This window comes from Bacillus sp. B4EP4a, from assembly GCF_006680105.1.
Classification (GTDB): domain Bacteria; phylum Bacillota; class Bacilli; order Bacillales; family DSM-1321; genus Peribacillus; species Peribacillus simplex_E.
Map to the genome: position 1 here is coordinate 1 of NZ_VHIK01000035.1, position 42560 is coordinate 42560.

Genomic DNA, 42560 nt, shown 5'->3' on the forward strand with positions numbered 1-42560 from the left:
GTTCCGTGATATGGGTTCCGCACTCCGAACATTGTTTAGGCGGCAGAGTCCTGAAGAATTCCAGTGGATTTATAGTTTGCATGGTGGTTCCTCCTTTTTTGATTTGGTTTAATCAGTCTTCGCGTTTGGAAAGGCAGTGGTCACATTCCATTAAGTAGGACTCAGCGTGCTCAATAATATGGTCACCGCACTCGGGGCAATGTTTAGCAGGGATATTGTTAAAAAACTCAATGGACTTTTTCATTTGCATGATATTTCCTCCTTTTTAATGTTAGATATATTTTCGATCGTTTTATTCTTCACGTTTGGAAAGGCAGCGATCGCATTCCATCAGATAGGAATCTGAGTGGTCCACATGTGTTTCACCACACTCCGGGCAATGTTTAAATGAATCGATTATGAATAAATCTGATTGATTTGCTTGCATGTCTCGCTCCTCCTCTTTATAGTACAGTTTTGGTTGTTTGCTTGTTGTTATAATACAGTATATACCCGAATTTGGAAAATGTATAGGTATTTTACAGAAAATTTCAAATTTTTTTCACTCTTAGTGTGAAAACCTTATAGGAAAGGGATTTATCATCAATTTATTTTTGTATTTTTCTTCACGGCAAATAGGGAAAGGAAGAAATAATGCCTTTTATGAAAGGAAAAAACAAAGAGGGAGCGAAAGGGACAGACAATTTTCAATTGGTTGAGATAGGTATTAATGTAACAGATGTGGAACAGGAAATTTCAGTGATCAGTGAATGCCGGTTTCACAGCCTATATAACAAATAAGAGCCTGTTTTAAAATGACGGAAAACTTCAAGTGGCAGCGATTAAGTTACTGGGGGAAATGCTTATTTAACAATCAGAAAAAATGTCCGTGTGGTTTTAGTACATCAGTAAAGAGGTAACTTGCTAGTAGAAGTACAATAATGGGAGGTAGCATATGTCGAAAGCGATGATTATCATCAATCCATCTTCAGGTAAGGAAAAGGCAGGAAAGATTTTGCCGAAAGCGGAAAAGGCACTTGGTGAAATTTATGATGAGGTAAGCGTTTGTAAAACGGAAGGAGAGGGGGATGCTACGGATTTTGCAAAGGAGGCCTGTGCAGAAAGGTTCGATGCTGTCATTTCCATGGGTGGGGATGGAACGGTGAATGAGATAGTGAATGGCTTGGGCGAGCAGCAACATCGACCTATTTTCGGAATCATTCCACTAGGAACCATTAATGATTTCGCGAGATCTTTGGGAATACCCCTGGATCCTAATGCAGCCATTGAGCTCTTAAAGGATATGCATATTAAGGAATCGGACATAGGGAAGATCAATGACCGTTACTTCATGAATGTGTTGGCAGTAGGGGCGATCGCCGAGGCTACCTATAATGTTACCGTTGAACAAAAAACCCGTCTGGGGTCTTTTGCATATTTCATTGAAGGAGCAAAAGCGATCATTAAAAAGACTCCGTTTCCTTTAACGGTGGAACATGATCAGGGAAAGTGGATGGGCGAGGCACATTTACTAATTGCAACAATGACTAACTCTGTCGGCGGTTTCGAACAACTTGCACCAGAGGCGGAAGTGAATGATGGAAAGCTGCACACATTCATCATTAAGGATTTATCTCTTCCTCTCATCGTCAAGATCATTCCCAGTTTAATTAGGGGGGAGATCAAGGGGCATGACGAAGTTGAATATATTAAAACATCCAAGCTCCATTTAGCCACATCAGAGGAACTAGCAGTCAATATCGATGGCGATGAAGGCATCCGTCTTCCTTTCCTGGCAAATGTACTGCACAAACATCTTCGTCTCTTTGTCCCGGGAACTAAATAAGTTTTTTATTCCCAGCTTGTTATGGGAGGTGTCTTTTCACAAAGACCATTTTCATTCATCATTTGGGAAAAGCTGATTATGGTTAGCCAATCAGCTTTTTTCTGTTTTATGTGTGCCCAAGTTTGTTGATGGGGTTGATTTTGTAAAACATCCAATCACTTCAATCTTCATGATATTAAAACAGGTATCATTATTCAGGAGGATTCTAGGTTAGAATAGTTAATGCATGAATGAATGGGTATAAATATGTTACGCTTATAGTTATGAGAATAGATGAGAGAGGAAGTTTGATGTTTGTATGGAGTTTTTTCTTGTTATATTAGCTCTTCTTATATTGATTGGAGTGTCTAATGTAATTAACCATTTTATACCCTTTATACCTGTACCATTAATACAAATAACACTGGGAGTCATATTGGCGCTTTTACCCCTGGGTATGCATGTTGAGATGGAGACGGAACTGTTTTTGCTGTTATTCATCGCGCCCCTATTGTTCAATGATGGAAAAAATGTACCCCGAACAGCACTATGGAAGTTGAGAGCACCCATTCTAATGCTTGCACTGGGCCTTGTATTCATAACGGTTTGGGCAGGCGGGTATTTAATTAATTGGATGATCCCTTCGATTCCATTGCCGGCGGCTTTCGCTTTGGCGGCCATTTTGTCACCTACAGATGTTGTGGCAGTGAGTGCTTTGGCGAGTCGGGTCAAGTTACCGAAGAGCATCATGCACCTTCTCGAAGGAGAAGGACTAATGAATGATGCCTCAGGTCTAGTTGCCTTTAAGTTTGCCGTTGCGGCTACAGTTACTGGTGTTTTCTCCTTAGTCGATGCAACCTTCAGTTTCATATGGATTGCAATTGGCGGGTTTGTAGGTGGAGCAATACTTGCTTTCATCATTATCAGGCTTCGTGTAGTTCTTCGCCGTTTAGGGATGGAAGACGTCACGATGCATATGCTGATCCAAATCCTAACTCCTTTTATTATTTTCCTCGCTGTGGAACATTTCCACCTTTCTGGGATTTTAGCGGTCGTGGCTGGGGGAATTGTCCATGCCATTGAACGAGATCGGGAAATATCACCAACTGTGGAACTTCAGGTCGTTTCAAGAAGTACATGGTCCGTCATTTTATATATATTGAATGGCCTAGTATTCGTTTTGCTTGGCTTGCAAATCCCAAGCGTTGCGAAAATTATCTTTCAAGATCCAGCCTTCAATAATGGACAAGTGATCCTTTATATCGTGGTCATTACACTTTTCCTCTTCGCTTTACGATTCATTTGGCTTACGGCTGCCTGGTCGATTGGCTGGATGACGAAAAAAGCAGGCGCCCAAAAACCGGACTTCAAAGCGGCCGGAATCATTACCATTTCCGGTGTTCGCGGAGCTGTAACGTTAGCGGGTTCGTTTTCGATTCCGTATGTGTTGGCGGATGGAAGTCCTTTTCCTGAGCGTTCGTTAATCATTTTCATAGCAGCAGGAGTCATTTTGCTGACCTTGATTGTTGCGAGTGTATTTCTGCCAATCGTGGCACGGTCCGAAGAAGAGGAAGTGGTGGACAAGCAGGCTGACAAAACGAAAACTGCTGCCATTCACTCACATCAAGCGGCTATTCGGGTGATTGAGTCACAAATGACTGATGAAAACCGGGAAGCGGCTTTATCGATCATTTCGAGGTACTGTACAAAGATCAATGATTTGTCCTATGTAGAACAGGAGAAAGAACCAGCTGCATTAAGGGAAGAAGAGAAGGATCTTCGCTTCAAGGCCCTTGAAGCAGAGCAAAGATTCCTGGATAAGCTCATTAAGGATGAAAAAGTGGACCGGGAGACGGCGTATATATGCAAGGAATACATCCAGCGTATGGAAAGTGCCGTAACAAATCGACTGAAGTTCCGTTTTTTCAGGTCAGTAACGCTTTTCAGAAGAAGTATGCTGAGGGTTTTAAAATTATTTTTCCCTAATAAAAGAGAAATAAGAAAAATCAATCTTGAGAGATTGGAAAAGGTCAGGGATCTTAAAATCAGGATGTATAAAGCTGCCATCCAAGAGATACAGGCCGGAATTACAGCTGATAATCATAAGACATCCTCGATGATCATAGATGAGTATAAAGTGCTGATTTTAAAATGCAAACGTGAAAATAGAGGCCGGACCCCGAGTAAAATGGCCGATTATGAAAGAGAGCTGTTCTATAAAGCGATCCAGGCAGAACGGGACGAAGTGCAGGATATGTTTGAAAAACGAGTAATTTCCCGAGATGTTGCCAACATACTCCGCCAGCAGATCAATTTACGGGAAGCACTAACAATCAATGAAAATACACATTGATTTACTTAAGGAGCACTGCCGATATATTCGGCAGTGCTCCTTGCGGTTTATGAAGGGATTATCGGAAGGGTCATCGAATCATTAATGTATCCAATAATTGATGATAGAGGGTGTGCTTAATGAACCAGGACAAGGAAATCGGGACCATCACCTTAACGCCTTATTTACCGGAACATCTTCACCAGCTTTCCAGTTTTATTTACCGGATACACAAACCCCTTTTTCTGCTCTGCCTGAAGAGTCACTAAAATATTGCCGGGAAGATTGCGACAGGCATCCTATCGTAATAATGGATGAGGGTATTCCAGTTGGTTTTTTCGTTTTACACATTGGCGAGAATATCACCCCTTTCACCAATGATAAAAAAGCGATATTACTCCGTGGATTTCTTGTTGATCAAAAGCATCAAGGTAAAGGGGTTGCGAAGAAAGCCTTGCAAATCCTTCCGGAATTCGCAAAAGCGATTTTTCCAAACAAGGATTCAATCATTCTGGCAGTGAACGTCATGAACGTGATTGCAAAATCGCTATATGCGAAATCGGGGTATCAGGATACAGGGATTCAAAAAGTAGGCAGAAGCGGGTTGATGGAGATAATGGAGTATCGATTAGATACGATGAATAAGGATATGGAATAAGAAACGAATAACTAATATTGTTTGATCTAGACTTTTCCAAGAGGAGAGGTCTTTTTTGTCGAATTTGTTACAGGTTTCATTACGAAACCAATGAATTAGAAGTGCCGCTTTTAATAATGCCGCTGCCTTATGGTACACTTTACTTAATGCAAAATTCGTTAATCGAGGTGTAGCCCTAATGAAAACAGTCGTAGTCGTAGGTGGAGGCATTACCGGTTTATCAACCATGTATTATTTACAAAAAACAGTTAAAGCGAGGAATCTCTCCGTACGATTGATATTAATAGAAGGAAATGAGGAACTAGGCGGTAAAATAAGGACTGTGCTCAATGGTCCATTTAAAATTGAAGCGGGTGCCGATTCGATTGTCGCCAGGAAACAAAATATAAAACCATTTATTAAGGAATTGAACCTAGAGGATCAAGTTGTCTATAATGCGACGGGAAAATCATTCATCCATACAGATGGGATGCTGAAGGGAATTCCCGAGGATGCCCTATTCGGAATACCAATGAGCCTTGAGTCGCTGGCGAAAAGCGATCTGGTTTCTGCCCAAGGGAAGGTTGACGCCTTAAAGGATTTCTATACAAAAAATGAGACGTTTACGAAGAATGACTCAATTGGTTTATTTCTTGAAAGCTTTTTAGGTAAGGAATTGGTGCAAAAGCAGATATCGCCTGTCCTATCGGGTGTTTACTCAGGAAAATTAAATGAATTGACCATTGCCAAAACACTGCCAGAGATGCTGGATTATAAAAATGAATATGGCAGTATAATACGCGGTCTATCGGAAAATATGCAGAAATACCAAAGCAAGGGAAATAAGAAGTTCCTTTCGTTTAAAAATGGCCTATCAACATTGGTTGATCGAATTGAGGAAAGCCTCGATCTGGTGGAAATTTTAAAAGGGGTCAGTGTGGATAAAATTGGAGTTGGAGATGAAGGGTACATCATTTCTTTGGCAAACGGTGAAACGCTGGAAACGGACTTCATCGTATTGAGTACACCGCATACAGTTGCCCAGAAATTATTGGGTGATCGGGAGTTGGATGAGGACTTCGACGGCTTGATCAATAGTTCGATGATTAGCGTTTATCTTGGATTCGATATCCCGGACAGCATGCTTCCTAAAGACGGGACAGGTTTCATTGCAGGTGATAATAGTGATTTGATCTGCAATGCATGTACATGGACAAGCCGGAAATGGAAGCATACTTCTGAAAACAGTCAGCTTTTGGTAAGGCTTTTTTATAAAAGCTCTAGTCCGGACTATGAACGCTTACGGTCCCTTACAAACCAGGAATTGATCCAGGTGGCTTTACGCGACATTAAAAACAGTCTAAGCATTTCCGGGAATCCAGTAACGAGTGAAGTGACGAAATGGCATGAGAATATGCCGAACTACCATATTAAACATCCTCAAATCGTTCAATCATTGGAGGAGAAAATCTCCGAGAATTATCCGAATGTTTTACTTGCGGGCTGCTCATACAATGGTGTCGGAATACCGGACTGTATTGCTGATGGGGAAAAGAAAGCGCAAGAGATATGTCTGAAGTTGTAAAAGGGGGACTGCCAAGTGGCGGTCCTTTTTTATTCACACCTGGAAATTCCGTTTGAAGTTTCCCGCATTTCCTGTATAATGATATTCGTAAAATTAAACTGAAAGTTTACTTATATAAAACTTTATCTACTGTGGGTTTACTATAAGTAAACCGATTGAGGGTAATGGGATGCAAATTGGAAAAAAAATAAAGAACCTTCGCTTGAAAAAAGGATTGACCCAGGAAGAATTGGGGGAAAGAACGGATTTAAGCAAAGGATATATTTCACAGTTGGAAAGGGATCTTAGTTCCCCTTCAATTGAAACTCTTTTTAATATTTTAGAAGTACTCGGCTGCAAGCCGAAGCAGTTCTTCGATGAAGAGGATCAAGTCCAAAAAGTGGTTTATGAAGAAGAAGCACAAACATTTTTCATCGATGAAGAACGCGGGTATCAAATCCAGTGGCTCGTGCCTGAATCGAATGAAAAGGAAATGGAACCTATTCGGCTGATTCTCCAGGAAAAAGGGGAGTTCAAACAGTTTGAACCATCCCTGTCGGAAACATTCGGTTATGTATTAAGCGGAAGAGTCATTGTAAAGCTTGGTACACATACGTATTTCGTCAAGGCAGGGGAATCGATTTATTTTCATGCTTCAGATGAACATCAAATCATCAATGATTTTGAAGGTCCTTCAGAGTTATTACTCGTGGTGACGGAATCATACTTATAGAATTCAAAACAAATGCAATCGTTGAAGATTGATGAGTAAGGTAATGGAGAGAGGGAAGAAGCTATGGTAGACGGGAATATAATACGCTTCGATCAGGTTACGAAGCAATTTGATGATGATACGGTAGTTCTCGATAATGTTAGTTTTGAAATCGAGAGAGGGAAGTTCTATACGCTCTTGGGTCCTTCCGGATGTGGGAAGACCACGATCCTTCGCTTGATTGCCGGATTTACGGAAGCCTCCAAAGGTGATATTTACTTTGAAGGTAAAAAGATCAATGATGTGCCAGCCAATAAAAGGCAAGTGAATACGGTATTTCAGGATTATGCACTTTTTCCGCATTTAAATGTGTTTGAAAATGTAGCATTTGGTCTTCGGATTAAAAAAATGAAGAATTCGGAAGTGGAAATCAAGGTGAAGGAAGCCCTCAGCTTTGTTAATTTGGAGGGGTATGAAAAACGGGAGATCAGGGAAATGTCCGGCGGTCAGCGGCAACGGGTAGCGATTGCCAGGGCGATTGTTAATGAACCGGAAGTCATCCTTCTGGATGAACCGCTATCTGCCCTCGATTTAAAATTACGTACAGAAATGCAATATGAATTACGGGAGCTGCAACAGAGGCTTGGTATCACGTTTATCTTCGTCACTCATGACCAAGAGGAAGCGTTAGCGATGTCAGATGAGATTTTTGTCCTTAACAAAGGGAAGATTCAGCAAAGTGGAACCCCTACGGATATTTATGATGAACCACTGAATCGGTTCGTTGCAGATTTCATCGGTGAGTCTAATATTGTAAAAGGAAAAATGATAGAAGATTACTGTGTGGAATTCGTCGGCAGACAGTTCGAATGTGTCGACCAAGGATTGAACAGTAATGAAGCTGTCGATATCGTCATCCGCCCGGAAGATTTAGAGATTACTTCCGTAAATCGCGGAAAACTGCAAGTTCGGGTGGACTCCCAGCTATTCCGCGGTGTTCATTATGAAATCAGCTGTTATGACCATGATGGAAATGAATGGCTTGTCCAATCAACGAAAAAAGTGGCAGTTGGAGATGAAATAGGTCTTTATTTCGATCCAGAATCGATTCATGTCATGCGATTGGGTGAAACGGAAGAAGAATTCGATAAACGTCTGGAAGCGTATCATGATGGAGAAAGTCATGAAGAATAAAATATCCCGGAATATTTACTTCATACCCTATGTCTTATGGATTGCTTTATTCGTGATTGCACCCATTTTGTTAATCCTTTACTATTCCTTCTTTGACATTGAAGGCAATCTATCTTTGATTAACTATCAAAAGTTCTTTACGCCAGTATATTTAACAATGACATTAAGCTCATTTTGGTATGCTTTCCTGATTACGGGAATATCCCTTTTAGTCGCTTACCCAACCGCATATTTGTTAACAAAAACAAAGCATAAGCAGTTGTGGCTTTTGCTAATCATCGTTCCTTCCTGGATCAATTTACTTTTGAAGGCTTATGCCTTCATTGGTATTTTTGGCACGTATGGTGTGGCGAATGGTTTTCTAGAGGCTGTAGGAATCGGGAAGCAGCAGATTCTCTTTACGGATTTCAGCTTCATATTCGTTTCGGTTTATATTTTCATCCCGTTTATGATCTTACCGATATTCAATTCGCTTGATAAAATGAATCCAACCCTTTTGGATGCGGCTAATGACTTGGGAGCGTCCCGATGGATGACATTCCGCCGTGTCATTTTTCCATTGACGTTAGATGGTGTAAAGACGGGATGCCAGGTAGTCTTCATCCCGGCACTTTCTTTGTTCATGCTTACAAGACTGATTGCCGGTAACCGCGTCATTACGCTTGGTACGGCTATCGAGCAGCACTTCCTTGTGACACAGGATTGGGGAATGGGTTCCACAATTGCGGTATTTTTGATTATTATAATGTTCCTGATTATGTTTGTAACGGGTAACCGAAAGCAGGGTGTGTAAATTGGGCAATAAATTATCACCAACATCAAAAGCGTTTCTCGTTTTGATTTTTCTCATACTCTATGCACCGATTTTCTTTTTAGTCTTTTACTCTTTTAACAGCGGTGGAACGATGTATGACTTTAAAGGGTTCACGATGGAGTGGTACATGGAACTGTTCCAAGATACAAGGCTGCTGATCATTGTATTGAATACACTTGTGATCGCTTTATTATCTGCACTGATCTCAACGATCATTGGGGTGATGGGGGCGATTGGAATTCGGTCCTTTACGAGCAGTAAAGCTAAGAATACGGTATTATCATTGAATAATGTATTGATTGTCAGTCCCGATGTGATCATCGGTGCTTCCTTCCTGATTTTATTCACAATGGCCGGGATCAAGCTTGGATTCTACTCGGTACTGTTGTCGCATATCGCCTTCAGCATCCCGATCGTAGTGCTGCTGGTTCTCCCGAAACTTCAGGAAATGAGCCCTACTTTAATTGATGCGGCCCGAGATTTAGGGGCAAGCCGGTGGGATGTATTGACGAAGGTCATCCTTCCATACATCTTACCAGGTATCTTTGCTGGTTTTTTTATGGCATTGACTTATTCACTTGATGATTTTGCAGTTACGTTCTTTGTGACCGGTAATGGCTTCTCCACTCTTTCTGTGGAAATCTATTCATTGGCCCGCCGTGGTATTTCATTGAATATCAATGCACTATCGACACTGCTGTTCGTCGTGACACTGCTGTTGGTTGTCGTATATTACTTTATAACTCAACGTGTAAGGCAAACGGGAATGGGGGGGAAACGATGAAAAGGCTTGTCCAAATGTTTTTAATCATTTCCCTCGTATCCGCTTTGCTGCTATATGCGATTTCAAGATTGAATTCATCGCAGGGGTTTACGAGTAGCAATACGCTTACCATCTATAATTGGGGCGATTACATCGATACGGATCTAATCGAACGTTTTGAAAAAGAAACAGGGATAAAGGTCATTTATGAGACGTTCGATTCGAATGAGGCCATGATGACTAAAATCGAACAAGGCGGTACGACTTATGACATTGCCATTCCGTCTGAGTATATGATCGATAAGATGCGGCAAGAAGACTTGCTGATTCCCTTGGATCATTCCAAGCTTCCGAATTTGAAAAATATCGATGAGCGATTCATCGATCTGCCATTCGATCCGGAGAATAAATATTCCGTCCCTTATTTCTGGGGAACGGTTGGAATTGTTTACAATTCCAAGATGCTCGGTGGCAAAGAAATAACGGCCTGGGCGGATTTATGGGATAAAGATTTAAAAAATGAAATCCTTTTGACGGATGGGGCAAGAGAAGTGATGGGTATGGGTCTCAACTCTTTGAATTATTCATTGAATGATATAGATGAAGAACACCTTCAAGAGGCAAAATCCAAGCTTGATGACCTCACCCCGAATATTAAAGCGATAGTAGGAGATGAAAGCCGCATGCTATTGGAAGCCCAGGAAGCGGCGATTGGCCTTGTTTGGTCGGGAGTTGCTTCTGAAATCATGGCTGAAAATGAAGATCTCGAATACGTTGTTCCAAAAGAGGGGTCCAATTTATGGTTTGATAATATGGTCATACCGAAGACAACCAAAAATGTCGATGCGGCTCACCAGTTCATCAACTTCATGCTGGACCCGAAAGTTGCGGCACAGAATGCTGAATATGTAAGTTACTCGACACCTAATAAAGAAGCACTGAAATATATGCCTGAAGAAGTGGTGAAGGATGAACGTTTCTATCCATCACCGGAACTGACAAAGAAACTCGAAGTGTACGAAAACCTCGGGAAGAAAAACTTGGCCCATTACAACGAACTCTTCCTTGAATTCAAGATGCATCGAAAATAACACATGAAAAAAGCATGGTGTAGGAATTCCCTCCGTACACCATGCTTTTTTGTTTCTATGGTTTGCACTCAGTTACCTATATATCAAAGTCGATATAACGGTATAATTTTTTTTTGTAATGATCAACCAAATCTCAATGTAAATTGGTAGCAGAATTAAATACTCTAAAATATCTGTAGGGATATATGTATGTTAGTATAATGATGGGTTAGTGCATATTAAGGAATCTTAAGGATTAATTAATATTTCTAAGCTATCATTATAGAAAAATTAAGGGAGAGTATTCATGAAACTATTAAGAAGCACGAAGGCATATATTTGGGCAGGGAGCATTTTAATCATTGCCGGGATCATGGTATTTGCGATGATCTCGTCCACGGATAAGACAATGGCGAGCATCGATGGCGAGAAAATCAGTAAGGATGAGCTGTATGACGCGCTTGTTGCGGGGTACGGAGCAGACACTTTAGACCTGTTAGTTACGAATAAATTGGTTGAATTGGAAGCCGAAAAAGCGGGAATTAAAATAAAGGATGAAGAAATCCAGAAAGAAATCGATACTATGGTTGAGTCCTATGGTGATGAAAAGTCGTTAAAAGAGCAATTGGAAGCAAGCGGTTCTTCCATGGAGGCCTTAAAAAAGGACATCGTGGTTTATCTGCAAACGAAAAAACTGGTCGAACCGAGAATTACCGTGACGGACGATGAAATCAGTACGTATTTTGAAGATAATAAAGAAACATTTGATCAAGCTGAACAAGTGGAAGCTAGTCATATTTTAGTCGAAGACGAAAAAACGGCTAAAAAAGTTGCGAAAGAAATTGCAGAAGGCGGTGATTTCGCTAAATTGGCAGCTGAATATTCCACTGATACACAAACGGCGGATAACGGCGGAAGCCTGGGGTATTTTGGGAAAGGTGATATGGTGGGAGAGTTTGAAGATGTCGCCTTTGATCTTGATATAAATAAAGTCAGTGACCCAGTCAAAACCGATTATGGGTACCATATCATAAAAGTAACCGGTAAGAAGGAAGCAAAAAAGGCTAATTTAGAAGACAGTAAAGATGTAATTAAAGAAACGCTTCTTTCTGAAAAATTACAAGAGGAATATCCAGTTTGGTTGGCCGAAGTGAAAAAAGACCATGAGATAACGAATAAATTAGAGGGTTCTAACTAAGATCATCGTGTGAGATGATATATGGATAAACAAAAGCTGGGGCATCGTGCCCCAGCTTTTTTTATATTTTAGAAGTTGGAGAAATGGATTTTTGATTGGATAATCCTGATTTTTTAACGATTTCATCACTCTCTTTTTCATCTTTATCATTATCGGCTTTCAATGATTGTGATGGTGTTTCTTTCAGCTGTTTACCGGCAACGACCACTTTTGAACTGATGTCTTTCAATTCACTTGTTGCATCTTTAGCTGTACCAAGGGCATCAGTGGAGATATCCTTTACTTCGGATACTTTACCCACCACGTCTTCATTAACGGTTTCATATAGTGTTTCAACGTCATTGATTGCCTCTTTAATCGTTTCCGTTGCCCCTTTGACTCCTGATACCATCTGTTCCTTCATTTCTCCGGGATTTTCCTTGACCTGTTCAATCATATTCATGGAGTTGTCTTTTAAAAGGACGGCTGAACGCTTTACTCTATTTCTTGTATTGGAGTCAAGCAGGGTCAACGCACCACCAACAAGCCCCCCAATTAGAATCCCTTTTAAGAGTTTGCTATTCGGTTGAGTTTCGATAGTTGATTGAGTCATTTATATTTCCTCCTTTAGAATAGTAGATTGTTTGCTTACTTTGGGTTTTCCCTTATTTACCATAAGTTAAACTGGAAATAATAAACTATGATGGGATTGACATAATAAATAAAACAATAGTAATCTACATATAGTTAAATGACTGAACTACTTTTCGAGAGGTGCAATGATGACTAATGACAAAGTTTCTGGATTGATTGATCGATATATGAGGGTATCCTTCTATGTCAATAAGATGGGTGAGCTTTTAATAAAAGACCAGATTTGTGATGTGCTGACGAACGAACAATACTATACTTTACGGTTCATTCAACAACAGCGGTTGTGTACATCGACGGAAATCAGTGATGCCTTTTATATTAATAAGAGTGCCGTCACTTCCAACATCAACAGGCTGGAAGGCAAAGGATTGATAGAACGGGAACAGGACCTGGTTGACCGAAGGGTCTTTCACTTGAAGCTTTCCAAAGAGGGGGAAGCATTGTTACATGAAACGGAAAGTAAGATTCATAAATTGGTAGAGAGCATCATGACGAAATTCGATTATGAAGAGATTGTTAGATTCCTTGATACATATGAGAAGCTTTCACAAATTTTCATTCAAATGAAAAATGAGGAATTGGAGGAAATATAAATGAGGGGAATCATAAAGGGAAGATGGCTGGTCATTATCGTTTGGGTTGCAATTACAGCAGGATTATTGTTTGCGGCACCGAATATGGCGGAACTTGTCCGGAATAAGGGACAGCTGGATGTACCGGCAGAGTATTCCTCCGGGATGGCCAATGAGCTAATGAAAGAGATCCAGGACAAGGATGAGTCACAAGTGGCTCTCGTATTCCATGGTGATAAGAAGTTGTCTTCCTCGGAATTGAAAGAGATTGAGATAGCGATCCAAAAGCTTGAAAAGAATAAAGCAGAGCTTGGCATCAAAGAGGTCATGACCCATTTTAAAGAGCCCTCGCTAAAAGGCCAGTTGGTCTCGGAGAATGAATCAACAGTTTTGACTTCCATCACGATGGTCAAGGGGGACCGAGAAGCTAAGGACGTGATCGATGCCCTTTATAAAGAGTTGGAACAAGTGGACGTCGAGCATTATTACACAAGTAGCTGGATGATCGATGAGGATCTTAATGCCAATTCCCAAGAGGGGCTGAAGAAAACTGAAGGCATCACGGTTGTCTTCATTCTGGCTGTATTGCTGATAGTCTTCCGTTCAGTGGTGACACCGATCATTCCGTTAGTAACAGTCGGTTTCACTTATTTATGTTCACAATCCATCGTCTCATTCCTGGTGGATAAATGGGACTTTCCGATTTCGTCTTACACCCAAATATTCCTGGTAGGTATTTTATTTGGAATCGGGACTGATTATTGCATCCTGCTTCTTAGTCGTTTCAAGGAGGAGCTATCTTCACAGGAGTCCTTGCCTGAAGCGATCGTGGAGACATACCGAACCGCCGGTAAGACTGTCTTCTTCAGTGGGCTGACCGTAATGATTGGCTTTGCGGCAATCGGTTTTTCTACTTTTAAGCTCTATCAATCTGCGGCGGCTGTTGCAATAGGGGTTTTCATTTTAATGATCGCCCTTTATACGATCGTTCCATTTTTCATGGCGGTTCTTGGCAAGAAGCTATTTTGGCCGGCAAAAGGGAAGCTTGAGCATAGTGAAAGTAAACTATGGGGAATTTTGGGTAACTTCTCCTTGAACCGCCCATTGTTGGCGCTTTTGATCGTTGCAATCGTCTGTGTTCCCTTTTTGTTTATGTATGATGGGAAGATTTCATATAACTCCCTTGAAGAAGCGGGTGATGATGTTCCTTCCATCATGGCATTTAATATCATTTCCGATGAATTCGGGCCAGGACAATCCATGCCAACACAGATTGTCATAAAAAATGACGAACGCATGGATTCGGAGGATTACGTCGCACTTGCTGAAAAAATCAGCCAGGAAGTCGTCAAGGTGGATGAAGTCGATGTAGTTCGTTCCATGACCCGCCCGACAGGTGAACCCATTAAGGACTTATTTGTCGCGAACCAAGCCGAAACTTTGGAAAAGGGAATCGGGGAAGGAAATGAAGGCATTAAACAAATCAGTGATGGATTAAAAACGGCAGGCAGTGAGCTTTCCGATTCAGGACCGCGCTTGAAGCAAGCGACGGACGGAATAGGTGGTCTCATATCTGGCACCAATGAATTGAAGAGCGGCGTAGGTCAGGTGGAGAATGCGTTAACAAGCATTGAAGCAGGCATTCGCGATGGGTCTTCAGGGACTGGGGACATAAAAAATGGACTGATTGAGGTCAAGGCAAACTTGGAGAAGCTCGCCGCCGGAAGCGGGCAGCTCCTCGAAGGCTATAAACAATCAGCCAATGGGTTAAGTGAGCTCACAGGGGGATACAAAGAGATTCAAACTAGCCTTACGGGCGTATCACAAAGCCTTGCTGGTTTAAATCCTTCCTTTGAGCAAATGGAAGCCACACATCCAGAGTTACAGGCTGATCAGTCCTATCAAACGATCAAGCAAACGGTGCAAGGGGCACAGGGTGGCTTGGAGCCCATGGCAGCAGGCCTATCCGAGCTCAATAGGAATCTTGGTTCAGTGTCCGGCGGTTTGAATAAAGCGAATCAAAATATGGCAGAGATCGTAAAGGGTCAAACTTCTCTTGGGGAGGGCCTGAACCAATTGATTTCAGGTGTTGACACTTTACAAAAAGGTTTAAGCACGATGGCCAATGGTCAGGGGGAAGTCATAAATAACTTGTCAGGATTTAAAGGAGGCCTTACCAGCTTAAGTAATGGGCAGCAAGAGCTCCTAAATGGTTTTTCAAGCCTCGGCGGGCAACTTACCGATTTGACAGATGGCTTAAATGAAAGTGCTGATGGTTTGAATGAAGTCCATGATGGACTATCGTCCGCACAGGGTTATTTATCGGGGCTGGCAAAAACGGATAAAACGGTAACAGGCATGTACATTCCCAAAGAAGTAGTGGAAAGCGAAGAATTCGGGGAAGCATTGAACGCGTATTTATCTGAAGATGGTAAAATCATGACCATGGATGTGGTATTCAAGGCAAATCCATATTCCAATGAAGCAATCGAGCAAATCGATTCGATTGAGGCAGCCGTTGAAAGAGTAACGAAAGATACAAAGCTTGAAAATGCGCAGGTGGCGATAGGGGGAATCACAAGTACACATCATGACTTGGGCATGATGTCTGAGGAGGATTTCTCGCGGACGGTCGTTTTGATGCTGTCGGGTATCGCAATCATTCTCTTTTTCATGCTGCGATCCTTGGTCATGCCGGTCTATTTGATTGTGTCGCTCGTTTTGACTTATTATACAGCGGCAGCCATTACAGAGTTGATTTTTGTTAATATTCTCGGTTATGCCGGCATCGGCTGGGCAGTTCCTTTCTTTGCTTTCGTCATCTTGATTGCTCTTGGCATTGACTATAGCATTTTCTTGATGGATCGCTTTAACGAGTGGAAAGATAAACCGGTCAAGGAAGCTATGTTACTGTCCATGAGAAAAATGGGAACGGTGATCATCTCAGCGGCTGTCATTCTGGGTGGAACCTTTGCTGCCATGATGCCAGCAGGAGTTTTATCGCTCTTGGAGATAGCCACTTTAATTTTGGTGGGGCTTGCTTTATATGCGTTTGTCATATTGCCATTGTTTATTCCTATTATGGTTGCGACATTTGGAAATGCGAATTGGTGGCCGTTTTTGAAGAATAAGGAATAAAGGGAAGTAACCATTGAATAAAAGAAGGCATCCGAATGGATGCCTTCTTTTATATGACTGCTTCACGATGAACATAAAAGCTTATGTATTCCTTTTTTGCTATATCGATTCATAATTGGGGGATTCTTGTTTTATATTTCGCGATGATCTTTTGATTGTGTTCATCTGCCCCTTCGATATTGCTGCTCAGGAATACGGGAGGGGTCTCCCCTGATTCAATAATCGTTTGGATGACTTGCGTGAAAATCATATTGAGGAGAACGGCCCCGATCACGGTCGATCCAGAACCAAAAGATATATTATTTGATTTCAGTAATGTGTCACCTTTGGCAATATGATTGTCTATGACCAAATCAACGACATCGTGGAGATAATGCTTCTGTTTATGCCGTGAAGGACAACTTTTTGCATACTCCGGTGATGTTAGTCCAATGACGAAGGCCCCTTTTTCTTTTGCGATAGTGGCGACATCTATGGGAACGGGATTTACGCCGGATGATGAAATGACGATACAGACATCACCAGGACGGATATCCTCATCATGCATGAATTTCTCTGATAGGTCATTTTGCCGTTCAAGTTGGGATGACCTTGAAGCTCCCTTAAAAAGCATCAAATCTTCAACGAAAATAGGACGAATTGCGGCTAACCCACCTGCCCGGTAGAATACCTCTTCGGTCAAAATATGAGAGTGTCCGCTTCCGAATAGATGGATGATTCCATCCGACATCACCGCTTTTGAGATATGGTCGACGGATTCCTTAATTGATTGCTTTTCCTGTTCTCCCACAATTGTGAGTAAAGCCTGCACTTCTTCAAAGTATGAGTTCATATTTGTGACACCCTCCGATTACCTTTGGCAATTAAAAGACTTTAGTGATGAAAATATATATTCAATTTTATCTGCTTATAGTGATAGTGAATTTATACCTGTCCGCACGATATGCCGATTTAACATATTCAAGGGGAGTTCCATCCATTAGGAACGTATGCCTTTGAATGAATAATATGGGTGAGTGCTTTGGAATCGCTAAATGGGTGACTTCTAATTCAGAAGCAATCGATGATTCCAACGTTTGTGTAGCATAGTCTATTTTAAGTTTAACGTAATTCTCGACATATTGGTAAAGAGAGAGGTTAATGATCTCTTCCGTTAATCCTTTAATTAAATTGGCAGACATGTACACGGTCTCGAGAGCCATTGGAACATCATCAGCCAACCGAATGCGTTTTATTTCATAAACGGGAGCATAAAGGGAAATGTGCAATTCACTGGCAATCTTCTTATCAGCCGGAATGATTTCAAAGCTCAGCAGCTTACTGCTTGGATTTAATCCCCTGGCTTTCATGTCCTCGGTGAAGCTGGTCAACCCATTGAGCTGCTGCTCCAATTTCTTATCGGCGACAAAGGTTCCTCTTCCCTTTTGACGGTATAAGTATCCGTCATTCACCAAATTATTTATGGCTTGCCGGACGGTCATTCGGCTAATTTCGAATTGCTCAGCATATTCACGTTCAGATGGAAGGGCATTGTGCGCTTGGAACTCACCGTTTTCTATTTGTCTTTTTATTTGTTCTTCGATTTGAAAATAAATCGGAAGAGGTGAGTTTTTATCAATCATCGACTTTCGCTCCTTTTAGGGTATTATCACTCCGGATAACGCTTTTTGGTCTGCGATAATTGTAACACTATTATGTTTTTTTAGGATAGATGCAGGGAACTCCTCGGAAATGTCACCGTGTATCAATTTCTTCAAGGTTTCGGCTTTTTCTTCACCAGATATCAGCAGCAGAATTTCTTTGCTTTTCATGATTGTTGAAATGCCCATCGTAACGGCATGTGTAGGAACTTCGTCTATGGAATCGAAATAACGTGCATTCGCTTGGCGAGTTGAATCTTCAAGTGTCACAACATGTGTACCCGATGTGAATGAAGTTCCAGGTTCATTAAAACCAATATGGCCATTTTGGCCAATACCAAGTATCTGAAGATCGATCCCTCCCACGGAATCAATCATTTCGTCATACCGTTTACATTCCCCGTTGGTATCATCGGCCGTGCCATTTGGTAGGTGAGTATGCTCTTTATTTATATTGATGTGAGTGAATAAGGAGTCATTCATATAATAATGGTAACTGTTTGGATCATTTGGTTTTAAGCCGATATACTCATCAAGATTAAAAGATGTTACATTTTCATAAGAAGTATGATTATTCACGTGATCTTCAATCAAATTATCATACATTCCTTTTGGGGTGCCGCCTGTAGCAAGGCCCAATTTGATATTTGGATTCCCTTTGACTTTTTCGATCACAATTTCTGCAGCTGTCCGGCTCATTTCCATGTAGTCCTGCACCTGTATGATTTTCATTATACATTCTCCTTTTTAAAAGCTAAGTTTCCTCTGCAGAACGTCATTTCAACGTCCATGCGGTCATTCAATATTACAAGATCGGCGTCTTTGCCAACCTGGATGCTTCCTTTTCTGTCAAAAATCCGAAGCTGTTTGGCAGGGTTTTCTGCCGTCATTTTTATGATGTCAGTCATGGAACAATCGGTATATTCCAATGTGTTCTTGATGGCATCGTTCATTTTCAATATACTGCCGGCTAGTGTACCGTCTGAAAGCGTTGCTTTCGTTTCGTTTACATACACTGGCTGACCGCCTAAATCATAGGTTCCCTTTTCAAGCCATTTGGCACGAAGCGAGTCCGTTATCAAGATCATGCGTTCACTGGTAATTTGGTTATATGCCAGCTTCACCATTTCCGGCCTGCAGTGAATGCCGTCAGCAATAAGTTCAACATATAGCTCGTCTCGAAGATAAGCAGCTCCCAAAACACCAGGTTCGCGGTGATGGAGTCCCCGCATCCCATTATAAAGATGTGTAACGTGGGTAGTGCCTGCCTGGATTGCTTCATCTATTTGGTCATATGTTGCATCTGAATGTCCAATGGAGGCGACGACGCCAGTTCCCCTTAAGTGGGCGGCTAGATCTAATCCATTTGGTTGTTCAGGAGCAAGCGTTACAAGCTTGATTTGATTTTCGGCCATTTCCTGCCACTTTTTGAATAGAGTGACATCAGGATCAACGATATAATCCTCAGGCTGCGCTCCTTTACGGGCAGGTGAAATGAAAGGACCTTCTAAATGAATCCCAACTATTTCAGCGTGTTCTTCAGTTTGATTTTCGATATATTTACCAGCATTAAGAAGGGCTGATTCAATGGCTTCGGTAGATTGAGTCATTGTAGTGGCCAGAAAGCTCGTGGTTCCTTCTTTGGGAAGAGTCTCTGCCATTGTGGATAATGCTTCATGTGTGGCATCCATTGCATCGGAATTGGATGCTCCGTGAATATGAATGTCGATGGCACCGGGAATTACCTGATAATCCGGTGAAAGAGTAATTACCTTGGCATCATCTTCCTGTTTGTATTGGCTGATTGGACCAACCTCGGCAATTTTTCCATCCACGACTTTAATATACCCATTTTTGTATGTTTCCTTTTCGCCATGAACTATTAGATTATTAATAATGAATGTTTTCATACATAATCTCCTTTATGAAAGTAAAACTTAATGAATGAGTCATGAAAAAGTCTCATATATTTTGCCCTCATTTTATCGTTTTTATCAAAAGTTGTCTAGACCAGTTAAAGGGTATAAGGAATAAAAAAGATATTATTGCTTTATTTTCGAAGAATATAGTATATTTTCAAGTAAATTGGTATAGACATCTATATATTTTCTGTGCTAGTATAAGCCAAAGAAAAGTTATTATATTGATAAAATGAAAACGCTTTATACGTCTTTTCGTTCTGCTGAATTAAAAGAAGTTAGGAACAAGGGAGATGAGTTCGATGTTAAATTTTTTACAAAAGATTGGGAAAGCTTTAATGTTACCGATTGCTGTTTTGCCGGCAGCGGCTTTATTGCTTCGTTTAGGGCAACCAGATTTACTAAATATTCCATTTATGGCTGCCTCGGGACAAGCGATCTTTGATAACCTTGCCATATTGTTCGCTTTAGGTATAGCAATTGGATTATCCAAAGATGGAAGCGGTGCTGCGGCATTAGCAGGTCTTGTTGGTTACTTTGTTTTAACGAATGGTACACAAGCGATTAATAAAGATATCAACATGGCTGTACTAGGCGGTATTATATCGGGTATAGTTGCAGCTTTTCTATATAATAGATACTCCGACATAAGACTCCCTGAATGGCTTGGATTCTTTTCAGGGAAACGATTCGTCCCAATCATCACTTCGCTGGCGATGATTATACTTGCGGGCATATTCGGTTTTGTTTGGCCGCCGATTCAAGATGTAATCAATAGTGTTGGAGACTGGATTACAGGTGCAGGGGCTTTGGGTGCCGGCGTATTCGGCGTATTGAATCGCTTATTGCTTCCAGTAGGATTGCATCATGTCTTGAATAGTATGGTTTGGTTCGTTTTTGGTGAATACAATGGAGCGACAGGGGATATAAATCGTTTCTTCGCAGGGGACCCGACTGCTGGGCCCTTCATGACCGGCTTTTTCCCGATCATGATGTTCGGCCTTCCAGCCGCCGCATTAGCGATGATTGCAGCTGCTAAAAAAGAGAAACGTAAACTGGTGACGGGGATGCTTATTGGGTTAGCTTTCACTTCTTTCCTAACAGGAATCACTGAACCGATTGAATTTCTGTTCATGTTCATCGCACCGGTGTTATATGTAATACATGCCCTTTTAACCGGGGTCTCCCTGGCACTAGCTGTTATATTGGATATCCATCATGGGTTTGGATTCTCCGCAGGGGCCATTGATTATTTCTTGAACTTTGGTATAGCGCAAAAACCGCTATGGTTAATACCGATTGGCTTAGTATACGCGGCAGTTTACTTCGTGATTTTCTATTTTGTCATCAAGATCATGGATTTAAAAACACCAGGCCGTGAAGACGATGAGGAAAATGTGGAAGAAGAAACGATTGTGAAAACAGGGGATAAATATACCGATATGGGATCGCTTTTCATTCAAGACCTTGGCGGTAAAGAGAATATAAAGATAATTGATAACTGTGCAACACGCTTACGTTTAGAAGTGGCCGATTCAGGAAATGTGAATGAAGCAGCTTTAAAAAGGCATGGTGCGCGGGGTGTCATGAAATTAAATAAATCGAGTGTACAAGTCATTGTTGGAACGAATGTAGAATTCGTTGCAAATGCAATGAAACAACTTGTCAAAAATGACATCAATCCAAGCAAAGTGAAAACAAGTCCAGCTGCACAAGTGGCAGAGGATAAAATGGAAGAAAACCAAGCTTTAGGTGCAAATGACTTTGTCCTTCCAATTGAAGGAACCGTTTTACCGATCGAACAAGTTCCCGATCAAGTGTTTGCCATGAAAATGATGGGGGATGGCTTTGCTATCGAGCCAGTCAACGGAAAACTAGTATCCCCAATTGATGGGGAAGTTCTAAGTATCTTCCCGACAAATCATGCACTGGGATTGAAAATGGATAATGGTCTGGAAATCCTGATCCATGTTGGTTTAGATACAGTTAAATTAAATGGCGAAGGGTTTACAGCTCTTGTGCAAGAAGGTCAAAGAATAACAAAAGGAACACCTCTTTTGGAAATTGACTTAGATTTCATAAAACGGAATGCACCATCAACGGTCACTCCTATTATATTCACTAACTTACCAGAAGGAACGGCAGTGAAATTGCAAAAGTCAGGGATCCAGAAACAAAATACACCGGATATCATCCAGTTGGAAAAACTATAATACGTGTCAAAAAAGGGGTGTCGACTTGTCGACATCCCTTTTTTAAATTGGATGAAACGGCTTCTTTGTATACTTCTTGCTGTGATAAATTGTCATAACCAAAACAAACGGGTGCACCATTGGCAGGATCTATCATGACTCTTGCATGAATACGAAAGACTTCTTCTAAAACGGCAGGTGTAATGATTTCGCCCGGGGTACCGATTTTAACGATTTCTCCTTCCTTCATCGTTATGATTTCATGTGAAAACCGAGACGCATGGTTGATATCATGCAGTACCATCACGATGGTTTTTTTCTGTTCCCTGTTAAGTCTCTCAACAATTTGTAAAACCTCCAGTTGATGGGCCATATCAAGGTAGGTAGTAGGTTCATCCTCTCCGTTTGTTGTTCAGGCTTTAGCCAAGCTTGGGTGCGGCCATTGATTATAATGCCGAACAGCTTGATAAATATGTAAGTGAATTAAAGTCTCAAGGCCTGGAGGTATATGCCTTTCCAGCAGACGTGAGCGACAGTAATGCAATCGATTGTATAGTTGATCAAAATAAGAATGAAATTGGTCCAATAAAGACACTGGTCGATATTGCCGGAGTGTAATGGGAAGAAGTACAAACCAAGAAAGGCAAATAGCAAATATTGTTCTTTGGATTGCAGCAACAAGGGGAGGAAAAACCGTAAAAGATCATATCGTGTTGACTAGTATGAGGAATTTCCATCTGGTTAATTCATTTCTTTGTCTTGAGGCCATATATGATAAAAAAAAAGAGCCTGTTCGATTGGAAACAGGCTCTAAATATAACATTAGGTCTTAAGACTCAGTGAAAAAGAGAATTAAGCATTCGAGCATATGCCGGTTATTTCTGAAGCATCAACGATACGCTGAACTTCTGATCCTTCAAGTGTCTCTTTTTTCAATAACTCTTCAACGAGCTCTTCATATTGTAAGCGATTCGAGTCAATCAACATTTCCGTTTCAGAAATCGCTTTCGTGAATAATTCCTGCATCTTTTGCTCCTTCTCACCTTTATTAAAGGTGAGGGTAAATCCATCTTGAAGCATTCCGGTATCGACCATTTGTTCAAGCAGATGCTTCGCCTGTTGTACATCTCCGCCTACACCGATGCTATGTTCTCCTAAATACATTCTTTCCGCCACGCCACCTGCTAAGATCATTTTGACTTGATCAAGCAATTCACTGGCTGTTGCCAGATGGAGTTCTTTTGGTATTGGCGCTACATATCCAAGGGCTTCCCCACGCGGAATGATGGTCGCCTTTCGAACGGAACCGGGCTTTGTCAAAGCTGCAATAAGGGCATGTCCACTTTCATGAATGGCCACACGCCGCTTCGTATCCGCATCATTCAAGGTACGTGATGTCGCTCCAAGTATCGTACGGTCAATGGCGTAATCTAGATCCTGTTTACGAATCATATCCTGTTCATTCCTCAGGGCATGTCGTGAGGCAGTATCGAACAGGGAGCTTAAGTCAGCGCCGGAGAAACCGGATGTACTTTCAGCCAACTCATCCAGGGAAGCCAGGACATCTGTCGCTAGATGCTTTCCCTTCGTATGGATATCGATGATTTCCTTTCTTCCCTGTGTATCTGGAAGTGGAACTTGGAAAGAAAAATCAATCCTGCCCGGACGTAGAAATGCCTCATCGAGCATATCTTTCCGGTTGGTCGCTGCAATGAATAAAATGCCTTCATTTGGATGGCCTCCATCCAATTGCACAAGCAGTTCAGTTAACGTTTTTTCGCCTTCTTCCCCGCCATGAGCTTTCCTTTTACCAGCCAACGCGTCCACTTCATCGATGAAAATGACAGCTGGCGATTGCTTACGTGCATTTTGGAAAAGGCTGCGGACTCGGGCTGCACCGACTCCAACAAACATTTCGTTGAAGGCTGAACCGCTCGTTGAGAAGAAGTTTGCACCAAGCTCTTTTGCAATTGCCTGTGCAAGCAGAGTTTTCCCCGTTCCAGGGGGGCCATATAATAAAATGCCTTGAGGCGGCTTAATTCCAATTTTAGCTGAACGTTCAGGTTCCTTCAGTGTAGTGAGTGTCTGTAGGATTTCCTGTTTGATTTCGGATTGCAACCCGCCTACATCATCCAGAGTTATCTCTGGCAGGGGCTTTGGGGTGGAAAGGCTTTGTTTTTTACTGCCAATCCGCAATCCGTTCTTTGATTTTTTCTGTATAATGACACCGGTTGTGACGAGAGCCGCCATTAAAACGCCTAAAATCCATAATGCTGATTTATTAGTTGATGAAAAAGAATATTGAACGTTATAAGTTTCGACAAGTTTATTGATCATTTGACTGTTTGGAGGAATACTGGAAACATATTCTCCATCTGGCGTGGAGATGTGAAGAGTGCCATTTCTTTTTTCTTCAATGGTGACAAGGGCTCCATTTTGGGCTTTAATCGTCTTTTCTACCGAAGAAAAGGGAATGACAATATCCTTTGACTGAGTAACAACATACCAACTGACTCCAGCAATTATCACAATGAGAGCCGTAAGGAACGGCAGCAATTTCGAAACTAATTTAGAGTTCGAGTTCAATTTTTCATCTCCTTTAAGAGTATATATCTAGTATAAAATTTTTAAACATGTAATCTATAGGTCTTTATACCTTAAAATAAAGGTAAATAATGTGAAATGAAAGAAATAATATTTATTATGGAAGTTTAAAGATCCCGGAATTTAGAAATATTTAATCTAACCAGCATATTAGACTTTTTAAAAGCGAAATGCTAAAGTGAAATGGTCTAAGTCATGAAAAAATAAAATGGTAGAAGAGTGTGAAGTTCTATGAGTAAATTTATAAAAGACTATATGATTACGATGAAGGATATCGTTAGAGAAGGGGATCCCATTCTGCGTCAGGTAACGGATGAAGTTAGCCTGCCGATTTCGGATGAAGATCGTAAAACGTTGGGATGCATGATGCAATACCTGAAAAATAGTCAGGATCCAAAACTCCAAAAGAAGTTCAACTTGCGTGAAGGAGTGGGGTTGTCTGCAAATCAGATAGGCTTGAATAAACGTATGTTCGTCATGTATTTTCCCGACGAAAAGGGGAAGCTGTTTGAATATGCCCTTGTGAATCCGAAAATCATCAGTCATTCGGCCACTATGATCTATTTACCGCAAAGTGAAGGCTGCCTTTCTGTCGACCGTGATATTAAAGGATATGTACCGCGTTATGAACGGGTTAAAATTAAAGCGGTGGATGGTAATGGTGAGGAAATAGAGATGCGGCTGAAGGGCTTTGCTGCAATCGTTTTTCAACATGAGTTAGATCATTTAAACGGGATGATGTTTTATGACCGGATCAACACCGAAAACCCTTTCAAGCTTCCGGAAAACGTGGAAGTGAAAAGTCTGTAAGGAAAAAAAGGCAAAGCGCCATGCTTTGCCTTTTTACCGTTTTATGGCTGAGGAAGAATATCCGCTTCCATATGCTTTTGCAAATCACTGAATATGGCCATGCTCATTTGCTGGTACCCTTCTGAAGTGAGGTGGATGCCATCATCGCTAATCAAGCTTCTCAAGTCGCCGGAGGATTTAATATAGGAACGGACATCAATCAATGGCACCTTCAGTTCCTCTGCAAGGTGTTTCAATTGGCGATTATACATCCCATGCCAATGTTCAATACCACCGACATGGGAAACGAAATGCCCGATCGAATGACCGAACTTATCAGCGATGGATCTGTAATACCTGGCAGGGTCAAGTGGCGGGAGAGTTAAAAGGAATGGTGTTACATGCTTGTCCTGAATCTGCTTGACAAGTTGTGTGATATTATCCAGGTAGCGTTCGATTGGAACGATGGGCTCATGGTCACCTTCTGGATTGTTGGCTACTTCATCCCAATGGAAGTTACAGTCGTTTCCACCGACCTCTATTAGTACGATATCGGGATTTTCAGACATGACGTCTTTCTCGATCCGGCTAACTAAAAGGTCGGAGTTGTCATTGAAAACCCCTTTATTCAAGACTTCCACGAATGGCAAAGATTCTGTTAGCTTAGCTAAAGAGTTCGGATAATTTTCTTTAATGATGCGAAGGCGCCCCTTAACATAAGAAATGCCTCTTGTTAAACTGTCACCAAAACATACGATCTTCAAACTTCTCACCTCGGTATGTGAATGTGTTACTTATATTTTAGTTGTGGAATGATTTTTCGGCAATCTTCACCTCCCATTTATAGAAGGAAGATGAAAATAACAAAAAGCGCTGGAATTTCAGCGCTTTTTGTTTATTGCAATGATTCCTTTTTTGAAGGTGCTTCCACTCTCGTTTTTCCCATGAAGAAAACAGTGATTGCAGCAAGACCGATCGGAATGAGAGCCAAGGTGAATATTAATGATATCGAATCGGACATCGCATGAACGATTTTATCCAAGATAAAGTCCGGAATCTCGGCACGTGCATCCGATTGGAAGAGCTGACGTGGGTCCTCCATCAATCCGGCTGTATCCGGACCTCCTTGCATTCCTTTAAATGCTTCCGTCATTTTACTTTGGAATACATTGGTCTGAATCGCTCCATAAATCGTTACACCGAGTGTCATCCCAAATGAACGGAGGAATGAGTTTGTTGAGTTGGCCGACCCCCTGAATCTAGGTTCCAAGTTGTGAATGGACGCAATAGGTAAAAGGGAGAAAGAAAAGCCCATGCCAAATCCAGTAAGAATCATGTACAAAGTTAATAAAGTCCTGCTGGTATCAGGGGTAATGGTCCCTAATAGAAGCATTCCTGCAAAATAACAGATGACGGAAATCGTCATTAAGTTGCGAAAGCTTGTCTTTGTATTGAATATCCCGCCAACTGCACTGCCGAATACTGAACCAAGCATCATGGGAGTGAGAATCAAGCCGGCATTTGTTGCGGAACCACCGTAAACTGCCTGCACGAAAATCGGAATATAGACGGTTAAAATAATGAATGTGCCGCCATAAAGAATCGCTAAAATCTGAGAAGTGGCAAATAATCGCCTTTTAAACAGCCATAATGAAATGATTGGATCTTTTGCTCTTTTTTCGAAAAAGAAAAATGAAACGAAGAAAACCACAAAACTGGCAAACAGGCCTATGATAGGAGAGGAACTCCAGCCATACTCCCCGCCCAGTTCGAGAGCGAACATTAAGCTGATAACGGCAATGACGAGAGTTGCTGCGCCACCCCAATCAATTTTTTGCTCTTGGGTGTTGGGTGACTCCTTGTAATAATTCCAGATGAAAAATAAAGAAATGATCCCAATCGGAACATTGACGTAGAAAATCCAATGCCAGCTGGAGTATTCAGTAATATAAGCGCCTAAAAGTGGTCCCAATACGCTTGAGGCCCCAAATACAGCGCCGAAAAGGCCAGTTAATTTCCCGCGTTTTTCCGGTGGGAAAATATCAAAAATGATCGTAAAGGCTATAGGCATCAAAGCTCCTCCGCCTATCCCTTGGATTGCACGGAAGATACTTAACTGCACTATGCTCTGAGCCATACCGCATAATGCGGAACCGACCAAAAAGACTATAAGTCCAAAAATAAAAAACCGCTTTCTTCCATACATGTCGGAAAGCTTACCGAAAATCGGCATACTTGCCATCGTGGCGACCATATAGGCAGATGTCACCCATACAAACTTATCGAACCCGCCTAAATCAGAAACGATCGTTCCCATTGCAGTTGCAACAATCGTATTATCCATTGCTGACATCAAGATACCCAATAGTAAACCGGCAACAATGAATTTTTGTTTTTTTTGATTGTTCATTTATTTTCCTCCTTCAAATCAACCAGCTAATGAATTTCCTTTACATGGTTGAAGGGTAAACGTTAAGATGAAACAAAATATTTATCTTGAAAATCAAGATAAATTTAAGTGTAAAAGGGGTGGCATTTTATGTCAAGCGATAATGGGTTGAATGCAACTCTGTTAGAGAGTTTAACACACAGATTGCAGCGGTATGGAATGAGGTCCGTTTTATTTCAACAAAACATGGCCCAGAAAATAGGGGTGTCCCATACGGACTTAAAGAGTGCTGAAATATTGAATGAAACAGGACCGATTACCGCTGGTGAATTATCCAAAATTACAGGATTGAGTACGGGATCGGTTACGGCACTGATCAATCGCCTTGAGAAATCCGGTTATGTTAAAAGGGAACGAGATCAATTGGATGGAAGAAGGGTAATGATTGCACCGATACCCGAAAGACAGGAACAGATTAAATCGCACTATCAATCGCTCTCTATGGCAACCAAGGAGTTATGTTCCGCTTATAATGAGCAAGAGCTAATGTTAATCGATAAATTTATTGAGGATATAACAAAAATCATGGACAAAGAAAATGACAAATTAATGAGTGAGCGTGAAAGGTAGCAGATGTATAGGCTGCCTTTTTTATCTTTAGCCAGCCGGTGGCTTATCATACGAAAGGAAAAGGGATAAAGTTGAATATTTTGGAAGAGAATGAACAATGTTATGTTTCCATTAAAATATATATTGATAATGAATTTCATTATCTGCTAATATGAATCTACAAAACATTTCAAAGGGAGAATACAATATGAAGAAAGCAAAGGCGTCATTAGCAGTATTACTATCAACCAGTCTATTATTTGGCTGTGCGCAGGAAAAGGAAGGAACTAAACCGGCAGATGATAAGGCCAAAGAAGTGAGTGCGAGTAAGCTTGATGGTGTATCTAGCGAGTACCGGGAATATGCCATTGGTGAAATAGAAGAGTTCGTAAACGCAACGGAAGAATTCACTACGGCCGTATCTGCCGGTGATATTGAAAAGGCGAAGGAATTATACGCACCAGCACGGATGCATTATGAGAGAGCGGAACCCATCGCTGAAGTTTTTGGCGATCTTGATCCCAAAATCGATGCGCGTAAAGGGGATGTCAAAGATGAAGAATGGGGCGGTTACCATAGGATTGAAATGGGGTTATGGCAAGAAAATACAACGAAAGGATACGAAAAGTATGCAGATCAATTAATGAGTGATGTCAATTTGCTTCGTGCCAAAGTTGAGACGGTTGAGGTAACACCTGATTTGTTGATCACGGGTGCGGTGGATTTATTGAATGAAGTTTCCACGAGTAAAGTGACAGGAGAAGAGGACCGATACTCCCATACCGATTTATATGATTTCGTGGCTAATGTTGAAGGTGCAGAAAAGATCTATGAACTGCTTACTCCAGCTCTAAAAGAAAAGGATGCGAAGCTTGCTGCGGAAATCCAAAAACGTTTTGACGATGTATACGGCTTGCTTGAAAAGCATAAGGAAGGGAATGGCTACATCTCATATACGGATTTAAAGGAATCTGAAGTCAAAGAGTTAAGTCAAGCAATTGATGCATTGGCTGAACCACTTTCGCAAATAGGTATTGTAACGGAGGAATCTTAATTGAAAGAACATACGCCGAAAGATGAAACCGGGCTTTTTACAAAAAAGGTGAGTCGTCGAAACATGTTGAAAACGGCAGGAGTGGGTGGAATCGGAGTCGTGATAGGAGCATCCGGATTTGGTGGGCTTCTGACACTTTCTGAACAAAAGGCGAAGGGACAAACTAAGGATATTGTTCCTTTTTATGGAGCGCACCAAGCTGGTATCACCACTGAAGCGCAAGATAACCTTTACTTCGCATCATTGGAAGTAACCACGGATAAAAGGTCAGACTTAATCCAGTTATTTAAGGATTGGACAGAGGCTGCGGCTCAGATGACCGCGGGGAATTTGATTGGTGATACATCACTTAATACGAATATGCCTCCAAAGGATACAGGGGAAGCGAAAGAATTATCACCTTCCAATTTAACGATCACTTTTGGAGTGGGGCCGACCCTGTTTTCGAAGGATGGAAAAGATCGATTTGGTTTGAAATCAAAAAGACCTGCCGAATTAAAGGACCTGCCCCAATTCCCTTTAGATGCTTTAGAAGAAGAATGGAGCGGTGGGGATATTTGTATTCAAGCATGTGCAGATGATCTTCAAGTGGCTTTCCATGCCGTCCGGAACTTAGTGAGGATAGGCAGAGGGAAAGCGATCATTCATTGGGCACAAACAGGTTTTCAACGGACTAAGCAAGCCGATTCACAAAAAACGACACCGCGGAACTTATTCGGGTTTAAGGATGGTACTGTCAATCCGGATAAGAATGATAATAATGAAATGAATGAGCATGTTTGGGTGAAGGGTGAGGACGGTCCTGACTGGCTTGTTGGAGGCAGTTATATGGTGGTGCGACGAATCCAGATGTACATTGAAGTTTGGGACCGGACTATATTGAAAGAACAAGAAAATACGTTTGGCCGTCATCGAGACAGTGGAGCCCCACTAGGAATGAAGAATGAGTTCGATACCGTGGATCTTGAAGCTAAAGATCCAAATGGAAATCGGATCATTCCAGAAGATTCACATATGAGTCTCTCCAGGGGGGACGGAAAAGCAAAGATATTGCGGCGTCCATATTCATATGCAGATGGAATGGATCCTAAAACAGGGAGCTTCAATGCCGGCTTGCTATTCATTTGTTTTCAGCGAAACCCAAGTAAACAATTCATACCCATACAAGAGCGACTGGCGAAAAATGATAAGCTCAACGAATATATCGTTCACAGGGGCAGTGCCATGTTCGCTTGTTTACCAGGTGTGAAAAAGGGTGGCTATATCGGGGATTCCCTTTTTGGATAAATATAATTTCAAATGAGGACGTGAAAATCGCCAGCATGGACATTATCCAGTTGGCGATTTTAGTTCATGAATAAGGAGGAACCACTATGACCGTTTCTAGATGGAAGAGTGGGATATTGGTTTTAGTCGTCAGTCTTTTATTTCTTTCGACTGATATAAAGATGGTTTCGGCGGGTGAAAACCATGATCAGCTTTTTGTTTATATTGGCGATAGTTTAATGAAGGTAAAATCCGGCGACCTTGAGGAAGTATCGAAAAATATCGATCTATTCGAGCAAGATTGGAAAACGATAAAAACGGACAGCGAGAGTGCGAGGAAAGTCGACGAGCAGCTATCCGCTGTAAAAAGTGCTGTGAGCGACCAAGCCTCCACAGATGAAATCAAGAAGCGATTATCGGCATTATCAAGTACGCTTGTTATTTATGATGCCAATGAAAACCCTGTTGACAAGACTGACTATAAAGAACGGTTACAAGCGATACTTCCATTAATAGATAAGTTGGAGGCTTTGATAACTGAAGGTGACTTTGATCAAGCTAAAGTTCAATATACCAATCTCCTGAATCAATGGACCGATGCAGAGGTCATTGTCAGGGAGAAAAGTGTTGCTACATATGGTGAGTTTGAAACGAAAATGGCCTTTGTGCGGATAGCGATTACCCAAGACCCACCTGATCCGGAAAAAGCCCAAAAAAATCTAACTGAATTGAAGGGTCTAATCGAGGATTTCCTTGCTGGTAAAGTTGAAGTAGGAAGCCAGAAGAACACATATTCACTTGGGGATGTAACAGAACTTTTACAAGGAAGTGCAACGGATATTGAAAAGGATGAAATCGATTCTGCCGTTGATAAGCTAAATGAAATCTTAACAATTTGGCCTAATGTAGAAGGGGAGGTTTCCACAAGGGACAGCAAGCTTTACAGCGATATGGAAACGAAAGTCCCGACCGCAATCAGCCTATTAGAGTCGAAAAATGTAAAGGCAGATGAAGCAAAGGGAATCGTATCCGATTTAAACACAAGGTTACTCCCTTTAATTGAGGATACGGGTTATACAACATGGGATGCAGCTCTGATCCTTTTGCGGGAAGGGTTGGAAGCACTCTTGATTGTAGCTACATTGCTGTCTTTCCTAAAGAAAATCGGGCAAGCGGACAAACAAAAATGGATTTGGACAGGAGTTGGTGCGGGTTTAGCTGCCAGTTCTATATTGGCGGTCATAATCAATATCGTTTTCTCTCAGATCACAGCTGCTTCAAGCCGGGAATATATTGAGGGAATCACTGGGATAATAGCAGTATTGATGATGTTGACAATTGGTCTTTGGCTTCATAGTAAATCGAATGTCAATGCATGGAACCGGTATATCGGCAAGCAAATGAACCAAGCCATTGCGACGGGGAGTATCATCTCTTTCGCTTTAATCAGTTTTCTATCCATATTCCGTGAAGGTGCCGAGACGATTATCTTTTATGCTGGAATGGCTCCTTATATGGAATTAAAGCAGCTGTTGAGCGGGATTTTCCTTGCCTTCCTCATTTTAGTGGTAATTGGTTTCATCATGCTGCGGTACAGTGTGAAATTACCGATGACCCTATTCTTTAAAGTGGCAACGATACTCATATATGCCTTGGCTTTCAAGATTCTTGGAGTCTCTATCCACTCACTTCAGGTTTCTCAAGTGTTACAGACAAATACGATCAGCTCCTTCCCATTTGTGGAAACGATAGGTCTTTATCCAACAATGGAAACGCTGGTGCCGCAAGGTGTATTATTATTGCTGATTGCATTGGCCACCATTTGGGTCAAAAAGAGTAATTCCTTACGGGCAACCGAATAATAAAATGGGACTGACGAATGTCAGTCCCATTTTATGTGTGGTATTAGCGAATAGATCGGCGATAGGAATATTGCTTCCATTGAAAAAGGATGAAGCAGCCGATGCAGAATCCAAGAATGGCTATGAGAGAAGCCATTCCGACCATCAAGGTGAATATATAACCGGTAACATTCCAACCCAGCAAAAAAGAAGTGAATCCAAGTCCTAAGCAAGCGACTGCTATGACCTGGTTGAATTGTTGCTGTGAATGATCTTCAGGAATATAATCGGAAGGATTCTTTTTCAGAAAGAGCTTGGCGAGACGCATCACTGGATTGAAATTAAAGAGAAGACCCAAAAGTCCTGCTGTTAAAGGAATCACTAATATCCATATTTGTCCCGTTAATAAGGCGGTGGCTACGCTTAACAAAATGACCCATTGATTCGTTCGTACTAAGGGACGGGGAATGGAACGGATTTCACTCGTCATACTAATACCAACCTTCCTTATGTGTTTTATGATATTTCATCTTTATTATAATTACTTGTGAATTGAAAAGCTAATAAAATAAAGTCAAAAACTCCCCTTGTTTATAATTATTTTAATTTAGTATTGATTATCATTATAAAAGTAGTATAATATATATAACAAGCAATTAAAGTAAGGAGGACAGTATAAATGGTAGCAAAAGTCTGTGAAACATGCGGAACACCAATAAAAAAGCTAAAGCATTCTTCCCTATGCCAATGCGGTCCTAAGATATTGAGCAATCAATTCTCAGTTAAAACAAAAAAATAAATCCGTGGATTAAATTATAAAATTAAACCGATTATTCAATTAATCGGTTTTTGTTTTTCCATTAAAGGGTAAAAAGAGGGTAATAAATATTTTTCATTTCAATTAAAATAATGTACGATTATGGAATAGAATAAAACGTCATGGAGGAAAAGACATACTTTTTGTTTGTCAAACCATCACGTGACGGTTAGGGGGGGTTATGTTGGGAACGAGACTTTAAAAATTGGCGAGTTGGCGGAAATGGCGAACGTTACGAAACGAACCGTAGATTATTATACGAACCTAGGCTTGCTTAAAGCAGAACGTTCCGCCTCTAATTACCGTTATTATTCAGTCGGTGAACTTGAAAGGCTCCGCCGTATCGAAGGATACAAAAGAGAAAACCTTTCATTGGAAGATATTAAAGAACTACTTAAAAAGGAAATGGAAGCCGCGTCAGCAATTGAGGAAAAAGGTCTTCAACTCAAGAATAAAATGGATGGCCTGAACGAGGAACTTCAGGAATTCATCAGCTTGATTGAAAAGGACGGAAAAAGTGAGCTTCTTCTAAAAAAGCAGGTGTCCCGTGAAAGCATGGCCTTGATCCAATCATTATTATTGTTGCTTGTATGATTAAAATTTATCTCTATAGTTTTATGCACGAAGGTGCATATTAACGATATAGGCTAAATGGTTTTGGTTCATGTTATAAGGCAAAAATCGCATTTTGAAACGACAATAACCATTTATACAGGAGGTGCTTGGGATTAAGCCGTACATGTCTAATCCGAAGGTCAGAAGGATTGGCACTATATGGCGAACCCGCACATATTGGAGATTTTTATAAAGTTATTAGCAGTAGCTGTATTAATAGCATTAACCGCATTTTTCGTTGCATCGGAATTTGCAATCGTGAAAGTCAGAAGTTCCCGAATCAATCAATTGATTGAAGAAGGGCATAGAAATGCCCTCGCAGCCAAGAAAGTGACAACGCATATCGATGAGTACTTATCTGCCTGTCAATTGGGGATTACAGTAACCGCCTTAGGTTTGGGGGTGCTGGGTGAACCGACGGTCGAGGCGATCTTAAAACCATTGTTCACTAAATGGGGATTAGAGGAATCCGTAAGTCACATCATCTCGTTCCTGATCGCGTTCGGTTCCGTAACATTCCTTCATGTTGTAATCGGTGAATTGGCACCGAAAACGGTTGCCATTCAAAAGGCTGAAGAGGTAACCTTGCTTTTTGCAAAGCCGTTAATTCTCTTCTACCGCATTTTATACCCATTCATTTGGTTACTGAATGGTTCTGCGCGTCTTCTGACTGGCATTTTCGGATTAAAGCCAGCATCTGAGTCAGAAATGGCCCATTCTGAAGAAGAGCTGCGCATCATTTTATCGGAAAGCTATAAAAGCGGTGAGATCAACCAATCGGAATACAAATATGTAAATCAGATATTTGAATTTGATGAGCGTATTGCCAATGAAATCATGGTTCCGCGTACGGAAATGACCGTTATCGAAAAAGGCATGCCATTATTGGAAGTTGTTGAACTTATTCAAGAAGAACAATACACAAGGTATCCGGTCATAGACGGCGATAAAGATAATGTCGTGGGAATGGTCAATATCAAGCGGCTTTATACAGCGACGATTACAGAAGATAATGTAACAGCTTTGACGGTGGATTCCTTTGTAACACCCATCATACGTGTTCTTGAAACGATCGCCATTCATGATTTGCTGCTGAAAATGCAGAAGGAACGGATCCATATGGCAGTTTTGACTGATGAATATGGCGGAACGGCCGGTCTTGTTACGGTTGAAGACATCCTTGAAGAAATCGTTGGGGAAATCCGTGATGAATTTGACCAGGATGAACGTCCGCTCATTCAAAAGATTGATGAAGGGCATTATGTATTCGACGCTAAAACATTGGTTGAAGATGTCAATGATACCCTTGCGATCGATTTGCCGGAGGAAGATATCGATACATTGGGAGGATGGTTCCTGACAGGCAGATTTGAGATTGCTGTCGGGGATAAAATCGAATACGCCGGATATGAATTTACTGTAAAGGAAATGGACGGCCACCATGTTTTATATGTTGAAGTGAAGAAGATTAAATAAACAGGATCACAACAAGAGCCGAAAGTGGAAACTTTCGGCTTTTATTAATGCTCCTTCGTTCGAACAATGACAATTATAACAATGGTTAAAGCAGACTGTTACTTAATTGGAAAAGGAATTCCTTGAAAATTACGCTGTAGGGAACCATTTTAGCTTGGAAAATGTTAAAATTGACTTTGAGCAATGAATCTATCTATATATCATTTTAATGTGTCAAAGAATAAAAGTAATACTAATGATAGTATTAAGATTTACTTTGCAATGCCGTTTATTTTTGGCTGGTATAAATAAGTATCGAAGGTGGGCGGGAAAATGGGTTTTAAGAAGAAGCAAATGTTGGGATTTGGTTTAATCTTGTTTTTCTTGGCTATTTTACTTTCTTTCATGATGGTTACGCTTAACAATTTAAAGAGCAGCATGACTGAGATAGTTGAAAATCGCTATGAAAAAGTTCAAGATTCGATGGAAATCCGTCAGCTTTTTTCCAGGTCGGACCGTGAGATCCTGTTTGCAGCTAATGATGCAAACAAAGAAGAAAGAGCAGAGAGCCTCGAAATCATCAATGAGAATCATAGTTTGATTGAATCAAAAATTGCTGGGTTATCAGGTTCGTTAAATAAGGCGAAAGCAAAGCAATTATTGAAAGAGTTCGAGACTCAATATGCTTCTTACTCCATAACGGAGGCTGAGATCATCCAAAAGATAAAGTCGGGAAACTCTTCGGATCTAACAAGCCTGATGGATGACCAGAGGGAAAAACGAACGAAAGTCATCAGTACGATGGATGAATTTAAGGATTACCAAGAAGGTGTCATGAAAGATACATTAAGTAATTCGAAACAAACCTATGAAGATATGATCGGCTTTGTGATTTTTGCGGTTATTCTCAGCATTTTGGTTATTTCCGTAACGGTTGTTTGGATGATTCGCAGTACTTCGAAAGATCTGCAATCGATTACGAATGTCATCAAAAATATCGATTTTAAAAATTTATCGGTCATACCAAGAGTTCCGGTTCGGACTACTGATGAAATTGGTGATATAGCGAGATCGTTCAATGATATGGCGGAATCGCTTGAAGACTATAATCGAAAAGAGAAAGATTTCACCGAAAAGATCAGTGAACAGAACTGGATCCAGACCCGTGTTGCAGATATAGCTACCATGTATCAGCGCATTGTTGATGTGGAAGTTCTGGCTGACCGGTTCATTACAAGACTTGCACCGATGATGGGGGCTTCAATTGGAGCTTTTTACGTCAAACGGGGTGAGGGTGTGGATATGCGTTTTGTGAAGCTTGCCAGCTTTGCTGGAGATGGCGAAGATTCGGGCAGACGTGAATTCCGTCTTGGCGAAGGGTTGATCGGACAATGTGCCCTTGAAAAGAAATCCAAAGTCATTGACGATATCCCTGAAGATTTTCAATTGGTAACGACAGGATTAGGGGAAGTCAATCCGAAAAGCATTGTCATTGCGCCAGTCGTTTTTGAGGAAGAAGTTGTGGCGATGGTTGAACTGGCAAGTTTGGAGACTTTTACGAAGTTGCAAAAATCTTTCCTAAACCAGGTTCTTGATACTCTAGGCATCACGATTAATAATGTAGAGGGCCGGATGGAAATAGAGCGTTTATTGAAAGAATCACAAGCACAGACCGAAGAGTTACAGGCTCAATCGGAAGAATTGCAGTCACAGTCAGAGGAAATGCAAGCCCAATCGGAGGAACTGCAAACACAGGCTGAAGAGTTGCGAATGATCAATGAACAATTAGAAGAGAGAAATCGTGAAACCGAAGAAAAATCGAAAGAGCTTCAAGTCGCAAAACAAAATCTTGAAAAACAGGCGGAAGAATTAAAGTTAAGTTCAAAATACAAATCGGAGTTTATGGCAAATATGTCCCATGAATTGCGGACACCGCTCAATAGTATTCTGATTTTATCTGAAATGCTTTCAGATCCAAATGATAGTAAATTAAATGAAGAGCAACAGGAATTCGCTCGTGTCATTAATTCATCGGGCCAAGACTTATTAACGTTGATTAATGACATTTTGGATTTATCAAAAGTTGAAGTCGGAAAGCTTGAAGTGGTCTTTGGCGAAATGAATTTGAGTGAACTTCCTGAGTTATTGCACCGTAACTTCGATCATGTAGCGAAGAAAAAGAACATTGACTTTATAATAGAAAAAAGTAAAAACGTTCCGGATATTTTCTTTACGGATGAACAGCGCTTCCAGCAAATTTTGAAAAACCTGTTATCCAATGCATTTAAATTCACGGAAAAAGGTTCTGTGTCTGTTCAAATCCAAAAAGCTGATGAAGAAAATGTAGCACAATGGATACAGACAAAAGGAGCTAGCAATTGGGTTGAAATTAAGGTGACGGATACGGGCATCGGAATTTCAAAAGAAAAGCAAAAACTTATCTTTGAAGCGTTTCAGCAAGGTGACGGAGCTACAATGAGAAAATATGGCGGTACGGGCCTAGGGCTATCGATTTGCCGGGAGTTTGCCAAACTTCTGGGAGGCTGGGTCATTGTAGATAGTGAAGAAGGGCAAGGCAGTACCTTTACTTTCTTTATTCCAAGCATGCCAGAGGGCTTCAAAAATGTCGGCGAAGCAATAGCTGCTTCTCCAGAAGTGGCAGCAGCTAACCACGATGATTCTGAAGCGCCTTTTGGCGGTCAAGGAGAATCGGATGTAGTTATAATGGATGAAGAAAATCAGAATAAGGTCAAACCATTCTGCAATAAAACAGTACTGGTCGTCGATGATGATCACCGTAATATATTTGCTCTGAAAAATGCGCTGAAGCATGAGGGGATGGAAATCCTTACAGCTGAAAACGGCTATGAATGTTTGGAACTCCTTGAAAAAGGAAACGATATAGATGTTATTTTGATGGATATCATGATGCCAGGCATGGACGGTTACGAAACGATGACCAGAATTCGCGAGCAAAGTAAGTTCGAGGAACTCCCAATCATCGCGCTAACTGCGAAAGCGATGAAAGGCGATAGGGAAAAATGCCTGAAGGCCGGCGCCTCGGATTATGTCAGCAAGCCGTTGAAATTGGATCAGCTGCTATCCGTCCTAAGAGTATGGCTAACTAATTGATTGATAGTACGGGTAAGGAAGGTTTTGCATGAAGGATACTTTAACGATTGAGGAAAGAGAAGATTTAGAAATCGAATTATTGTTAGAGGCCATTTATTCCGTTTCTGGCTTTGACTTTCGCAAATATATGCGTTCTTCAATAAAAAGAAGAGTTGAAAATAGAATGAGACTGGACCATGTTCGCAGGATTAGCGGAATGATTGAAATGGTTTTATATGAAAAAGGGTATGTTGAGAAGCTTTTGAAGGATTTTTCAATAAATGTCACCGAAATGTTTCGCGATCCGGATTTCTTTAAAGCCTTTCGTTTAAATATTGTACCGCTCCTGAAAAAACTTCCTGAAATCAGAATTTGGCATGCGGGATGTTCGACCGGTGAAGAAGCCTTTTCCATGGCGATCATCCTCAAGGAAGAAGGACTTTATGATAAGGCGAGGATTTATGCCACTGATATGAATGATGAAGTTCTCCGTCATGCGGAAAAAGGGATATTACCTTTAAATAGAATGCAGTCTTATACGAAAAACTACTTGCAAGCTGGAGGTAACCAGGAATTTTCGGAGTATTATACAACCGATTATCAAAATGCTTATCTTGATTCGGATCTCCTTAAAAACATTGTATTTTTCCAGCATAATTTAGTTACTGATGGTTCGTTCAATGAGTTTCATATTATCATGTGCCGGAATGTGATGATTTACTTTACCGGTGAATTACAGACCTATGTTAATCAGTTGTTTTATGACAGTCTTTGTAAAGACGGCTTCCTTGCGGTTGGCAGCAAGGAAACACTTCATACATCATCCTTTTCGGAAGATTATGAGGACTTTGACTCAAAGGAAAGAATTTATCGGAAATTGTAAAAAGAAAGAGTTCGCATATAAGCGGACTCTTTCTTTTTAATTTAGTGCATTATTTTTCACTTTTTTTGCATTTCTATGTTTAAGGTATCGGAAGAAGGGGTATATAAAATGAGTTGGTCTCCATGTAAAATCGCTGCCATGGTTTATTATTATTTAATGAGACTGAACTTCGTTATAATATTTAAGGGAGTTTTAGAACGTACCGATCCATATAATGAAGATAAATGTTGCCGCTCGATATAAGCCAAAAGGGGAATGAAAGAATGACGATTTTAATCGTAGATGATAACCAGGTTAACCTTTTCGTTATAGAGAAAATTCTAAAACGAGCTGGCTATACGGATTTTCTATCATTAACTTCAGCTGTTGAGATGTTTGAATATTTACAGGTGGATAGTCCGCAACCTAAAGAGACTTCAGTTGATATCATTCTGCTTGATATCATGATGCCGGAGATCGATGGGATAGAGGCGTGCAGGAGACTTCAAAGTATTCCACACCTTAGAGATATACCCGTCATTTTTGTAACCGCCCTTGAAGATTCAAATAAGGTGGCCGAGGCACTTGATGTTGGTGGAATTGATTATATAATGAAGCCTATCAATAAAATAGATTTACTTGCGAGGATTCGCGTAGGGTTAAGACTTAAATATGAAAAAGATTGGCATAAAATGCAGGATGAAAAAATCCGCAATGAATTGGATCTTTCCATGCAGGTTCAAAGCAGCTTATTAAGTGAACCCATTATAAATGACCACTTAACTATAAGGGCATCATACTTACCTGCGAATAAATTAGCAGGGGATATGTACTATTGGCACCGCATCGATGAAAATCGGTATGGGATCATCCTGTTGGATATGATGGGGCATGGTATATCCGCCTCACTTGTGTGCATGTTCATTTCCTCCGTATTGAGGGATGCCATCAGGACACATACAGATCCAGTGGCAGTAATAAACGAAATGAATCGCTGGATGAGTACCCTTAATAAAGAAGATAATCAAGTGCATTATTATTTTACCGCGATTTATATGATCATTGATACAGAGCAAAAGACAGTGGAATATGTGAATGCCGGACATCCTCCGGGATTTGCTTTAATGGACAATGGAAAAGTGGCCTCACTTTCAAAAGGGGCATGTCCTGTTGGGTTCTTCACCGAAATGAAAATAGAGAAATCCGTCATTCATTATGAAGAGAAGATTCAGATTATGCTATTTACGGATGGAGTCATGGAAGCAATAGATCGAGAAGGGACGGAAGGGCTCGACCAAATAAAAGAAGCGGTCTCGACGAGATGGTTTGATTGTAAAGAATCTCCCCCTATCGATTTTTTAATGTCCCCGGAAATGCAGCAAGATCAACCTGATGATATGTGTGTTGTTGTTATTCAAGCAAATTGAAGAAGGAAGAGGCGGCAGATTATCTGCCGCCTCTTCTCTATAAAAGGGGGGTCACTTTTATATGAAATGAGAATGTTCGTTTAGAGAGAGAATCCTCTATTCGGTTATTTGCAATTAACGGTCATTTTTCAATTTACTAATGCCATCTTGGAGATTGCCTTTTAATTTGTCGACTTTACCTTCTGCTTGTAAGTGAGGATCATTTTTCGCGTTTCCGACTTGGTCTTTCGTTTCACCTTTAACTTTATTTACAGCACTTTTTACTTTGTCTGATAAACCGCTCATTATGTTACCTCCTTTTTCTTTATATGCTATATATACCCATGAAATGTATGGGTAAACCTGATTTTTATGGAGAAAGGAGTTTAAGAAGCGATTATTGCCCTTTTGCTTAACCTTTGAATGAACTGATATGACCGATCAATGATATGATCTTTGTCATGATCCAACGAGGCCACATGATATGAATTTTCAAGGGGCGCCATCTCCTTATCACCGGACATGACAGTATCGTAAATCTGATAGGAGCACGAGTCTGGTACAACGTGATCTTCTGGAGAATGGAAGATAAGTATCGGGCATGCAACGTCTACTAGTTTTTGACTGGTATGTTCCATTATATCGAGCAATTGATTAATTGCTTTTGCCGGAACTTGGTCATATGTGATTTCTTTAGTTGTATCGTCTTTTATGTCAGGCTTGCCTTCAGGAACGAAGCGCGGAACCGATTGTTTACGATGTTTTTCATATTCAGGAACTTGGAGAGCGGCATTGATGGTGAGAATTCCATCACAAGCCACTTTTGTCGCTAAATCGAGAACAAGGGCGCCTCCCATTGATTGTCCGATGGCGAATACATGGGTGCAGGTTCGCTTTAATTTTGCATAAGCCATTTCAACATCTTGTATCCATTCCTGATAATGACTCGTTTCCATTTCATATTCATCCGTTCCGTGGCCCGTCAGTCGAGGAGCGAAGACAGTGAAGCCTTTGGCGGCGAATTTTTCACCTAAATACCTTACGCTTTGTGGCGTTCCATTAAAACCATGGCAAATAAGAATGCCGATAGAATTGCCGGGTATGAAAAAAGATTCCGCACCTGGTATTACCATTGCTGCTGTCATATTCCCATCTCCTTTAAATTAGCTAAGTTTTATTGAAAGAAAGTTTATAAATAAAATTAACTATTCCGATTATTTTACTTGGTTATATAATAGCATAATGAAAATTGTGAAGTCAACTTGGTTATATTCCAAAATTCATTGTCATTAAGAGGCATTAAAAAAGGATAAAGATACTTAGTAGGTCTATTCCATGTATCGTTGCCATTCTTTCTATTATATAAGTACTGTCTTGGAATTTTTGATAAATTGAAGAAGCTTATAACCGGTGCAAGATATAAATATAAGAAATGGAGAAAAAGGCATTGACATTAAAGTGAAATGGGATTAATATAAATAAGCACCAACTAAGACAAACGAAAAACTTCATCACTTTCGGCAGATTGCTGAAAGAAATAACTATTGACTTCTTACTATG

General features: G+C 40.9%; 39 protein-coding genes and 1 pseudogene. 25 read left to right on the plus strand and 15 right to left on the minus strand.

Annotation, left to right across the window (positions count from 1 at the left end):
- The 3 genes from yhfH (FNK51_RS27560) to yhfH (FNK51_RS17510) form a co-directional block, all read right to left on the minus strand.
- Nucleotides 1–82: protein YhfH (gene yhfH / locus FNK51_RS27560; RefSeq protein ID WP_141994172.1), on the minus strand; the 82-nt coding region annotated here is incomplete at its 3' end.
- 30 nt (nucleotides 83–112) lie between these two features.
- Nucleotides 113–250: a protein YhfH gene (yhfH, locus tag FNK51_RS17505; protein WP_141994147.1), complete on the minus strand. Its 138-nt coding sequence runs from the start codon at nucleotides 248–250 to the stop codon at nucleotides 113–115.
- 42 nt (nucleotides 251–292) lie between these two features.
- Nucleotides 293–427 (minus strand): protein YhfH, encoded by a 135-nt coding sequence (gene yhfH / locus FNK51_RS17510; protein WP_098372155.1) that lies wholly within the window; start codon nucleotides 425–427, stop codon nucleotides 293–295.
- A 206-nt stretch (nucleotides 428–633) separates the two neighbouring features.
- On the opposite strand from yhfH (FNK51_RS17510), the gene FNK51_RS26660 reads away from it, so the two are divergent.
- The 11 genes from FNK51_RS26660 (at nucleotide 634) to FNK51_RS17560 (ending at nucleotide 12088) form a co-directional block, all read left to right on the plus strand.
- Nucleotides 634–780, plus strand: a complete 147-nt coding sequence (locus FNK51_RS26660) for a hypothetical protein (RefSeq protein ID WP_181762289.1) — start codon at nucleotides 634–636, stop codon at nucleotides 778–780.
- Between the two features lie 154 nt (nucleotides 781–934).
- Nucleotides 935–1825, plus strand: coding sequence for a diacylglycerol/lipid kinase family protein (locus FNK51_RS17515; RefSeq protein WP_141994148.1), 891 nt, complete (start codon nucleotides 935–937; stop codon nucleotides 1823–1825).
- A gap of 298 nt (nucleotides 1826–2123) precedes the next feature.
- Entirely contained in the window at nucleotides 2124–4157 is a 2034-nt protein-coding gene (locus tag FNK51_RS17520; RefSeq protein ID WP_098372153.1) for a Na+/H+ antiporter, read from the plus strand.
- 112 nt (nucleotides 4158–4269) lie between these two features.
- Nucleotides 4270–4794, plus strand: a complete 525-nt coding sequence (locus FNK51_RS17525) for a GNAT family N-acetyltransferase (protein ID WP_181762290.1) — start codon at nucleotides 4270–4272, stop codon at nucleotides 4792–4794.
- Between the two features lie 178 nt (nucleotides 4795–4972).
- Complete coding sequence (locus tag FNK51_RS17530; RefSeq protein ID WP_141994150.1) at nucleotides 4973–6358, plus strand: protoporphyrinogen oxidase; 1386 nt, start codon at nucleotides 4973–4975, stop codon at nucleotides 6356–6358.
- Nucleotides 6359–6527: 169 nt separating this feature from the next.
- On the plus strand, nucleotides 6528–7070 hold the full coding sequence (locus FNK51_RS17535; RefSeq protein ID WP_141994151.1) for a helix-turn-helix domain-containing protein: 543 nt from the start codon (nucleotides 6528–6530) through the stop codon (nucleotides 7068–7070).
- Between the two features lie 63 nt (nucleotides 7071–7133).
- On the plus strand, nucleotides 7134–8243 hold the full coding sequence (locus FNK51_RS17540; protein ID WP_141994152.1) for an ABC transporter ATP-binding protein: 1110 nt from the start codon (nucleotides 7134–7136) through the stop codon (nucleotides 8241–8243).
- The gene (locus tag FNK51_RS17545; RefSeq protein ID WP_098372159.1) at nucleotides 8233–9036 is read left to right on the plus strand and encodes an ABC transporter permease; all 804 of its coding nucleotides are present in this window, start codon (nucleotides 8233–8235) and stop codon (nucleotides 9034–9036) included. Before FNK51_RS17540 ends, FNK51_RS17545 begins: the two co-directional genes overlap by 11 nt.
- Nucleotide 9037: 1 nt before the next feature.
- Complete coding sequence (locus FNK51_RS17550) at nucleotides 9038–9841, plus strand: ABC transporter permease (RefSeq protein ID WP_098372148.1); 804 nt, start codon at nucleotides 9038–9040, stop codon at nucleotides 9839–9841.
- On the plus strand, nucleotides 9838–10911 hold the full coding sequence (locus tag FNK51_RS17555; RefSeq protein WP_098372147.1) for an ABC transporter substrate-binding protein: 1074 nt from the start codon (nucleotides 9838–9840) through the stop codon (nucleotides 10909–10911). The genes FNK51_RS17550 and FNK51_RS17555 overlap by 4 nt, the downstream gene beginning before the upstream one ends.
- Nucleotides 10912–11197: 286 nt before the next feature.
- Nucleotides 11198–12088, plus strand: a complete 891-nt coding sequence (locus FNK51_RS17560; RefSeq protein WP_141994153.1) for a foldase protein PrsA — start codon at nucleotides 11198–11200, stop codon at nucleotides 12086–12088.
- A gap of 61 nt (nucleotides 12089–12149) precedes the next feature.
- Here FNK51_RS17560 and FNK51_RS17565 read toward each other — a convergent pair whose 3' ends face one another.
- Nucleotides 12150–12680 (minus strand): YtxH domain-containing protein, encoded by a 531-nt coding sequence (locus FNK51_RS17565; RefSeq protein ID WP_141994154.1) that lies wholly within the window; start codon nucleotides 12678–12680, stop codon nucleotides 12150–12152.
- A gap of 169 nt (nucleotides 12681–12849) precedes the next feature.
- Between FNK51_RS17565 and FNK51_RS17570 the strand changes: the two genes are divergently transcribed.
- Nucleotides 12850–13314 carry a MarR family winged helix-turn-helix transcriptional regulator gene (locus FNK51_RS17570; RefSeq protein ID WP_098372145.1) on the plus strand — a complete coding sequence of 155 codons (465 nt, stop codon included), beginning with the start codon at nucleotides 12850–12852 and terminating at the stop codon, nucleotides 13312–13314.
- The gene (locus FNK51_RS17575) at nucleotides 13315–16431 is read left to right on the plus strand and encodes an MMPL family transporter (protein ID WP_141994155.1); all 3117 of its coding nucleotides are present in this window, start codon (nucleotides 13315–13317) and stop codon (nucleotides 16429–16431) included.
- Nucleotides 16432–16540: 109 nt separating this feature from the next.
- On the opposite strand, the gene FNK51_RS17580 is transcribed toward FNK51_RS17575, so the two are convergent.
- The 4 genes from FNK51_RS17580 to nagA all read right to left on the minus strand — a co-directional run bounded on the left by FNK51_RS17580 (nucleotide 16541) and on the right by nagA (nucleotide 19981).
- Complete coding sequence (locus FNK51_RS17580) at nucleotides 16541–17263, minus strand: SIS domain-containing protein (RefSeq protein ID WP_141994156.1); 723 nt, start codon at nucleotides 17261–17263, stop codon at nucleotides 16541–16543.
- Nucleotides 17264–17330: 67 nt separating this feature from the next.
- A complete protein-coding gene (locus FNK51_RS17585) occupies nucleotides 17331–18053 on the minus strand; it encodes a GntR family transcriptional regulator (RefSeq protein WP_098372142.1) in 723 nt (240 codons plus the stop codon).
- Between the two features lie 15 nt (nucleotides 18054–18068).
- On the minus strand, nucleotides 18069–18803 hold the full coding sequence (nagB, locus tag FNK51_RS17590; RefSeq protein ID WP_141994157.1) for a glucosamine-6-phosphate deaminase: 735 nt from the start codon (nucleotides 18801–18803) through the stop codon (nucleotides 18069–18071).
- Complete coding sequence (gene nagA / locus FNK51_RS17595; protein ID WP_141994158.1) at nucleotides 18803–19981, minus strand: N-acetylglucosamine-6-phosphate deacetylase; 1179 nt, start codon at nucleotides 19979–19981, stop codon at nucleotides 18803–18805. Before nagA ends, nagB begins: the two co-directional genes overlap by 1 nt.
- 311 nt (nucleotides 19982–20292) lie before the next feature.
- Here nagA and nagE point away from each other — a divergent pair, with 311 nt between their 5' ends.
- Nucleotides 20293–22203, plus strand: coding sequence for an N-acetylglucosamine-specific PTS transporter subunit IIBC (gene nagE / locus FNK51_RS17600; RefSeq protein WP_141994159.1), 1911 nt, complete (start codon nucleotides 20293–20295; stop codon nucleotides 22201–22203).
- A 73-nt stretch (nucleotides 22204–22276) separates the two neighbouring features.
- Here the strand turns inward: nagE and FNK51_RS17605 are convergent.
- Nucleotides 22277–22579: pseudogene (locus FNK51_RS17605) on the minus strand (ATP-binding cassette domain-containing protein); the annotation flags it as partial.
- A 32-nt stretch (nucleotides 22580–22611) separates the two neighbouring features.
- On the opposite strand from FNK51_RS17605, the gene FNK51_RS17610 reads away from it, so the two are divergent.
- Nucleotides 22612–22800, plus strand: coding sequence for an SDR family NAD(P)-dependent oxidoreductase (locus FNK51_RS17610; RefSeq protein WP_141994160.1), 189 nt, complete (start codon nucleotides 22612–22614; stop codon nucleotides 22798–22800).
- Nucleotides 22801–23034: 234 nt separating this feature from the next.
- Here FNK51_RS17610 and FNK51_RS17615 read toward each other — a convergent pair whose 3' ends face one another.
- Nucleotides 23035–24768, minus strand: coding sequence for an AAA family ATPase (locus tag FNK51_RS17615; protein WP_141994161.1), 1734 nt, complete (start codon nucleotides 24766–24768; stop codon nucleotides 23035–23037).
- 249 nt (nucleotides 24769–25017) lie between these two features.
- On the opposite strand from FNK51_RS17615, the gene def reads away from it, so the two are divergent.
- On the plus strand, nucleotides 25018–25596 hold the full coding sequence (gene def, locus FNK51_RS17620) for a peptide deformylase (protein ID WP_141994162.1): 579 nt from the start codon (nucleotides 25018–25020) through the stop codon (nucleotides 25594–25596).
- 41 nt (nucleotides 25597–25637) lie between these two features.
- Here the strand turns inward: def and FNK51_RS17625 are convergent, their stop codons facing one another.
- Entirely contained in the window at nucleotides 25638–26339 is a 702-nt protein-coding gene (locus FNK51_RS17625) for an SGNH/GDSL hydrolase family protein (protein WP_141994163.1), read from the minus strand.
- Between the two features lie 131 nt (nucleotides 26340–26470).
- Nucleotides 26471–27985, minus strand: a complete 1515-nt coding sequence (locus FNK51_RS17630; RefSeq protein ID WP_141994164.1) for an MDR family MFS transporter — start codon at nucleotides 27983–27985, stop codon at nucleotides 26471–26473.
- 129 nt (nucleotides 27986–28114) lie between these two features.
- Between FNK51_RS17630 and FNK51_RS17635 the strand changes: the two genes are divergently transcribed.
- The 4 genes from FNK51_RS17635 (at nucleotide 28115) to FNK51_RS17650 (ending at nucleotide 32755) form a co-directional block, all read left to right on the plus strand.
- A complete protein-coding gene (locus FNK51_RS17635; protein ID WP_098372134.1) occupies nucleotides 28115–28594 on the plus strand; it encodes a MarR family winged helix-turn-helix transcriptional regulator in 480 nt (159 codons plus the stop codon).
- A 187-nt stretch (nucleotides 28595–28781) separates the two neighbouring features.
- The gene (efeO, locus tag FNK51_RS17640; protein WP_141994165.1) at nucleotides 28782–29627 is read left to right on the plus strand and encodes an iron uptake system protein EfeO; all 846 of its coding nucleotides are present in this window, start codon (nucleotides 28782–28784) and stop codon (nucleotides 29625–29627) included.
- On the plus strand, nucleotides 29628–30914 hold the full coding sequence (gene efeB, locus FNK51_RS17645; protein ID WP_098187315.1) for an iron uptake transporter deferrochelatase/peroxidase subunit: 1287 nt from the start codon (nucleotides 29628–29630) through the stop codon (nucleotides 30912–30914).
- A gap of 86 nt (nucleotides 30915–31000) precedes the next feature.
- Nucleotides 31001–32755 (plus strand): FTR1 family protein, encoded by a 1755-nt coding sequence (locus tag FNK51_RS17650; protein WP_141994166.1) that lies wholly within the window; start codon nucleotides 31001–31003, stop codon nucleotides 32753–32755.
- A gap of 43 nt (nucleotides 32756–32798) precedes the next feature.
- Here the strand turns inward: FNK51_RS17650 and FNK51_RS17655 are convergent, their stop codons facing one another.
- Nucleotides 32799–33224, minus strand: a complete 426-nt coding sequence (locus FNK51_RS17655; RefSeq protein ID WP_141994167.1) for a DUF4395 domain-containing protein — start codon at nucleotides 33222–33224, stop codon at nucleotides 32799–32801.
- Nucleotides 33225–33713: 489 nt separating this feature from the next.
- On the opposite strand from FNK51_RS17655, the gene FNK51_RS17660 reads away from it, so the two are divergent.
- The 5 genes from FNK51_RS17660 to FNK51_RS17680 all read left to right on the plus strand — a co-directional run bounded on the left by FNK51_RS17660 (nucleotide 33714) and on the right by FNK51_RS17680 (nucleotide 41021).
- Nucleotides 33714–34145 (plus strand): MerR family transcriptional regulator, encoded by a 432-nt coding sequence (locus FNK51_RS17660; protein WP_286178757.1) that lies wholly within the window; start codon nucleotides 33714–33716, stop codon nucleotides 34143–34145.
- Between the two features lie 180 nt (nucleotides 34146–34325).
- Entirely contained in the window at nucleotides 34326–35642 is a 1317-nt protein-coding gene (locus FNK51_RS17665; RefSeq protein WP_483296126.1) for a hemolysin family protein, read from the plus strand.
- Between the two features lie 312 nt (nucleotides 35643–35954).
- Entirely contained in the window at nucleotides 35955–38753 is a 2799-nt protein-coding gene (locus FNK51_RS17670; RefSeq protein WP_141994168.1) for a response regulator, read from the plus strand.
- Nucleotides 38754–38781: 28 nt separating this feature from the next.
- Complete coding sequence (locus tag FNK51_RS17675) at nucleotides 38782–39615, plus strand: CheR family methyltransferase (protein WP_141994169.1); 834 nt, start codon at nucleotides 38782–38784, stop codon at nucleotides 39613–39615.
- A gap of 263 nt (nucleotides 39616–39878) precedes the next feature.
- Nucleotides 39879–41021, plus strand: a complete 1143-nt coding sequence (locus FNK51_RS17680) for a PP2C family protein-serine/threonine phosphatase (protein ID WP_141994170.1) — start codon at nucleotides 39879–39881, stop codon at nucleotides 41019–41021.
- 114 nt (nucleotides 41022–41135) lie between these two features.
- Here FNK51_RS17680 and FNK51_RS17685 read toward each other — a convergent pair whose 3' ends face one another.
- Together FNK51_RS17685 and FNK51_RS17690 are read right to left on the minus strand one after the other, a co-directional pair.
- Nucleotides 41136–41306: a CsbD family protein gene (locus FNK51_RS17685; RefSeq protein ID WP_096340795.1), complete on the minus strand. Its 171-nt coding sequence runs from the start codon at nucleotides 41304–41306 to the stop codon at nucleotides 41136–41138.
- Between the two features lie 80 nt (nucleotides 41307–41386).
- Complete coding sequence (locus tag FNK51_RS17690) at nucleotides 41387–42145, minus strand: alpha/beta hydrolase (protein WP_141994171.1); 759 nt, start codon at nucleotides 42143–42145, stop codon at nucleotides 41387–41389.
- Between the last annotated feature and the right edge of the window lie 415 nt (nucleotides 42146–42560).

Coding starts and splice junctions, on each gene's coding strand:
- FNK51_RS17530 (WP_141994150.1), top strand. CDS start 4,973: ATGAAAACAGTCGTAGTCGTAGGTGGAGGCATTACCGGTTTATCAACC.
- FNK51_RS17670 (WP_141994168.1), top strand. CDS start 35,955: ATGGGTTTTAAGAAGAAGCAAATGTTGGGATTTGGTTTAATCTTGTTT.
- FNK51_RS17580 (WP_141994156.1), bottom strand. CDS start 17,263: ATGAACTCATACTTTGAAGAAGTGCAGGCTTTACTCACAATTGTGGGA.
- FNK51_RS17520 (WP_098372153.1), top strand. CDS start 2,124: ATGGAGTTTTTTCTTGTTATATTAGCTCTTCTTATATTGATTGGAGTG.
- FNK51_RS17570 (WP_098372145.1), top strand. CDS start 12,850: ATGACTAATGACAAAGTTTCTGGATTGATTGATCGATATATGAGGGTA.
- FNK51_RS17540 (WP_141994152.1), top strand. CDS start 7,134: ATGGTAGACGGGAATATAATACGCTTCGATCAGGTTACGAAGCAATTT.
- FNK51_RS17535 (WP_141994151.1), top strand. CDS start 6,528: ATGCAAATTGGAAAAAAAATAAAGAACCTTCGCTTGAAAAAAGGATTG.
- FNK51_RS26660 (WP_181762289.1), top strand. CDS start 634: ATGCCTTTTATGAAAGGAAAAAACAAAGAGGGAGCGAAAGGGACAGAC.
- FNK51_RS17560 (WP_141994153.1), top strand. CDS start 11,198: ATGAAACTATTAAGAAGCACGAAGGCATATATTTGGGCAGGGAGCATT.
- def (WP_141994162.1), top strand. CDS start 25,018: ATGAGTAAATTTATAAAAGACTATATGATTACGATGAAGGATATCGTT.
- FNK51_RS17515 (WP_141994148.1), top strand. CDS start 935: ATGTCGAAAGCGATGATTATCATCAATCCATCTTCAGGTAAGGAAAAG.
- FNK51_RS17675 (WP_141994169.1), top strand. CDS start 38,782: ATGAAGGATACTTTAACGATTGAGGAAAGAGAAGATTTAGAAATCGAA.
- FNK51_RS17565 (WP_141994154.1), bottom strand. CDS start 12,680: ATGACTCAATCAACTATCGAAACTCAACCGAATAGCAAACTCTTAAAA.
- FNK51_RS17545 (WP_098372159.1), top strand. CDS start 8,233: ATGAAGAATAAAATATCCCGGAATATTTACTTCATACCCTATGTCTTA.
- FNK51_RS17585 (WP_098372142.1), bottom strand. CDS start 18,053: ATGATTGATAAAAACTCACCTCTTCCGATTTATTTTCAAATCGAAGAA.
- FNK51_RS17665 (WP_483296126.1), top strand. CDS start 34,326: ATGGCGAACCCGCACATATTGGAGATTTTTATAAAGTTATTAGCAGTA.
- FNK51_RS17655 (WP_141994167.1), bottom strand. CDS start 33,224: ATGACGAGTGAAATCCGTTCCATTCCCCGTCCCTTAGTACGAACGAAT.
- FNK51_RS17630 (WP_141994164.1), bottom strand. CDS start 27,985: ATGAACAATCAAAAAAAACAAAAATTCATTGTTGCCGGTTTACTATTG.
- FNK51_RS17555 (WP_098372147.1), top strand. CDS start 9,838: ATGAAAAGGCTTGTCCAAATGTTTTTAATCATTTCCCTCGTATCCGCT.
- FNK51_RS17680 (WP_141994170.1), top strand. CDS start 39,879: ATGACGATTTTAATCGTAGATGATAACCAGGTTAACCTTTTCGTTATA.
- nagB (WP_141994157.1), bottom strand. CDS start 18,803: ATGAAAATCATACAGGTGCAGGACTACATGGAAATGAGCCGGACAGCT.
- nagE (WP_141994159.1), top strand. CDS start 20,293: ATGTTAAATTTTTTACAAAAGATTGGGAAAGCTTTAATGTTACCGATT.
- nagA (WP_141994158.1), bottom strand. CDS start 19,981: ATGAAAACATTCATTATTAATAATCTAATAGTTCATGGCGAAAAGGAA.
- FNK51_RS17685 (WP_096340795.1), bottom strand. CDS start 41,306: ATGAGCGGTTTATCAGACAAAGTAAAAAGTGCTGTAAATAAAGTTAAA.
- yhfH (WP_098372155.1), bottom strand. CDS start 427: ATGCAAGCAAATCAATCAGATTTATTCATAATCGATTCATTTAAACAT.
- FNK51_RS17575 (WP_141994155.1), top strand. CDS start 13,315: ATGAGGGGAATCATAAAGGGAAGATGGCTGGTCATTATCGTTTGGGTT.
- FNK51_RS17650 (WP_141994166.1), top strand. CDS start 31,001: ATGACCGTTTCTAGATGGAAGAGTGGGATATTGGTTTTAGTCGTCAGT.
- yhfH (WP_141994147.1), bottom strand. CDS start 250: ATGCAAATGAAAAAGTCCATTGAGTTTTTTAACAATATCCCTGCTAAA.
- FNK51_RS17635 (WP_098372134.1), top strand. CDS start 28,115: ATGTCAAGCGATAATGGGTTGAATGCAACTCTGTTAGAGAGTTTAACA.
- FNK51_RS17690 (WP_141994171.1), bottom strand. CDS start 42,145: ATGACAGCAGCAATGGTAATACCAGGTGCGGAATCTTTTTTCATACCC.
- efeO (WP_141994165.1), top strand. CDS start 28,782: ATGAAGAAAGCAAAGGCGTCATTAGCAGTATTACTATCAACCAGTCTA.